Genomic DNA, 56,188 nt, shown 5'->3' on the forward strand with positions numbered 1-56,188 from the left:
GAGAACCCGGTGATCTTGATCGGCGCACCATTCGCCTGCGGGATCACGAAAATACTCTCCGCCGGGTCCTGAGTGCCGATCATCGGATCCTTCGATTTGGGAGGCAGCCTGACCGCTCCGGCAAATTCGCTGTCGTTGACCCAATGCCCGAGCACGAACTCGTACTGGTTCTCGATGCTTGAGTTGATGAAATAGCCGAGCAGCCCGCGTTCGATGCCGTCGCTGGGGCGCGACGGATCGTAGACCGGCCCGTATGGCAAGCCACGACGGACCAGCCGGTGCGTATTGTTGCTCCCACCTGGGCGCCCCTGTCCGGTGACTGGCTGGCCACGTGGATTGATCCGACGCATATGCGCCCCGACGGGGCAACGCAGACCCTTTGGATCGCCCGATCCATCCGCGTTCACGTATTCGAAGTTGTTCAATTGCTCTGGTGGAATTCCACCCGCAGGGCTGTCGGTGTCGGGAGACAAGGCGAGCGGAGTGCCATTGCGCCAGCGTCCGCAAATCTTGGCGGCCAGCAGTTCGGGATCAATCCTGTCCTTGTTGGATTGAAGAAACTGTTCAAATCCGACCACGTCGGTCCGGATCATCTTGAAAACAGCGAAGCTGCCGTTGAGGCCGAGTTCCTGAGGTTCCGGCACGAAGTAGTTTTCGGCCTCGTCGCGCAAGACGAACAGCCAAGGTTCGCATGGTTGCTGGCGGTCCGGAAGATATCGCTCCGGGCCGCCGCGAATGGTGGTCATGCTGATGCCGTCGGTGTAACCGAAATGAACCTTGAAGGTGGGCACAAGTTCGCCGTCCTTTACTTCCAGCAACGCCATCCCGTCAGCACGCCATATCTCCCGGAAAGCATCGGCTTCGGCAAACAGCGCCGAGAGGCGGGCGCTATATGACGTCATTGCTTCGGGGCTGATGGCGTGCAGCGTAACCAGGACGTGATCTCCTCCCGCCCCGAATCCTCCGATCCAGTGTTGCGGGTCGCTCTCGCCTGTATCGCCCACCAGTTTTGCCCGTTCGGCGGCGCCTTCGATAAACGCGCCGAACGACTTGAACGAGAGCGCCGGAACGCGATCCTTGATCTCCAGGGCAAGCATTCCTGGCCAGGTAATACCGAGGTTCAGGCAATAGTCGGGCTTGCGGCGCGGGACATCGGCGGGATTGTCGTCCGGTCCCGGCTCGAACCCCACGTGCCAGTCTTCGGCAGTGGTGATCTGCGGCGCGTCGGCCTCGTCACCGCTGACGAGCCGACCAAGCATCCTGCGCGCTTCGGCGGGAGCGCCGGCCGTTAGCAGGAAGTGGCGCACCATCGGCATCTTGTAGCCACGAAGGATGAAGCCCTGGATATCGCCGAGGTCGAGTGTAGTCCTGGCGTTCCATGCCGAACGGGCATCAGTGCCCGCCCGCTCGTGACCGCCGCGCCCGAACAAGCGGCGGAAGAGCCCTCCGCCTTCTTTTGCTTCTGGCTTGCTGTCCTGACTCACGGTGCGCTTCCTTCCCTATCGACCCACGGCGGACTGCGACTTGCCGTCGGCGATCAGCGCTTTGATGTCCTGATTGGCCAAGCCGGGATAGCCTTGATAGAAGCCGATAGGATCTCGGCTCGCCGCGGCAGCGAAGTCGATGAACTCCTGCACGTGTTTGCTGCAAGGCGACGGCGGCGGGTCTTTGGTGAATTTGAAAATGACATCGAAGACCGGCCCGATGTTCTTGGTGAAATCCATGATGTATTTGTCGAATGCGCCGTCGTAGACGGTGAAGAAACCAAGCTGGTGTTCCTCAAGTGGCACGAACTGCGCGAAATGCGGGGTGCCGACACTGTCCATATCCCTGTCGACTTTTCCGGTCATCCCCATCGTCCGCAGGATCAGCTGCATCTCAGCGAAGGCGAGCCGCGATCTGGCGGGCAGGATCACCAGGAACGGAAGGAGTTGGCGCGCGCCCTCAATGTCGGCGGCGGCCATCGCCTTGATCTCCTTGACCGTCGGTCCGGGATAAGCGCTGTAGACATACGCCGGCTTCAGCTGATGTTCTGCTGCCCAACCAACGAATGCGTCCGCGTTATTCGCGACGGGCGCAGATGGCGGATCGCTCACATGCTTGAAGATGACGTCGAACACCGGCCCCGCGCGCCTCGCCAGATCGTGCATGAGCGGACCGAAATCACCGTCGAAATCGCCGAGGAAAAGCAGCGTCCTGTCACTCAGGACCGTGAAGCGCGAGTAATGCACGGTGCCAATGGCGTCTTCTGCCTGAAACAGATCGGGCATCAACGGCGGCAGCTCCTGCGCCAGCGCCTTCGCGTCAGCGCCCGACTTCAAGGGAAAGCTCAAGGTGAAGTGGTTCTGGCTCATCGTGGCATTCACTCCTTGCTCATGGGATCACGCCGCAGTCGAACATCTTGTTCAAAACAGGAGCGGCGATCTTGTGGAGATCATTCTGGCCCGCGAGCCGTTGCGCAGAAACTCGATGGCTTCCTTCTTCGCCGATGATGGTTCTTTCTTCAGATCCTTCAGTTCATCGCAGGTCGCCGCCTGATGGTGCCCCTCGTCACCAAACTTTAGCTTGCATCTCTTTTGACGCGGGCGCACTTGATTTAGATCAGGGTGATCAAAAAACGCGACGGATACCAGGGTCACACTACAGACTTATGATTAGCGTGAACGGTCAGCGACATTGACGCATTGCAGTTCAACAAGATGCTCCGTCGCTACGGCCCAATTGCTGGGGTACTGATCGAAGCGAATTGGTTTCAGTCGACTTCTAGTTAAGATCCCGAAATGGTTGATGGAAATGACCATGAGCCCTTCGCTGATGTCTTTGATCGCCTTCACGTGCATCTTTGGCGGTACATTTCTGGGCATATACATCCGCCGCAGCCTGCCGGACCGGCATCTGAGCGGGGATGCCAGGGATATCGTCAGGCAGGGCACAGGCTTGATCGCCACGCTAGCCTCCCTTGTGCTTGGTCTTCTTATTGCTTCGGCCAATGGAAAATTCGAAACTGAGAGCAGCCAGGTTGAACAACTGACAGCCAATGTCGTCTTGCTGGACGGCATTTTGAAGCTATATGGATCGGAGACCGGTGGAATTCGGACCTCGCTGCGACGCGAGGTCAATGTGATGGCCGATCGAATCTGGCGAGAGAACAGCTCCGGCGAGCAGAGGACGAAGACATTTGAGCCGACAGATCTCGGAGTATCGCTGTACAGTGAAGTTCTCAAACTCTCACCGAAGACCGAGACAGAGCGCTTGCTTCAAGCCAAGGCCATGGATGCAATCACGGATGTAGGAAAGATACGCCTGCTTCTGTTCACCGCCGCTGGCGGATCGATCCCTATCCCCTTCCTCATCGTACTGATTGGCTGGCTCACGCTGATCTTTGCCAGCATCAGTCTTTTTGCGGAAAGCACCACAAGGGTGAGCACCGTGCTCTTCATTTTTTCCCTTGCCGCGACCGCTGCGATCTTCCTCATTCTGGAATTGAGCCAGCCATTTACAGGCTTAATGAGGATATCCGATCAGCCATTGCGTGATGCTCTGCCGGTCATGGGCTCATGACGCGTCATTTTGCTGCTATTCAAGAATGTTAAGCTCGCCCAAACGCCGCTTCCATCGCCTTGCGCGTCTTGATGGTGTCGTTGCTCTCGTCGACCTCGACGTCGCTCCAGCGCACCACAGCGCCGTGGGCGATGTCGTTCTTCAGCTTGACCCGATGCGCGAGCCCGATCGGCAATGCGCCGGCGGCGAGGCTGGCGGAGGCGGGCATCAGTTTGCCCCACACCGTGTAGCCGCCTTCGCCGTCGAGCATCTCGCCGGCGCGCAGATTGCGTTTCGCCACCGCCGCGACGTCGCCGCGGAAGCCGCGCGGCTGTCCGGTCGGCTCGTTGCGCAGCGCCGCCGACAGGACGGAAATATTCAACTCGAGCCCGATCAGATGATACGGCTTGTACATTGCCGCATAGCGGCCGGACGCATCGGTCTTGAGGCCGTACTGCTTGAAGCAATCGGCGGCATAATCGTTCGGCGCCTCAAGTACCACATAGACGCCCCAGCGCAGATCGCGGAACACCGGACGGCCGTCGCGCTCCAGCGACGACACCACCTCGACGATGCCGGATTTCTCCAGCACGCCGCCTCTGTCGCGCGGCCGCATCACATGCGGCAGGTCGTCGACGCCGCAGGGCGGAAACAGCAAACCCTCCGACGGCACGTCGAGCGTGCACGCATTGGCGATCGCCGCCATCTCGATCGCGGATTTGGTGCCGTCGAGGAAGGAGTTGAACATCTGCGGGTTCATGCCGGCGGATTGCGCTTCGCCTGATGTGAGCCCGTAATGCTGCCACACGCCTTCCGGCGTCACGTCGTGATAGGTGGGCAGGTATTTCGTGCCCTTGCCGGCAGCGACCACGGTGAATCCCGTCGCGCGCGCCCAATCGACCATCTCCGCCGTCAGCGCCGGCTGGTCGCCATAGGCGAGCGAATAGACCACGCCGGCCTTGCGCGCCTCTTCGGCGAGCAGCGGGCCCGCCAGCACGTCGGCCTCGACATTGACCATCACGACATGCTTGCCGGCGGCGATCGCTGCACGGGCATGGCGGATGCCGACGGCGGGATTGCCGGTGGCTTCCACCATCACGTCGAACGCGCCGCCGGCGATCGCGCGCGCGCCGTCGTCGGTAAAGGTCGTGGCGCCGATCCGCGCGTCGTCCCAGCCGACGGTGCGGCACGCCTCGCGCGCACGGTCGCGGTCGAGATCGACGATCACGGGCACCTCGAGCCCCGGCGTGTGTGGCACCTGGGACAGGAACATCGAGCCGAATTTTCCGGCCCCGATCAGGGCGACGCGAACCGGCTTGCCGCCGGCAGCGCGGGTCTTGAGGAGGTGATGCAGGTTCATTAGCTCTTTACCACGATGCGATCGAAGGGAGTGATCTGGAACGACGACAAATATCAGCAATCGTCATTCCGGGCTCGACGCTCGCGCGTCGCCCCGGAATGACAGCTTTTGAGTCTACTCCGCCGCCTGCCGCGGCGCGCGGGCGAGCCGCAGCAGCGCGTCGTCGGCGACGGTCTGGATCGGCGTGAAGTCGCGGTGCGCGATGTAGTCCGGCCGCGTCGGGGTGCGGATGTAGTTCGAGACCGCGTTCAGCGTCAAATAGACGATCTTGCGCGGGTAGGGCGTGATGTTGCCGCTCGACCCGTGCACCAGATTGCCGTGGAACATCAGCATGCCGCCGGGCTTGCCGGTCGGGGCGACGATGCCGCCCTGCTTCACGAGGCGGGTCACGGTCTCTTCGTCCAGCGTCCACAGCGGGTACGACGTGGTTTCGAGATCGTGCGACGCTTTCAGGTCGCCGGCGGTCTGGCTCTGCGGCACCAGCATCAGCGGGCCGTTGATCGGCATCACCTCGTCGAGGAAGATCGCGATGTTCATCGCGCGCGGCTCCGGCATGCCGTCGTCGCGCTTCCAGGTGCCGTAATCCTGGTGCCACTGCCAGACGTCGCCGGTGAAGGCGGCCTTCGCGTTGATCTTGAACTGATGCATGTAGACCTTCTCACCGAACAGCTGCTCGATGGGGTCGATCATGCGCGGGTGCGCGCCGAGGATGCCGAACGCCTCGTTGTAGAGATGCGCGGCGAAGGCCGTGCGCGGCGCGCCGCTCTTCTCGCGCCACACCTCGGGGCGGTTGGCGTCATAGATCGAGACCGCCTCGCGTGCGAGGAAATCGACCTCTTCTTGGCTGAACAGCTCGGGCAGGAACAGCCAGCCCTGGCGATGGAAAAATTCGATCTGCTCCGGGGTCAGTTTCATGGTGCTTTCCTCCTTTGATTATTGGTTTTCGTTCTTGGTGCCGCGACGGTCCTGCTCACGCCGCCACGTCGATGGCCCTCAGCTTCTCTTCGGTCATCCGCCCCGCCGTCTGCGCATGCGCAAGCGCCGCGGTTTCCGCGGCGGCGGCGTTGCCGGAGAAAATATGTGCGGCGATGGTCTCGTGCTCGGTCCAGGCGCTGCCGCGGTAATCGAGCTCGGCGAGCACGGTCGCCATCGAGCGGCGCATATGCGGCCATTGCGGCGCGATCATTTCCTCGATCGCGGTATTGCCGGCCAGCCGATAGATCGCGCTGTGGAAGTCGACGTCGAGCGCGATCAGGCGCGCCAGCGGCGCGTTGTCGTCGATCGCGCGCCCGGCTTCCAGCGCGGCCTCGAGCTGTGCGCGTGCCGCGGGATCCTCTTTCACCCGCGCTGCGGCAAGCCGCGCCGCCAGCGCATCGATCGCGCCGCGCACTTCATAGAGCTCGCGGATGCGCTGCGGATCGAGCTGCGTCACCTCGAAGCCGCGCTTGCCGCTCTCCGCGACAAGGCCCTGGCGATGCAACAGGTGCAGCGCGTGCGAGATCGGCTGGCGCGAGACGCCGAGCCGATCGGCAAGTTCGTTCTGGGTGATGCGCTGGCCGGGCAGCAGCGTGCGGTCGATGATCGCTTCGAGCAATCGCCCGTAGACCTGGTCGATCAGGTTCGGAAGCGGGTCCAACGGGATCATGCCGACCGTTCAGATTGGAATACGGAATTCCGTGTTCGAAAGGTAGGCTACTGTGGGTTGCCGGAACGGTCAAGGTTGAAGTCAGAGATCGATCTAAGCTATTGATAAGTCGATATTTTTCTGTCTTGGCCTGCCCGAACCCATCCGTCATGGCCGGGACAAGCCCGGCCATGACGAGATCGTTGTCGTCAGCGATCCCGTGGGCCCAGCCCGCTACTTCGCCTTGCCCAGCTCGATCAGGATCCGCGTCATCAGATAGAGCCGCGGCACGATCGAGTTGGTGTCGATGTATTCGTCGCGGGCGTGATAGCCCCAGCCGGCGAGGCCGAAGCTTTCGACCACGATGGCCTTGCCGCTGCGCGCGGCGTAGCCGGCATCGGTCGCGCCGCCGGTCATCTCCGCGATATCCAGCGTGCGGCCGAGTTCGGCGTAGATCGCCTGTCCCTGCTTGGCGAGCGCGCGGCCACGATCGTTCGCGACGAAGGGCGGGCGGCCCGCGGTGACCTTCACGGTTACCTCAGTGTCAGGGATCAACTTGTCCTTCGCCTTCTCGTCGAGCGCGGCCTGCAGCTTTTGCACGCCGTCCGGAATGGTGAGGCGAATGTCGGCGCCTGCGCTGGCATGATCCGGGATCTGGTTGCGCACGGTGCCGGCATTCGCGGTGGTCCAGTTCAGCTGCGTGCCCGGGATGGATTTCGCGACGTCCTGGGTCTGCAGCAATTGATGCGCGAGCTCAAGCAGCGCATTGCGGCCGAGCTGCGGTGCGGCGCCGGCATGCGAGGCCTTGCCCTTCACGTCCATCGTGCCGGTCGCGGTGCCGCTGGCGCCGAGCAGCAGGCTTTCGTTCTTGGCCACCGGCGGCGCGACCGTCGGCTCGCAAGACAGCACCACGTCGTGCTGGTCGGCGAGCTCGGCGATGATCTCGCCGGAGCCGATCGAGCCGACCTCTTCATCCGGATTGAACGACACCGTGAGCTTTGCGTAGTCGCGCCAGCCCGCATCGTTCAGGATCTTGAGCGAATGCAGGATGACGGCGATGCCGCCCTTGTCGTCGGCAATGCCGGGCCCGTAGATCCTGTTGCCGTCGACCTTGTAGGGTTGGGTGTCGAGGATGCCGTGCTCATAGACCGTATCCATATGCGCGATCAGCATCAGCTTCTTGCTGCCGGTGCCTTCGAAGGTGCCGATCACCATGTCGGCGCCGGCGCCATTCGTGGTCTTGCGCCGCTCGGTCTTGGCGCCGAGCGCCTTCAGCCGCGCTTCGGTATAGTCGGCCATCTTCCTCAGGCCCTCGACATCGCTGGAGCCTGACTCGATCAGCACCATGTCGTGCAGGCTCTCGATCACGGCCGGCTGGGCCTGCTCGGCGGCCGCGCGCAGCTTTTCATCCGCGGCGGCAAAGGCGGAGGACGAGGCGAGGGCGAGCGAAAGCAGGCCAGCCGACGCGAGCAATTTGATGGATAGTTTCATGATTGTCTTCCCTGAAAAGCGCAGGGAGACACTAGCATCGCAGCCTGTTCGCCTCCAGCTGCGATCAACTCGGATCGAGGACTTCGACATCGAAGGTTTCGATCTGCGCGGGCCCGGCGGTGGCATCGATCGCCGTAATCCTGTCGCCAGATATCGTGACCCGCAGCACGACACGCAGAGCGCCACCGAGAATGACGGCAACGCCGATCTCGCCGTCGACCAGCGCGGCTTTCGCCGCCTGCGCGCGTCCCTTGAAGCTTTCGGCGACAGCCGCGGCGCCACGGATGACCGGCAGCGAGCCGAGCCGCTGCGCCGCCTGATCGGCGCGCACGACGACGTCGGGCGCGAGCACGGCAAGCAGCCCTTCGAAATCGCCGTTGCGGGATGCGGCGAGGAAAGCTTCGACGATGCCGCGCTGCCGGCTGAGATCGGGATCCGGCGCGGGCGGCGCGCCCTGCACGCGGCGTCTGGCGCGGCTCGCCAGCTGCCGCGCGGCGGCCGGCGTGCGCCCGACGATCGGCGCGATCTCCTCGAACGGCACCGCGAACATGTCGTGCAGCACGAAAGCCAGCCGCTCGGCCGGTGCCAGCGTTTCCAGCACCACGAGCAGCGCGGCACCGACCGAGTCCGCCATCTCGGCCTCGCGCTCGGACGGATTGTCCGCGATCGGCTCCGGCACGTGCGGTCCGATCGGCTCCTCGCGGCGCGATTTGCGCGAGCGCAGCATGTCGAGGCAGATCCGCGCGATCACCGTGGTCAGCCAGCCCCCGAGATTGTCGACGGCAGCAGTGTCGGTGCGGCCGAGCCGCAGCCAGGCCTCCTGCACGGCGTCGTCGACCTCGGCGGTCGAACCCAGCATGCGATAGGCCACGGCCCGCAAGCGCGGCCGGTTGGCCTCGAACTGTTCGGCCAGAAATTCTTTCTCGTCCATCGGTCACATTCCCTTGGTCCGCTCCGTCATGGCCATGACGAACGAAACCAGGCCGATGTGACAGCAGATCGGCATGGCGGCGTCAAAAGGCAAATCAGGAGAGTGAGATGATGAAGGCACGCATGAACCACCCGGTGATGGTTGTTCCCGATGCCATGAAGGCGTTGCAGGCGCTCAGCGAGAGCACCAAACAGGCCTTGCCGGAAAAGCTCCTCGAGCTGGTCCATCTGCGCGCCAGCCAGATCAATGGCTGCAGCGTCTGTGTCGATATGCACCCGAAGCTTGCCAGGCGTGCCGGCGAGACCGACGAACGGCTGTTCGCGGTCGGCGCCTGGCGCGACACGCCGTATTTCACCGAAGCCGAGCGCGCCGCGCTGGCGCTGACCGAAGCGGTGACCCGGCTCAGCGACCGCGAGGATCCGGTGACGGACGCGGTGTGGGACGAGGCGGCGAAGCATTTTGGCGAGCAGCAGCTCGCGTCTCTGGTGCTGGGGATCGCCGCGATCAATGTCTGGAACCGGCTCAACGTCGCCGTGCGGCAGCCGGTCGGTGTTTGGAAGGTGTGAGGAATCCCCCCTCTCCCCGTTCTTCACGGGGAGAGGGCTCCTCTCTTCGCGAGCGACGTGCGTGGACGGACCTGTACCCCCTCACTCGGCGCGCAATGCGCGCCGACCTCTCCCCGCAAGCGGGGCGAGGTGATGAGCTGTACCGCCGCCTCAGCTCGCCAAGAACTCCAGCACGATCTCGCAATAGCGCTGCGGGGCCTGCTCGAACATCGGATGCGTGGTGCCGGGGATCATCTCGGTGCGCGCGCCCTTCACATTGGCGGCAAGCGCGTGCAGCACCTTCGGCAGCATGCCTTTGGTGTTGGCGCCGCCGATGAACAGCGTCGGCGTCCTGATCGCCTCCGCGTCGGCCTTCGAGAAGGGCGGGCGCTGGTCGCGGGTCTGGCCGATGAGGGTGGTCGCGTTGTCGCGCAACAGCTGCTTGGAGGTCGCCGGAATCCGATTCCAGGCGCCGGGCCCTTCGAGCGCGTCCATGAAGATCTGCAAGCCGCCGTCGATGTCGCCCTTGGCGATCTCCGCGGCACACGCCGCGAAGCGTGCCGCCAGCGGCGAGGGGCCCGGCTTGAAGTCAGGATCAAGGCTCTCGTCGAGCTCGCCGCCGGGCTCGGCCAGGATCAGCTTGCGCAGCAGGTCCGGCCGGCGCTGCGCGACGCGGAAGCAGATGTGGCCGCCGCGGGAGTGCCCCATCAGGTCGACCGGTTTGGTGTCGAATGCCTCGATGAAGGCGATGACGTCGTCGACATGCTGCGCGATCGAATAGGTGTCGCCAACGCCGTCCCAATGCGCCGGGAAGAAATGCCGCAGGCTGACCGCGATCACGCGATGCCGCCGCGTCAGCGGGCCGAGCACCGCCGACCAGATCCGGAAATCGCACAGCGAGCCGTGCACGCACACCAGCGGCGGGCCCTCTCCGATATCGAGATAAGGCATGTCGAAACCGTTGACGTGGAGGCTGTGCATTTGGAGGCTCGCGCAGGGGAGGAGATGTTGTTGATTTAGCCCAAGTTCCCACGGAATTCGGGTGGATGGCAACATTCTCCAAGCCTAGATTTCAAATCAGCAACAGGCTCGAATGTGTGAGCCCAAATGATATGAAGGAACATCTGGAGCGAGCCATGACCGGCCAGCATTTTGCAATCTTCGAGACCATGATCGGCGCCTGCGGCGTCGTCTGGGGCGAGCACGGCGTCACCGCCGTACAGCTGCCGATGGGTACCGAGGAAAAGACCCGCAAGCGGATATTTCAGCGCAACGGCGACGTCACCGAGGCGGCGCCGCCGGCCGAGGTGCAGCACGCGATCGACGGCATGATCGAGCTGCTCGCCGGCAAGCCGAACGACCTCGCCGACATCGTGCTCGATCTCGACGGCGTGCCGGACTTCAACCGCGGCGTGTACGACATCGCGCGGAAGATTCCGCCGGGCAAGACCGTGACCTATGGCGAAATCGCCAAGCAGCTCGGCGGCGTCGAGCTGTCGCGCGACGTCGGCCAGGCATTGGGCCGCAACCCATGCCCGATCGTAGTGCCCTGTCACCGGGTGCTGGCGGCCGGCAACAAGCCAGGCGGCTTCTCCGCCAATGGCGGCGTAGTGACCAAGCTGAAGATGCTGCAGATCGAAGGCGCGGTGGTGAACCACACGCCGAGCCTGTTTGATTGAGCGAAGGTCACCCTGCCCTGGAGGGGGAGGGTCGACGCGAATGAAATGAGCGGCGGGGTGGGGTGAAGGTCTCTCGTATCGGGCGCTGTCCGTGTTGAGAGATCACCCCACCCCGGCTCACATTGCGCTACGCTTCATGTGAGCCGACCCTCGCCCTCCAGGCAGGGCAATCGCATATGGCTCGGAGATGCAGCCCGAAACTGAATCGGATCGCGAACGAAGTGGAATCGAATGCAGAACGATTCTGCCCGTTTCCTTCGGAACAACCGAATTTTTTGCCACATGCGACTGCCCTGCCCCTCACCCGGATCGCATCCGGCGATGCGATCCGACCTCATCCCCGCAAGCGGGGCGAGGCAAGCGTCCGGCCTGCCTAGTTCGCCGGGTTGTCCTCGCTCGGATACACGCCGCGCAGCACTTCCTCGAAGTGATCCTTCACTGCGTCGTTGCACAGGCAGGAGCGCTGCTTGAGCTTGTCGGGGTCGCGGATCACGATCGCACCGCGGCGCGTGTCCAGCACGCCTTCCGCCTTGAAGTTCTGGATCACACGGCTGGTATAGCTGCGGCCGACGCCGAGCAAGGTCGAGAGCTGCTCATGCGTCAGCGGCACCACGCCGTTGCCATTGGTGCGCTCGATCGCCGAGATGATCCATTTCGCGGCGCGTTGCTCGATCGAGTGGATCGCATTGCAGGCGGTCGACTGGAAGATCTGCGCCAGCATGCAGTCGGCATAACGCGCGAAGATGTTGCGCACCGAGATCGACTTCAGCTTGGCGGCGTCGAGCTTGCTGATCGGCAGCCGCACGAACGGCCCGCCGAACTTGACGGTGATGCGGGTATAGGCCGGCAGGAATCCCTGGCTGACGATGCCGCCGACCGCGCCCTCGCGGCCGATCAGGATGGTCTCGACATCGCGGCCGTCCTCGTTGGCCACCATGTAGGACGCAAGGCTCGGCCCGCATGGGAAATGCACAATCTGGACGTCGTCGCCGGGATTGTAGAGCAGATCGCCGGCCGCGGCCTCGACCACCGCAATATGCGGCGCGATCAGCTCGTAGTCGGCGGCATTGAGCCGGCGCAACAGGTTGTTGAACGGCCGGTCGCTCGTCCCGGCCAAATCGGTTCGTTTGGCAATCATTGGAAAATCCTGGAGACCCAACGCCGACCATACTGAAAAAGTTCCCGATTTTATGTTCACTAGTGAACAGACGCGGCCGCTTGCGATGTGATGAGTTTCATCGCGGGAACCGCCGGCGTGCTTCTGGGCGCCGGTCGCGGGCCGTCCGGCCGGACTGATCCGGTCTCTCATCCATCATCGAAGCAATGGACACCGAGCCATGGAATCCGCCCCCAATGCCGGCATGCCCGGTGACGTTCTCGTGGTCGAGGACGATCCGATCATCTCGCTTTATTTCGAGGACACCATCCTGGGCTTCGGCGCCCGGACGGTGCGCACCGCTGCGAACGTCGCCCGCGCGCTCGAATTGATCGCCGAGCGCGCACCGGATTTCGCGCTGCTCGACGTCGGCCTCGTGAGGGGCGAGAAGACCTTCGCGATCGCCGAGCGGCTGGATGCGCTGAAAGTGCCCTTCGCGTTCGTCACGGGCTATGGCGCTGACATCAGGCTGCCGGAATCGCTCGCCGGCAAGCCGCGGCTGACCAAGCCGTGTTCGAGCGAAGCGATCGAAGCCGCGCTGAGAAACGGACACTGACGGGTCGCCGGGCTGCGGCCTCGCCGTCGGTGCGTCTGTCGTCTACGATCCGGAGCGTCGGATTCGGCGACGCACAGGCATCGGGAAGTCGTCATGGCGATCAGGACATCTGCCGCTGCGCCCGCAACGGCGCTCTCTCTCGGGCTGCTCCTCGCGCCGGTTGCGATGCATCCGAAGGCCGGTGTGGCGTTGTCGTCGCTGGCCTCGGCCGTCGTCGCCGGTTTCGTGTCGCCGGCCATCGCCGAGCCGGCCGCGCTCACGAGCGAGCAATCGGCCGCGCTCAAGACTTACGACAATGCCCTGAAGAACTTCGTCTCGATCCTGCGCCAGCGCCGCGCGCAGGTCGATTCCCATCAGTCGCTGCCCGATTTGCCGGGCCAGGCCATCTACCTTGCCCGTGTCGAGATGATGAGCGCCTACAAGGATCTCACCGATGCGCTTCCGTCCAGGATCGGAAGACCCAACAGATTCGGAATCCCTCCGGCCTATTTCGACGCCGACAATGAACCGCTGCTCGATGAGTACAGGAAGCTCTTCGACCTGATGGAAGCGCCGCCCGCCAGCGCGCAAAGCTCCAAGACGCCATTCAAGGACGTGGTCGAGCTCGCGACGGTGATCGCGCGCGCCAGGGGTCTGGATGCCGCTGACGCCGCGGTCGCCGGCCGGATCAGTCTCGGCCTGTTCTTTGCCGAGACAAGCGGCAAGCAAAATGCCGGAAATGCGCGGTCGAACACCTACAAGGGCAGCCTGCAGACCGGCCCGTCCGAAGATCGCAACGGTCGAAAGAAGTGGGCCGCCATCAAGCAATCGATCGCGGCCCTCGATCCTGCGCTCAGCCGTCGCGACGACATGGAAGAAGCGCGTGTCGGCAATCTCGATCACCGGTTCAATCACTGGACCGCGGTGCGCGATGCGCTCATGAACGAGCACGCGGCTATTTTCCCGCAGGTCCCGGCGATCGCAAACGCGCTGCCCAATCCGATCGATCAAATGAAGCTCTTCGAGCTCATCCAGATCATTCCCAGCCCGACCAGGTCCGCGCTGAAATCAGGCGACCTCGTCAATTACAGAATTTCCGAGCCCAGGATCATGGGATATCTGCGAAACAACAGCGTCTTCGCTTTCGGTCGCGCCGACCGGGCAAGGACATCCGCGAGCTTCCGCGAAATCCTCGACGCGATGTGGCTCTTCAGCCCCAAGTTCGAACAGGCGCTGGCCAAATTCGCGGAAATCAAGGCCGGCAAACCGGGCTGAGCCGGGAAGTGCCGATCGCTTGGCGGTCAGAGCGGGCCGAGGAGCGCCCATCGCGGCTCGCAGAATTCCTTGACGGCGGAAGCGACGCCGCTGCTGATCGCGTTGCGGCGCTCGGGCGAGTCCATCTTGAGTTCTTCGTCCCGGTTGATGATCGATCCAGCCTCCAGCAGGACGGCGGGCATCGCGGTCCTTCGCAGCACGATGAGCTTATCGTAGCTGTAGACGCCGGTGTCCTTGTTCAGCAGGGGATGCTGGTCGTGGCCCATGATGGGCTGGCTGTATTGCTCGGCATATTGCAGCCCCTCTGCCTTCATTTCCCTGGCGACCAGCTCGGCGAACAGCAGGCTGGTCTTGAAGTCCGGATTGTTGCGGGAGACGAACACCGAGTAGCCGCTGAAGCGATCGCTGAAATGGCGCTTCTTTCCCTCGAATTCCCAGTCCTCCAGCATCTTGTTGGGCACGGAATCATGATGGATCGACAGCAGGAGATCCGCGTGCAGATCGTTGGCGGCGGCGACCCGCCTGAAGAGGCTGGGCCTCGCTTTGCCTTCGGTCAGCAGCAGCCTGGTTTCGGCAAAGCCGTCGGCCTTCAACTTCTCCTCGATCAGCCGCGCAAGGCGCAGGTTGAAGGTGAACTCGGCGACATTGCGCGCGCTGATCGCGCCTTCCGATTCAGCGGTATGTCCCACGTCGAGAACGATCCGCAATGTCGAGGGATCGCATTTGGCTGCGGCCGGCTTGGAAGCGGAAGGCGGCAGGGCGACCGGCCCGAGGGCGGCAAGCCGCGTGGCGGGTTGCTTTGATGGCGCGCGGTGCCTTGCCAATCTGGTCGGCCTTGCCGATTTCACGCGCTTGGGCGCCTTGGCGTGCCTGGACGGGTTCTTGAAGAGATCAGGCAGCCAGCCGGCATCGCTGACCTCGATCGGCAGCAGCGCGAACACGGCGATCGCGACGACAAGCAAGCGGTGCGGCCGAAGCCCCACGACGATGCCACCGAGCACGCGAATCAATTCGCAGCCCCTCATGCTCCGCCCCTCCGGGCCCCCAGCATAACGGCTCTGATAGAGGTACCGGAAGAGGCCGGTGACGTCCATCCCCCGTCAATCGTGCAGCCCTTGCCTCAAGGCAGGGGCTGCAGGACAGGACGGCGGGTTCCGTGGTGGCTGCGACCTGATTACACCGGCTTCGGATCGAGCGTGATCGCCCACAGCTCGGCGTCGACGCGGTCGCGCAGGCTCACCGTCATCTGCCCGCTTTTGCCGTCGATCTTGACGTGACCGAAGAACTGCATGCCGGCCGACGGCGGCAGGTTCTGGTTGGCCTCGCCCGGCGCCTTGACGAACTTCACCTCGGGACCAAACGTGTTGTCGAGCTCGGTCGGACCGAATGTGCCGGCATGCAGCGGCCCCGAGACGAATTCCCAGAATGGATCGAACTCCTGGAACTGGGCCTTGTTCGGGTTGTAGTAGTGCGCGGCCGCATAGTGCACGTCGGCGGTCAGCCACGCCGTGTTGGCGATGCCTGCGGTCTTGATGAAGCGCAGGATGTCGGCGATCTCCAGTTCGCGGCCGCGCGCCGGGCCGTCGCCCTGCGCGAACGCTTCCGAGCCCTTCTTGTTGGCGGCATCGTCATAGACGATCAGCGACAGCGGCATGTCGGAGGCGATCACCTTCCAGGTGGCGCGCGAGTTGAGCAGCGCGCGCTTCAGCCAAGCCATCTGGTCCGGCCCGATGAAATAGGCGTCGGGGCCGTAGGTCTCCTGCAGGTTCGGACCGTTGGGGCCGCGATAGCTGCGCTCGTCGAGCATGAACACGTCGAGATGCGGGCCGTAGCGCAGCGTGCGATAGACGCGGCGGGGCTCGACGATGCTCTCGCGCATCGGATACATCTCGTGGAAGGCTTTTGCCGCGCGCGCGGCGAGCACGTTGATGTCGCGCTCCTTGTAGGCCGCCGGCAGCTGCTTCGACAGCGACCAGTTGTTGGTCACCTCGTGATCATCCCACTGCACGAAGATCGGCACTTCGGCATTGAAGGCGCGCAGATTGCCGTCGAGGAAATTGTATTTGTGCGCGGCACGGTATTCGTCGAGCGTCTCGGCGACCTTGGCCTTCTCCGGGATCGTGATGTTCTTCCAGATCTTGCCGTCGGGCTGCTTCTGTTCGGCGGTGATGACGCCATCGGCATAGATGGTGTCGCCGGAATGCAGGAAGAAATCCGGGGCGTGCTTCTTCATCGCGGCGAAGGTGATCATGCCGCCGTCGTCAGGGTTGATGCCCCAGCCCTGGCCGGCGACGTCGCCGCCCCACACGAAGGAGACGTCGCGGCGGTCGCTCGGCGCGGTGCGGAAGCGGCCGACCACGGGCTCGCCGACAATGTCGATATGGGCGAGGTCGCGGAAGCGAACGCGATAAAAGATGTCCTGGCCCGAGGGCAGGTTCTCCAGCAGCATCTTTGCGGTGAAGTCGCTCTCCGGTAACGCCGTGATCGGCGGCAGCGCGCGGGCATCCTTGAACGAATCTGATGTCGCGACCTCGACCATCATCTGCGAGGGACGGTCCGCGCGCGCCCACACCACGCCGCCGTCGACGCCGACATCGCCGGATTGCACGCCATGGGTGATCACGGGGCGGTCGGCAGCGCGCGACAGATAAGGCATCGCAATCACGCCGGCGCCGGCCGCAGCAGCCGTCGAGAGAAAACGTCGGCGGGTCAGATTTCGCGAGAACCGGATCGTCATGGGGAGCCTCCTCAGGTCACAGCGACAGTGCGCCGCAGGCGAGCACAGACCTAGAAAAATTCCATGACGGAGAGATTACAGGGGAGGGGGTACACGGCGTGAGGTGAGCACGCACGTCAGGCTCCCTCCCCCCTTGCGAGGGAGGGTGGGGAGAGGGGTAGTCCCGGGCGAGATGCTTGTGGAGAACAGTGCCTTCGCAGCTCAGTCATTCGTTGTCGAACTGCATTCTGAGAGAGCACGCCGTGTGGCACCCCTCTCCCTAACCCTCCCCCCGCAAGGGCAGGGCAATCGCATATGGCTCGGAGATGTAGCCCGAAACTGAATCGGATCGCGAACGAAGTGGAATCGAATGCAGAACGATTCTGCCCGTTTCTTTCGGAACAACCGAATTTTTTGCCACATGCGATTGCCCTGCCCGCAAGGGGGGAGGGAACCCTGCCGCCGGTGACTTCCTTACAAGCCTTTGGCGGATGAGAGGATCAAAAGCGCGGGGGTCGTTCTGCGAGCGCAAGAAACGAAGCAAGTCCGCGGCGAGCGATTGAAGTCCCTACGCCGTGCCCGCCGCCCTGAACTGGCTCGCAGTCCGCTGCAAATTCTGCGGCATGCTGAGCAGCAGCGCCTTGCGGTCGGCCACCGCGTTGTGGAACTGCTCGAGCGCGATGTTGAACGCGGTCAGCGTGCCTTCCTCGATTGCGCCGTGCTCGAAGCAGTCGAGCGTGTGGCGCAGGATGTCGTCGGCTTCCGCCTGCAACTGGTCGAGCTCATCGGTCGAATCGCTCTGCCGCGCGGCCTTCAGCATCTCCAGCAGGCGCTCGCGCTGCGAGGTGTTGGTGTTGCGCTCGTCCTGCTTGAGATAGCCGGCGAACCATGCACCGGCCGAGCCCATCGCCGAGAACGCCATCAGGCTCCACCAGATGTAATCGCTGTAGCGATCGAGGAAGGTCTTTTCCTCGCCGTCGACGAAGGCGGCCGCGCCCGGATGCACCGGGATGGTGGCGTCCTTGTCGGTGTCGGGCGTCTCGATCTTGGCGGCGAGCGGGAAATCGTTCTTGAGCGATTGGCGGATCGCGAACAATTGCCGGGTGAATGCCGCGACCGTCGCGTCCGACAGGCCCTTTCGCGCCACGATATGGTGCGAGAAGCTGATCGTCTTCACCTCGTCCTCGGGCCGGTCGGCCGAGCCGAGCGAGCCCGCCGGAATTTCCGCGGCCTCATAGGCCGGATGGTTCTGCGCAATCGCTTCGGACGCATCGATCGGCAGGAAGGTGGGCTCGCCGCCGTCTTTGGTCGACGCCGTGATCGCGTCGATCGTGAGCTTGCTGTTGGCCGGGCCGACGGCCAGATAGGCATCGGCCTTCAGGTTCTTGATGGCGTCGACCGCTTCATTGGCCGGGAATTGCACGATCTCGACCTTCATCGGGTCGACGCCGTATTGCTGCAGGATCAGCTTCAGCAGATTGACGTTGGCCGGCGTGCGGCCGACGACGCCGATCTTGCGGCCGGCAAGCTGCGCGATCTTGGTGATCTTTGCAGCCTTGCGGCCCTTGCCCTTGGCTGCGGGCGGCACCCACAACACCACGACATTCTTGCGCAGCACCGCGACCGCCTGCGCATTCTTCGGCACCTCGAGATCGCCGCGGATGATGGCGAGGTCGGCCTTGCCGTCGGCCAGCGTCTGCGCGCTGGCGGTGGCGCCGTCGGTCTGCACCGGGCGCAGCTTGACCTGGGTGTGCTGCTGGTTGTTGAAGGCCTGCGCCAGCGCCTGCACGACCTTGAGGTCGTCGCTGCTTGCGGGGCCGACCGCGATCCGCAGCGTTACCGGACGCACCGCGAAATAATAACCGGCGGCCATCGCGCCGACGATGGCGAGCGCGCCCGCGATCAAGACGAACATCAGCCGTCGCTTTGCGGAGCGCAGCGGCTTGGGCGATATGCTGGCGGAGCCGTCTGTCATCGATCTCGCAAACAATCGTCGGGGCTCAATCTCGCAAAACTACCAACGCGCACACCTAACGTATTTGTAGCAAATTCCTGAAGCCACAGATGTTACATCTCCGTCATGGTTACCAGCGGCGATAGGACGCTATTTCGACCTTATTTTCGGCATGGATCCCACCCGGAGGCCGGTTGTTAGGCTAAGGTCGGCGCCAAACGGGAGGGTTGCCATGGTCGAAAGGCTGTCAGCGGAAGCAAGGAAGGCCGCGCTTTGGGAACTGGCCGGCTGGTCGGAACTGGCCGGACGCGAGGCGATCGCAAAGACCTTCGTATTCAAGGACTTCAACGAGGCCTTCGGCTTCATGGCGCGCGCCGCTTTGGTCGCCGAAAAGAGCGACCATCACCCCGAATGGAAGAACGTCTACAAGACGGTCGAGGTCGTGCTGGCGACCCACGATGTCGGCGGGGTGACCAAGCGCGATATCGACCTCGCCAAGGCCATGAACGCGATCGCGAGGCAGTTCGGGGTCAACTGACCCGATTGCGCGCAACCTTGCGCGGGTTGGCCGACATCCCCAGATTCGCATCGTCAGCCGCGGATCCGTCGCGCGGCGCCAAAGGGAACCTGGCTATGTCATCGACCGACACCGGCATGGGATTCGGGCCTGCCGACCGGCTGGCGCAGGACCCGGAAAGCGTGCGCCGCCGCTTCTGGATCAAGTTCAAGAAAGGGGTGGCGCGGCTGCCTTTCGCCGAGGATCTGCTGGCCGCTTATTACTGCGCCTTCGACCGGCAGACGCCGCGCCATGTCCAGGCCGCGCTGCTCGGCGCGATCGCCTATTTCATCCTGCCGTTCGATTTCATCCCGGACATGCTGCCGGTGCTCGGCTTCACCGACGATGCCGCGGTGCTTGCAACCGCGATTCGCATGGTGGCAAGCCACATCACCCCGGACCATCGCGAAGCCGCGCGCGCCGCGCTGAAGCGCGGAGTGCCTGAGGATGCGGAATAGCGTAGCCGAGATGAAGGGGGCTTTTCGTCTCCTTCCCCCTGAAAGGGGGAAGGTCGGGATGGGGGTCAAGCCACAGGCGACGCTGCAAGCGGAGAGAGCAGATCCCCCCGCTTTGCTCTGACGAGCGAAGCGGCCTCCCCTTTTCAAGGGGAGGTTAAGCAAGCGAACGTCGCGTCGCTCAGCTTCCCGGATGCAGGATCACCTTGCCCATCGCCTTGCGGCCGGCGAGCACCTTCAAGGCTTCTGATGTCTGCGACAGCGGGAAGGTGCGGTCGACATGCGAGGAGATCTTGCCCTCCGCGGTCCACTGCACGAGCTTCTCGAGGTTCTTGCGGTTCTTCTCCGGATTCTGCCGCGCCCACGCGCCCCAGAACACGCCACGGATGTCGCAGCCCTTCAGCAGCGCGAGGTTGAGCGGAATCTTCGGAATGTCGCCGGCGGCAAAGCCGATCACCAGGAAGCGGCCTTCCCATGCGGTCGAGCGCAGCGCGGCTTCGGCATAGGAGCCGCCGACCGGATCGAACACGATGTCGGCGCCCTTGCCGTTCGTCAGCTTGCGCAGGCCCTCCTTAAGGTCTTCTTTGGCGTAGTTCAGCGTCAGTTCGGCGCCGTGCTCCTTGGCGAATGCGAGCTTCTCGTCTGACGATGCGCAGGCGATCACCTTCAGGCCCATCAACTTGCCGAGTTCGCACGCGGCAAGGCCGGTGCCGCCGGCGGCGCCCAGCACCGCGAGCGTCTCGCCCGGCTTCGGGCTCGCGCGATCTTCCAGCGCATGCAGCGCGGTGCCGTAAATGATGATGATGCCGGCGGCGCGGTCGTAATCGAGATTGTCGGGAATCTTCACGATCGTATTCGCCGGCAGCGCGATCTTGTCGCGCGCGCCGTTGTGGCCGCATGACGCAACGACGCGGTCGCCGACCTTCAGATCAGTGACGCCGGCGCCGACGCTCTCGATCACGCCGGCGACTTCGGCGGCCGGCGAGAACGGGAACGGCGGCTTGATCTGGTACTTGCCCTGGATCATCAGGATGTCGAAGAAATTCAGCGCCGCCGCCTTGATCGCGATCACGGCTTCGCCCGGACCGGCCACCGGATCGGGCACGTCAGCCAGCACGAGATCGTCGGGTTGACAGTATTGCGAGCAGAGGATGGCTTTCATGGACACACCTGAGTTTCGGACGCAGAAAGAGCTGCAAGATCGTGGACTACAAGCTTCATGCCGGATTTGCGGCGGAGCGACAATACAGTGCGGAGGGATCAAACTATGTTTGAAAAAGGCCTGCTAGCGAAAAAGCGCATCCTGATCACCGGCGGCGGCTCCGGTCTTGGCGCAGCGATGGGCGCCCGCTTTGCCGAACTCGGCGCCGAACTGATCATCTGCGGGCGGCGCGAGGGGCTGCTGGAGGAAACCGCAGGCAAATTCCGCAGCGAGCTCGGTGCCAAAGTGTCGACCGCACGCTGCGATATCCGCGACGGCGCCGCGGTCGAGGCGATGATGGATCAGGTCTGGCAGGAGGCTCCGATCGACGTTCTCGTCAACAATGCTGCCGCAACCTTTATTGCGCAGAGCGAACATTTGTCATTCCGTGCCGCGGATGCGATCCTCGCGCCGACGCTGCATGGCACGATGTACTGCACGCTCGCCGCCGGCCGCCGCTGGATCGAAGGCAAGCACAAGGGCGTGGTGCTCTCGATCCTCTCGACCTCGACCATCACCGGCCGCGCCTTCACGGTGCCGTCGTCGATGGCCAAGACCGCGGTGCTGGCGATGACCAAGAGCCTTGCCGTCGAGTGGGGCCCGAAGGGCATCCGCACCGTGGCGATCGCGCCCGGCGCGTTCCCGACGCCGGGTGCCACCGGGCAGTTGCGTCCCGAGGCGCGCGGCGAGACCTGGTCGCATCGCAATCCGCTCGGCCGCGCCGGCGAGCATTCCGAGCTTGCCAATCTCGCGGTCTTCCTGATCTCCGATCAGGCCGGCTACATCAACGGCGAGATGGTGGTGCAGGACGGCGGCGCGCATTTGCGCAGTTCCGGTGCCGAGGACCTGCTGGAATGGACCGATGCGCAGTGGGAGAGCCAGCGCGCGGCGCGCCAAGGGGCGACCAAGGCTGATCAAGCACTGATGCGCGACACCAAGCGCTGAGCAAGGATCGAGAATCAATGGACGCGCGTGGGGCTGTCGCCGGTGCGCGCGTTCGGAGTTAACTGCCTTCCCAAAAAATCGTTTCCCGGTTATCCATCCGGGCCGGCGGAGGGGAATCGCCGAGCCATCTTCCAGTCACAATGATGGGGGAACCAGTTGGCCGTGCGGCAAATTCTGACATCACTGGCTCTTTGTGTCGTGTGCGGGATCGTCTCCCTCGCGCCGGCGCAGGCTGCACCCAAGAAGGATACGGCGAAGGAAGCGGCCAAGCCGGCGACTTCGGCCGCGGCAGCTGCAGCCGGCGGCGCGGAGCCGACGCTGATCGGCCAATTCGGCACCTGGGGCGCCTACACTGCGTCGCCCAACGGCAAGAAGGTGTGCTTTGCGCTCGCCAAGCCGTCGTCGTCGAAGACCAATCCGCCGAACCGGCCGCGCGATCCGGCCTATGCCTTCATCTCGACCCGCCCGGCCGAGAAGGTCGTCAACGAAGTCTCGATCATGATCGGCTACACCGTGAAGCCGGGCTCGGAATCGACGCTCCAGGTCGGCGGCGGGACCTATGCGATGTACACCCAGGGCGACGGCCTCTGGATCAAGAATGCGGCCGAGGAAGAGCGGATGGTGGAAGCCATGCGCAAATCGGCCGATCTGACGGTAAAAGCCGTCTCGGCGAAGGGCACCGAGACGATCGACAGCTTCTCGCTGAAGGGCCTGGCGCAGGCGCTCGACCGGCTGGGGCAGGACTGCCGGCGCTAGAGCATGATCCGGAAAAGTGTGGAGCGGTTTTCCGGAAAGATCATGCTCCAAAAAAAGCCAGCTCCCGGCTCTGAGGGACAAAATTGAGGTATTTGGCGGCTTTCCAGCACCGGCTGGAAGGCCTATTTGAGGTTTCATGACCGACACCGTGACCACCCATGCCGTGTCCGGCGCCAGCGCGCTGGTCGAAAAGGTTCCGCTCGAGACCTATGTGCCGCCAGCCAAGCCGTCGCTGATCGGGTTGTCGCGCGCCGAGATCGCCGATCGCCTGGGCGAGATCGGCGTGCAGGCGGCGCAGCGCAAGATGCGCACCCAGCAGCTCTGGAACTGGATGTATTTCCGCGGCGCCAAGAGCTTTGCCGAGATGACCAACGTCTCGAAAGACATGCGCGCCGAGCTCGAGAAGCATTTTACCGTCGACCGTCCCGAGGTGGTCGCCGAGCAGATCTCCAACGACGGCACGCGCAAATGGCTGCTGCGGCTGCCGAGCGGTGACAAGGTCGAGCGGGCGCACGAGGTCGAGTGCGTCTACATTCCCGAGACCGATCGCGGCACGCTGTGCGTTTCCTCGCAGGTCGGCTGCACGCTGAACTGCTCGTTCTGCCACACCGGCACGCAACGGCTGGTGCGCAACCTCACCGCCGGCGAGATCGTCGGCCAGGTGATGGTGGCGCGTGACCGGCTCAATGACTGGGCCGATCGCGAGGACGGCACGCGGCGCGTCACCAACATCGTGATGATGGGGATGGGCGAGCCGCTCTACAATTTCGACGCGGTGCGCGATGCGCTGTTGATCGTCGGCGACAATGAAGGCATCGGCATTTCCCGCCGCCGCATCACGCTGTCGACCTCGGGCGTGGTGCCGAACATCCGGCGCACCGGCGACGAGATCGGTGTGATGCTCGCGATCTCGCTGCATGCGGTGCGCGACGAGCTGCGCAACGAGCTGGTGCCGTTGAACCGCAAATATCCGATCAAGGAATTGCTGCAGGCCTGCCGCGATTATCCCGGCGCCTCGAACGCGCGGCGCATCACCTTCGAATATGTGATGCTCAAGGGCGTCAACGATTCGCTCGATGACGCCAAGCTGCTGGTGAAGCTGCTCAAGGGCATTCCGGCCAAGATCAATCTGATCCCGTTCAATCCGTGGCCGGGCACCGCCTACGAATGCTCGGACTGGGAGCAGATCGAGAAATTCTCCGAATACATCTTCAACGCCGGCTATTCCTCGCCGGTGCGCACGCCGCGCGGCCGCGACATCCTCGCCGCCTGCGGCCAGCTCAAATCGGAGACCGAAAAGCTCTCGGCGCGCGAGCGTCAGGCGCTGCGCGCGATGGCGATGACGGATTGAGTGCTGTGATCGACAAGGCTCTCCACGTCGTCATTGCGAGGAGCGAAGCGACGAAGCAATCCATGTCTCGGCACGCTGGGACATGGATTGCTCCGCTCCGCTCGCAATGACGGGGAGCTCGTAGCATGGCCCTGATCGGCCGCCTGTTCGTCGTCGCCTTCGGCTTCCTGATGGCCTGCTTCGTGGCCGGGATCATCGTGGTGGTCGCGGTGCTGTATCCCGAGATCAGCGATTTCGGCGGGCAGATCGACCAGAGCGCCGTTAACGTCGTGCTCGGCTTCGGCTTCATCTTCATTTCCGGCTTTGCGCTGCTGCCCGCGCTGATCGTGGTGTTGATCACCGAGGCCTTTTTCATCCGGAGCGTGCTGGCCTACGCGATCGGTGGCGCGATCGTCGGTGCGGCCTGCTATCTCGGCCTGGTTCCGTTCGATCCCGACCTGATGCAATTCCACGGCATCGTGCGCCGGCACATGGAGATCATGACCGGCGCCGGCATCGTCGCGGGCCTGGTCTACTGGCTGATCGCCGGCCGCACCGCCGGCGCCTGGCGCGAGCCGCCGCGCCCCTTGCCGCCGCCCCCGCCATTGCCGTCGCAATCGCCGCGGCCGTGACCCTCGTCCGGAGTTCCAGCATGGATTCAAATCAGAGAGCCGCGTCTGCAATCTTGGGAAGCGTGGTCAGCGCGCAGTTGGGCAAATTGTCACTTCCAGAGCTTGAACAGGATATCCTCGCTCAATTGCCGGCTATTGACTCAACCTTGCCCAGAGCGACCCGCGAACTTCTGGATCGATTAGTACTGAACGTCTTTCAGGCGCAGACGAAGAATGGTGCTGCGGCGCTCAATACTCCCCGCCAGTTTAACTACGACGAAAATGACGGTGTCGATCTCCTGTTTGACCAAGCGACAAATGCCCTTCGGGCTTACTTGAAATGATTGCGCCACCTCATCCGCCTCGGCTAAACCGCGCGCCATGAACCGGACCGGACTTTTTATCGCGCTGGCGCTCGCGCTCATCATCGGCATCCTGTTCGGGGTCTATCCCGAGCTCGACCTGAAGCTCGCGGCCATGTTCTACGATGCCGCGCAGAAAACCTTCCCGCTGAAGCTCGACGCGGTGGCGTCGTTCGCGCGCGATGCGGCGATGTGGGTCGCCTGGGCGCTGGTGCTGCCGGCGATCGTGACCTTCGTCTGGAAATTCATCCGGCCGGATCGGCCGATGCTGATGTCCGGCCGCGCCGCGGTGTTTCTGCTCACCACGATGCTGCTCTCGGCCGGCGTGCTCACCAACCTCACCTTCAAGAACTATTGGGGCCGGCCGCGGCCGGTGTTCGTGACGCAGTTCGGCGGCGACCTGCAATTCAAGCCGTGGTGGGACCCGCGCGGCGGCTGCCCGCGCAACTGCTCGTTCTTCTCCGGCGAGGGCGCGACCGCGTTCTGGACCTATGCGCCAGCGGCGCTGACACCGCCCGCCTGGCGGCCGCTGGCCTTTGCCGGGGCGACCGTGTTCGGGATCGTCACCAGCGGGCTCAGAATGGCCTTTGGCGGCCATTTCTTCACCGACGTCGCGATCGCGGGCCTGGTGTCCTTTCTGGTGGTCTGGCTGTTCTATGCGCTGATCTACCGCTGGGCCGCGACCCGGCTGACCGATGCCCAGGTCGATGCCGCGCTGACGCGGCTGGCAATGCCGGGCTACCGGCTGATGCAGCGCTGGCGCCGGGGCGGCCGGGCGGAGCCGAGTCAGCCGGAAGCCTGATTAAAGGCGTGCCCAGGCTCCGGAAATTTGATATTCGCCCAGCGTAATCATCCTGACTTCGACCGATTGGACCGTCCCATGAGCACGATTATGAAAAGCCTGCCCACCGGCGAGAAAGTCGGCATCGCGTTCTCGGGCGGGCTCGACACGTCGGCGGCGCTGCTCTGGATGAAGCTGAAGGGCGCCAAGGTCTTCGCCTACACCGCCAATCTCGGCCAGCCCGACGAGGCCGACTACGACGCGATCCCTCGCAAGGCGATGGATTTCGGCGCCGAGAAGGCCCGCCTGGTCGATTGCCGCACCCAGCTGGTGCATGAGGGCATTGCCGCGATCCAGTCCGGCGCGTTCCACATCTCGACCGGTGGCATCACCTATTTCAACACCACGCCGCTCGGCCGCGCGGTGACCGGCACGATGCTGGTCGCGGCGATGCAGGAGGACGGCGTCAACATCTGGGGCGACGGCTCGACCTTCAAGGGCAACGACATCGAGCGCTTCTACCGCTACGGCCTGCTGACCAACCCGAGCCTGCGCATCTACAAGCCTTGGCTCGACCAGCAGTTCATCGACGAGCTCGGCGGCCGCGCCGAGATGTCGGCGTTCATGACCGCGCAGGGCTTCGCCTACAAGATGAGCGCGGAGAAGGCCTATTCGACCGACAGCAATTTGCTCGGCGCGACCCATGAGGCCAAGGATCTCGAGAGTCTTGCGAGCGGCATCACCATCGTCAACCCGATCATGGGCGTGCCGTTCTGGCGCGCCGATTGCGACGTCAAGCCTGAGAAGGTCGTGGTGCGCTTCGAGGAAGGCCAGCCGGTCGCGCTGAACGGCAAGACGTTCGCCGATCCCGTCGCGCTGTTCCTGGAAGCCAACGCGATCGGCGGCCGCCACGGCCTCGGCATGAGCGACCAGATCGAGAACCGGATCATCGAGGCCAAGAGCCGCGGCATCTACGAGGCGCCCGGCATGGCGCTGCTGCACATCGCCTATGAGCGTCTGGTCACCGGCATCCACAACGAGGATACCATCGAGCAGTACCGCATCAGCGGCATGCGGCTCGGCCGGCTGCTGTATCAGGGCCGCTGGTTCGATTCGCAGGCGCTGATGCTGCGCGAGACCGCGCAGCGCTGGGTGGCGCGCGCCGTCACCGGCGAGGTGACGCTCGAGCTGCGCCGCGGCAACGACTACTCGATCCTGAACACCGGGAGCCCGAACCTGACCTATGCGCCGGAGCGCCTCAGCATGGAGAAGGTCGAGGACGCTGCCTTCTCGCCGGCCGACCGCATCGGCCAGCTGACGATGCGCAACCTGGACATCGCCGACACCCGCGCCAAGCTCGGGCTGTACAACAAGACCGGCCTGCTCTCGAGCGGCGAAGGCTCGCAGATTTTTCAGCTCGAGAACGACAAGGATTGAGGTCGCCAAAAAACTCGGTGTCGTCCCGTGCTTGACCCGGGACGACGTGGGGAGAGATGTCGGCCTACTTCACCCTGAGCGCATCGAGCAGCGAACGGAACGCACGCGCGTAATCCGTTCCGGTCTTGCCGATGTCGGGCCCGGCGGAGACCGCGACCGCGGCTTCCGTCACCGCGCCGAGCAGCAGCCGCGCCAGCGGTTCGACCGGCTGCCTGGCGATCACGCCGGCATCCATCGCGGCCGTCAGCGCGCGCGGAAACTTGCCGCCGAAATGCTTGGCGTCGATCTCGCGCCAGCGTTCCCAGCCCAGCACGGCGGGGCCGTCGCGCAAGATGATCTGGCCGGTCGGGCCTTTTGAACACGCCGCGAAATAGCCCTGCGTTCCCGCCGCCATCGCCGCGAGCGGATCGTTCTCGGCGCGCGAGATGCGGTCGAGATCGGCGACGAGGTCCATCGAGATCTGCTCGAACACGGCCTCGAACACCGCCTCCTTGGTCGCGAAGTGATGATAGACCGCGCCCTTGGCGACGCGCGCCCCGGCGGCGATGTCGTCCATCGTCGCCGCCGCGAAGCCGCGCTCGCCAAAAATGCGCCGCGCCGCCTTGACGATGGCGGCTCTGGTCTTCTCGCGCCGTTCGGCCTGGGTTGCCATGGCGAATGTCTAGCCCAGGTTCCGGATCGGCGCCAGTTGACTTACCGACTCCCAGTCGATAAATACCGACCATCAGTCGGTAAATGGAGACTGCCCGATGCCCTCGCTCAAGACGCTGCAAGCCTTCGCTGATACGGTCGAATCCAACGACCATGTCGGCGCGATCAGGAACTTCTATACGGCCGATGCCCGCACCCAGGAGAACGACGGCGAATGGCGCGTCGGCCGCGAGGCGCTGGCGGCGCGCGAGGCGGCGGTGCTGGCCGCGGTCTCCGGCGTGAAGACCACGCGGCTCGGGCCGCTGCTGCTCGACGGCGATCATTCGGCGATCTGCTGGCGCTTCGAATTCACCGGCAAGGACGGCAAGGTCCGCAGCATGGAGGAGGTCGCCTGGCAGACCTGGCGCGGCGAGGAGCTGGTCGAGGAGCGCTTCTTCTACGATCCGCAGCAGATGGCGCGGTGATCGGACAAAGCAGTCCGCGGCCACATCGGCGCGGCGCTCCCTCGCCCCGTTCTTCACGGGGAGAGGGTTGGGGTGAGGGGCTCTCTCCGCGGGCACGGTGATAATTAGTCTTGCGGAGACTCCCCCTCACCCGGAACGCATCTGGCGATGCGTTCCGACCTCTCCCCGCAAGCGGGGCGAGGTGAAGCAAGAGGCCTCGCGTCGCGCCACAAACAAAAATGGCCGGGATCGCTCCCGGCCATTTCGTATCGTGATGTCGCGCCGGCTCAGCGCGGCGGCGCTGCGGAGGCGGTGCCGCCGTTGAGCAGCGGGGTGATGCGGCGGACGGTGACGCGCCGGTTGATGCGGCTCGGTCCGTCGGTCTGCTCCTTCAGGTATTGCGAGCCGTAACCCTGGGAGGTCAGGTTTTCCGCCGGCACGCCGAATTGCTGCGTCAGCAGCTCGGCGGCGGACTGCGCACGGCGGTCGGACAGCGACAGATTGTCGGTGTCGTTGCCGGTCGCATCGGTGTGGCCTTCGATCAGGAACACCTCGCGCGGATTGCGCTGGATGGCCCGGTTGAGGCCGTCGGCGATCGCCTGCAGCTTCGCCGCCTGATCCGGCGGAATCTGCCAGGAGCCGGAGTCGAAGTTGATGCTGTTGACGTCGATCGACGGCATCAGCATGCGGACGTTCGGGCTGTAGCGGATCTCGTCGAGCGTATAGCGTCGGGCGATCCGGTCCACCGGCGGCGCCTCCATGGTGTCGTAGATCACGTCCGGCGCCGCGCTGTCGGACTCGACGATGTAGCGATCATAGGGGATGCGGACCACCGGCGGAGGCAGATCGACATAGAAGCCGCCGACCGCGCCCGGATCGCGATAGCTGTTGTCGATGATGACGAGCTCACGCCCGCCCGGGTCCCTGCGGATCCGGCGCAGCATCTGGCCATCGGGACCGACCACGGTGATGATCTCGCTGCCGTCGGGACGAACCACGACGGTGCGGGTCTCGCCGCCGATCGTCTCGGTGCGAATGTCACGCGCGCCATAGCGGAAGCGATAGACGTCGTCGCCGCGCACATAGGCCTGACCGCCCGGATCGCGGATGATGATGCGGTCCGGCTCGGTGTAGATGGTGCGGCCATCTTCGACGACTTCCTGCCGCTGGTTGTGCAGGTCGGCGATGGTCCCGCCGATGATCGCGCCGGCCACGACGCCGACGCCGACGGCGGCACCGATCGCGAGCGGCGACACGTTGTCATGCCGCGGGGGCGGCGGCAGCGGCGCCGTGACCGTTGGTGCGGCCCGGAACGCGGACGAAACCGTCGGCGGGGCGTATTGCGCCTTGCCGGGCGGGGGCGTCGCGGCTGCCGAGCCGGGGACGACACCCGGCGCCGAGGGGCCGGCCGGCCGCGCCGCTGGCGCGCCCATGGCGGCTCCTTGGGCCGGTGAAACGCCGGGCGCAACGCCCGGAGCCGGTGCCGCGCCGGGAGCGCCCATTGCTGCACCGGGGGCCGGAGGCGTTCCGGGAGGTGTGGCCGGACGTCCCTGCTGACCCGGTGCCGGAGGCGTCGGTGTCGCGCCCGGAGGCGTAGCGGCGGGCGGGGTGCCGGGGGTGCCAGGTCGTGCCGGCGGCTGTCCGCCAGCGGCGGGAGGCGTCGTCGTTGTCGAAGGTGCAGGCGTTGCCGGCGACGTCGCGCCGGGCGGCGTCGTGGGCGAGGTGCCCGGCGGTTGCTTGGCACCGCCAGGACGTTCACCGCCACGTTCACCACCCGGACGTTCGCCGCGTGGGCGTTCGCCCGGTGCCGACGACGGAGCTCCCGGTGTTGCAGGTGCGGCCGGCGTTGCGGCTGCGGGCGGCGTGCCGGGGCGTGCCGCGGGAGCGGCGCCCGGTGCTGCCGGGGCGGCACTAGGTGCGGCACTTGGCGCCGGTGTCGGCGGCGTGTGCGCGGGTCCGGCGCCGGGCGGCGGCGTGGCCGGACGTTGCGGCGCTGCGGCCGGCGGCGGTGGAGGCGGCGTCGGATGCGAGGGTGCAGCCGCCGGCGGCGGCGTTGCCGGCTTCGCGGCCGGCGGCTCGGGCCGCACAGGTGCGGCTGCCGGCGGAGGCGGAGCTGGCCGCGCGGCGGGCGGTTCGGGCCGTGCGGGAGCGGCCGGCGGAGCAGGGTGTGCGGGCGCGGCCGCGGGCGGCGGAGGCGGAGCGGGGCGCGCAGGCGCGGCTGCCGGCGGAGCCGGCGGCGTCGGATGCGGCGGAGCAGCGGCCGGTGGCGGAGTCGGACGGGCGGGCGCTGCGGCCGGCGGCGGAGCCGGATGCGGCGCGGCTGCCGGAGGTGGCGCCTGCGGATGCGGTGCGGCGGCGGGCGGTGCCGGATGCGCGGGAGCGCCCGGCGCGGGCCGGGGCTTCGGCTTTCCGTCAGGCCCGAGCTCTTCCTTTGGCTGCGCCTGTGCGACGACCAGCGGGGAGGATTGTGCGTGCGACGCTGAGGTGGCGAATTGCATCACCGTCAGCGCAGTCGTGGCAAGCAGCACGAGACGAAGCTTTGTCATGGTCTTGGAGTCCCCGGCGGAAAGTCTGGGCAGGAAGGAAAGGAAGTCAGAGCCGAACAATTCGGCAGGACGATGAATTGCCAGCCGTTAGGCCGGATTGTGGCGAGCGCCGAATCATCGGCGAAGTTTATTTCGACATTATAACGGGTTGCATGTGCGCTTGTTCACCGCGCGTTCAGAAGAAACGCTCGGACACACTTGCAATCGATTTGGAACGAGGGCGCGACGGCGAATCACGGGATGGCGGGGCGATCTGTCGCAGGCGGCGGGCCGGTTGGTCCGGGTGGTCCGCGCACCGGTGATTCGTCGGGTGTCTTGCCGGGCAGCTCGTCCGGTCGCGGCGGCTCGCCGGGTTCGCGCACCGGCGGTGGAACCTCCGGCTGCGGATTGCCGGGCGGAATTCCCGGCGGCGGTTCACTCGGCGTGCCCGGCGTCGTCGGGGGAATCTCGGGGGGCTCGATCGGCATTACGTCGAGACCGTGCGGCAGTTGCCGATGTCAGGTCCACCGATGTCAGGTCGCGTCGCGCGCATTGATCGCTCCATCGCAGTTCGAAGCGATAACGGATCGCGCGCCGAGCCGTTCCCTGAAGCACCTCATTCGGGCGTGTGGCAGACCGCCTCGATGTTGTGGCCGTCGGGATCGAGCACGAACGCGCCGTAGTAGTTCGGGTGATAATGCGCGCGAATGCCGGGCGCGCCGTTGTCGCGGCCGCCGGCCGCCATCGCCGCCTTGTAGAAGGCGTCGACGGTGGCGCGGTCCTTGGCCGTGATGGCGATATGCACCGGCTTGTTCATCGCGCCTTCGCCGCCGATCCAGAAATCAGGCTTGCCGTCGGCGCCGAAGCCCGCCGCAGGGGCGCGCCCAGTGACTTCAGCAGGCACTTCCATGATCAGGCCGTAACCGAACGGCGCCAGCGCCGTCCGGTAGAACGCCTTCGCGCGCTCGTAGTCGGAGACCGAAAAGCCGATATGGTCGATCTCGCGAGCTTCCCTGTGTGTGCGACACTACATCCTCAGACTCTTGCACCTTTCCCGCTTGCGGGTACCCTCCAGGGGAGGGGGGTCGCAAGGTTGCCGCGAAGTCAGCTTGCCTACTTCACCGTCTCACACACAAACCCGTTGCCCTTCCGCCTGATCTTGCCGACCGTCGGCGAGGGGAAGTGCGCCGGGCAGCACAGCGCATCGGTGTCGCAATAGCGCTCGAGGAAGCCGCGCCGCGTCCTTGCGGCCTGGGCCTGGTCGACATCGAACTTCGCCGACAGCTCCGGATAATGGGTCTGGATCGGCGAGTGCATCAAATCGCCGGTAAACACCGCATCATCCTTGCCGCGGCCGAAGGTGAAGGCGACATGACCCGGCGTGTGGCCGGGCGTCGGCAGCACGCGCATATGATCGCCGATCGCAAAATCATTGCCGACGAGGTCGGCACGCTTGGCTTCGACCACCGGCAGCACGCTGTCGACGAAGGGCGGGACCTCTGCCTTGGCGTTGGTCTCGGTCCAGTAGTCGAACTCGCCCTTGTCGAACACGTAGCGCGCGTTCGGGAATGTCGGCACCCAGCGGCCGTTCTCGAGCCGCGTGTTCCAGCCGACATGATCGACATGCAGATGCGTGCACATCACATAGTCGATGTCGCCGACCGAAAAGCCCGCCGCCGCGAGGCCGCGCAGATAGTTGTCGTCGGTCTTCATGTTCCAGCTCGGCCGTCCCGGCCGCGGCTTGTCGTTGCCGATGCAGCTGTCGATCAGGATGGTGTGGTGCGGCGTCTTCACGATGTAGGACTGGAACGCCAGGATCAGCGTGTCGCTGTCATCGAGTGCGCCGGCCGCTTTCATCCAGGCGCGGTTCTCCGCGAGCAGCCCCGGTGTCAGTCCGGGCAGCATGTCAAGCGCGGGCAGGAACAGCCCTTCGTCTTCGACAATGCGATGAATGGTGAGATCGCCGGCGGTAAATTTCAGGCTCATGGTGATTCCTTGGCGTTAGCGTTTGCGAGCGAAGTGAAGTCCGGTTCGCGGGAAGAGAACGCGAAAAAAATGCTGGTGCGCGTCGCACACGGCGGGAATGATGATGTTGGCGAGGATATCCATTGCCGCAAGGCCTTGCTTGGGCTGGCCGTACCGGGCTGCCGTCGTCATCATCACAAGGTCGAGATCGGGACGAGGAAGGCGGGTAATCGTCCGGCTGTCGTCGCGCTTGGCCGGCGATCCGCAAGGCTGGCTCCGATGTCCAGCTTTCATGTGGTCGGCTCGCAGAGCTGTGCCAAAGATGGTCGACGCGAGCACAACGCTCGCCGGGACGTTAGAGGCGGGGGGAGACTTAGCGCATCGTCGTTCTCCCCACGCGTAGCTTTGCTACGCCGGCGGCGGCGCCGAGATCTTCACCGACGGCCGCTCCAGCATTCTCTGGTAGAACGCATCGAGCTTGGGATAGGCCTTGCGCCAGCCGCAGTCGGCAAAGCGGAAATCGGCGTAACCGAGCACGCAGACGAGGCCGATCTGCGCGATGTCGAACGACGCGCCGTTCAACACGTCCGGCCGGTTCTCGAACCGCGCCATGCCGGCCCAGGCCCTGTTCCAGTGATCGTCATACCAGGCCTGCCACAGCGAGCCCTGCGGCCGCACCATCTTCTCGTAGCGGCACAGCAGCATGGAATCGAGCATGCCGTTGAGCAGCGAATGATCGGTCTTCAGCTTCCAGCGCCGCGGACCGTAACCCGGGATCAGCCGGCCGCCGCCGATCTCGTTGAGATATTCGACGATGACGTAGGAATCCAAAATGACATCGCCATGGTCGAGGATCAGCACCGGCAGCTTCTTCAGCGGCGAGATCCTGGAATATTCGTCGTTGGCCGTGCCCGGCGCGACGCTGGCCGGCACCAGTTCGATCTTGTCGATCAGGCCAAGCTCGATCGCCGCGATGCGCACCTTGCGGGCGAACGGGGAGGCGGGGGAGAAAGTGAGTTTCATGGTGATGATCTCTTTCCGAGTACACCGCCGTCATCCTGAGGAGCGCGCCATCGGCGCGCGTCTCGAAGGATGGGCAACGACCAATACTATCTCGTCACCCATCCGCTGAGATGACGGTGTGCTGGGCTCATCCTTCGAGACGCCGCTTCGCGGCTCCTCAGGATGACGGACCGGCAATTACGCCGCGACGATTTCCTGGCGCTGCTCGCCGAGGCCTTCGATGCCGAGCGTCACGATGTCGCCGACATTGAGGAAGGTCGGCGGCTTCATGCCCAAACCGACGCCGGGCGGGGTGCCTGTCGTGACGATATCGCCGGGCAGCAGCGTCATGAACTGCGAGACGTAGGAGATGCATTTCGCCATGGTGAAGATCATGGTCTTGGTCGAGCCGGTCTGGCGGCGCTGACCGTTGACATCGAGCCACATCGACAGGTTCTGCACGTCGGCGATTTCGTCCTTGGTCGCGAGCCAGGGGCCGACCGGACCGAAGGTGTCATGGGACTTGCCCTTGGTCCACTGTCCGAGGCGCTCGGTCTGGAAGTTGCGCTCGGAGACATCGTTGCAGACGCAATAGCCGGCGACGTGGTTGAGCGCGTCGGCTTCCGAGACGTATTTGGCGCGGGTGCCGATGATCGCGGCGATCTCGACTTCCCAGTCCAGCTTGGTCGAGCCGCGCGGCTTCTCGACGGCATCGTTCGGGCCGGACAGCGAGGTATTCGCCTTCATGAAGATGATCGGCTCGGTCGGGATCTGAGCGCCGGTTTCCTTGGCGTGGTCGGAATAGTTCAGGCCGATCGCGACGAACTTCGAGATGCCGGTGACCGGGGCGCCGAAGCGCGGCTTGCCGGAGACGGCGGGTAGGGAGGCGGGATCGAGGGCGGAAAGCTTCTTCAGCGACTCCGGCGTGTAGGCTTCGCCGGTCAGGTCCTTCAGATGGGCCGAGAGGTCGCGGAGCTGGCCGGATTTATCGATCAGACCGGGCTTTTCCGCACCCTTTTCGCCATAACGAACAAGCTTCATGTTGATCACTCCCTACGATGTCTTGAGGATTGTTACTGGTATACCTCGACACGCTTCATGGAACAGCGCGCCGGGAAATTCAACCGCCATGAGCGCGCTGCATTGCTGCCAAGCCTTATGTCTGGGCCATTTCGGGCCGGTTAGCCCAGCGCGACGAACCTGAACGCGTCGCCGTCGCGCTTGATGTGGCCGGCATTGAAATGCCCGCCGATCACCAGCGTCGGCGTATCGGCAAAGCGCGAGAACAATTCGCGCCGCGTCGCGGCCGATTGCTTCTGGTCGGAGTCCGCGGTCGATGACCAGTCGGGGTGATACATCTGGCAGGGATGATGCGCGACGTCGCCGGTCAGCAGTCCTTCCGCGCCGCCGGACTTGATGTGGATGCTCATATGGCCGGGGCTGTGTCCCGGTGTCGGGATCAGCGTGATCTCCTCGGTGAGGCGATGATCGCTCGGCACCAGTGCGGCCTTGCCGGCATCCGCGATCGGCTTCACCGAGTCGGCGAACACGGCGGCATGGGCGGCATCGTCGCTGTGGTCGCGCCAGTGCTCGAATTCGGTCTTGCCGAACACGTAACGCGCATTTTCGAAGGTCGGCACCCATTTGCCGCCGGAGAGTTTCGTGTTCCAGCCGACATGGTCGACATGCAGATGCGTGCACAGCACGGTGTCGATGCTGTCAGGTGCAAATCCGGCCGCGGTCAGCTTCTCCAGGAACGGATCGCTGCGGTTGTTCCAGGTCGGCACGTTGCGGCCCTGCTTGTCGTTTCCGAGACCGGTGTCGACGATGATGCGGTGCTCCGGCGTCTCGACCAGCAGCGAATGGATCGACATTTTCAGCCGGCCATCCTCATTGGCGAAATGCGGGATCAGCCAGGGCAGGCTCTGGATCTCTTCCCGGCCGGCCAGCGGCAGGATGAAGCGTGTGCTGCCGACGGTCTCGAGTTCGACGACTTTTGTGATTTTGACCTTGCCGATCGTCCAGTGCATGCGGCGTGCCCTCGGTTTCTTGTTTCTCGCCGGATCATGCGGGCTTCCGCGCGCCGGCGCAATGGATCGAGTCGGCGCCTCCCGCGTTACCGCTTAGTCGGACGAAGGAGTACGCAAATGCCGGAACTGACAATCTCCCCTGAAAAAGTTGGTTTCTTGATCGAGAAGGCGCGGGAATTCGACGTCAAGGAGGGGATCGTCGATCCGGACTCCGGCTCGAATGGGACCGACGATGGGATGATCGACGTGCTGGAGGACGACGGTAACGATCCGGTGGCGCGCGAGATCACGGGCTTCATCGATGCGCTGAGCGAGGACGAGCAGGTCGACCTCGTCGCGCTGATGCGGCTCGGCCGCGGCGACGGCACAATCGAGGAATGGGCTGATCTCCGCCGCGAGGCCGCGCGCGGGCGCAACGGCCGCACCGCAAGCTATCTCTTGGGTGAACCGATGCTCGGCGATCTCCTTGCGGAAGGGCTCGACGAGTTCGGCATACCGCCGAGCGACGAGCGCATCACCCCGATCGAGTAGCAGGAGCTATCGCGCGCAGTCGACGATCACGGTGCCGATCTTGTCCCCCTTCTCGACGGCGAGATGGGCTTCGGCGGTCTCCGCCAGTGCGAATTGGCCGGCAATATTATGCACGCGGGTGCCCGACGCCAGCCAGTTGGTGATGTCGGCCTGCGCGGCCGCGAGCAGCGGCGGCGGCAGCGCGAACAACACCAGCGAGCGCACCGTGATGCATTTTTCCATCAGTTCGCGCACCGGCAGCACAGGCGTGTGGTTGCCGTTGGTGGCGTAGACCGCGATCGTCGAGTTCAGTGCCATGATCTTCAGCGTGGTCGCGAGGTTGCCGCCGAAATCGACGTCGATCACGCGGTCGACGCCGCGGTTCTCCGTGAAGGCCATCACCTTGGAGACGACGTCCTCGGTCCGGTAGTTGACGACCGTATCGGCGCCGGCAAGCCGCGCTTCCACGTCCTTCACCTGCGAGCTCACGGTCGCGATCACGCGTGCGCCGCCCCATTTGGCGAGTTGCACGGCGTAGTGGCCGACCGCGCCGGCGCCGCCGGTGACCAGCACGGTTTGCCCGGAGATCGGACCGTCCGCAAACAGCGCGCACCACGCGGTCATGCAGGGGATGCCGAGCGTCGCGCCGGCTGCGAACGACACGTCCTGCGGCAGCGGCGTCACCAGGTAATCGGCAAGCGTAATGTATTCGGCCGCGGTGCCGAAGGCGCGGCCGTTGCGCTGGCCGTTGAACAGCCAGACGCGGTCGCCGACGGAAAAACGCGTCACGCCTTCACCGACCTGGTCGACGATCCCGGCGCCGTCGCTGTTCGGGATCACGCGCGGAAATTCCATCGCGCGATAGTTGCCGCTGCGGCGGCCGACATCGGCCGGATTGACGCCGGAGGCCTCGAGACGAACCCTGACTTCGCCAGGGCCGGCGTCCGGCGTCGGCATTTCGCCGACGGTGAGCACCGTCGGCGCCGCGCCGGTCCGCTCGTACCAGACCGCTCTCATCTAGCGCCCCTTTCCGAAGTTCGTGAACTCGTCCAGCGACCTCTTGCGCGAACTTCGGAAAGCAAGAGGGCGCTAGAAGACTCGTGAATCTCTAGTGCCGCTTGACCGATTTGAAGCTCCCAATCGGCCTCGCCGCATATAGTGCAGGAGCTTCAAATCGGCGGCACTAGAGCGTGCCCGGGAAGGCGCCGCCGTCAAGCAGCAGGTTCTGCCCGGTGATGAAGCCGGCCTTGGCGCCGCACAGGAAGGCGCAGGCGTAGCCGAATTCGTCGGGATGGCCGAAGCGGCCAGCGGGGTTCAGCTTGGCGCGCTCGGCCAGGACCTGCTCGGTCGAGATACCGCGCTTCTCGGCCTCGGGCTTCGCAGTGCCGCGCAGGCGGTCTGTCTCGAACGGGCCCGGCAGCAGGCCGTTGATGGTGACGTTGTTGATCACGGTCTTGCGCGACAGGCCGGCGACGAAGCCGGTGAGGCCGGCGCGGGCGCCGTTGGACAGGCCGAGGATTTCGATCGGCGCCTTCACCGCGGCCGAGGTGATGTTGACGATGCGGCCGAACTTACGCGCCATCATGCCGTCGACGGTCGCCTTGATCAGCTCGATCGGCGTCAGCATGTTGGCGTCGATCGCCTTGATCCAGTCGTCGCGGGTCCAGTTGCGGAAATCGCCGGGTGGCGGGCCGCCGGCATTGTTGATCAGGATGTCCGGATCGGGGCAGGCCTTGAGCACGGCTTCGCGTCCCGCCGCCGTCGTGATGTCGCCGACGATCTCGGTGACGGTGATGTCGGGACGCGCGTTGCGGATCTCGTCGGCGGTCTGCTTCAGCGCCTCGGCGCCGCGCGCCGTCAGCGTGACATGCACCCCCTCATTGGCGAGCGCGATCGCGCAGGCGCGGCCCAGTCCCTTGCTCGATGCGCAGACGATGGCGCGGCGGCCTTTGATTCCAAGATCCACGAGTTCACTCCCTGTGATGTCGGGTTGGTTTGTAAAGCTTCGATGCCGCCAGTCTAGCCAAGCCCGGCGGCGCCGGTAAGGGACGTGCAATGCATAAGTGCATGCCGGACCGGAGCAGCCCGGGTGAGCCCGTTGGGTTAGATGTGCTGCTCGCGCCGCAGCCGCTCGATCGCCATGGCGGCTTCGGGCGGCAGCGACCGGAATCCGGCATGTCCGGCCGCGGAGAACAGCGGCCGCAATTGCGATCCGTTGAGGAATTGCGGCTGCCTCGCTAGCGGCACCAGCTGATCGAATACCAGCACCAGTGTGGTCACGACAAGGCCGACCCTGATCGCGCCGAGCAGCGCGCCGCCGAGCCGGTCTCCGATCCCGATCTCCGAGCCGATGGTGTCGTCGAGCATCGTCCGCGCCATCTTTCCGAGGATGACGCCGATCAGAAGGAAGATACCGAACAGCAGCACCCCGTTGGGCGGGAACGGCGAGGACGGCAGCGTCGCGAAGTGGGGCCCGATCATCGCCATTGCGGCGACTGCGAGCGGCATCGCGACGAGATAGGCCAGGATGGTGACCGCGCTGCGCAGCAGGCCTGTCGTGAAGCCGGTGACGACCGCGAACAACAACCCGAGCGTCACGACGATGTCGAAGAGGTTCATGGATAAGGATTCCTGCCCCAATCTCCTGCGGTCCCCTGGTTGATCAAACCTGCTTACATCAGGGACAATTGTCGCTATCACTCGTCCGCTTCAATCCGGGAACCTGCCGATGTCCGACCTATTCGATGTCAGTAAAGAAATCATCCTCATCACCGGCGCCTCACAGGGGCTTGGGCGGCAATTCGCCCGCGTGCTGGCGGCGCATGGTGCTGCGGTGGTGCTGGCGGCGCGCCAGACCGCGAAGCTGAAAAGCCTCGCGGAGGAGATCAAGGCCAAAGGTGGCCGCACAGCCGCGGTGCAGATGGACGTTGCGGATATTTCCGGCATTGCGAAAGCGCTCGACGCCGCGGAAGCCGCACTCGGTCCGGTCTCGGTGTTGATCAACAATGCCGGCATCGCGATCGAGAAGCTTGCGACCGAGCAGACCGAGGCCGATTGGGACGCCGTGATCAACGCCAATCTGAAGGGCGCCTATTTCCTCGCGACCGAGCTTTCGCGGCGCATGATCCTGCGCAAGCAGCCGGGCAACATCGTCAATGTCGCGTCCGTGCTCGGGCAGGGCGTGCTCAAGGCGGTCTCGCCCTATGCGATCTCCAAGGCCGGCATGATCCAGGGTACCAAGGCGATGGCGCTGGAACTCGCCGGCAACAACATCCGCGTCAACGCGCTGGCGCCGGGATACATCGACACCGAGATGAACCATGATTTCTGGTCGACGCCGGCAGGCGAGCGGCTCGCAAAACGGATTCCGCAGCGTCGAGTCGGTGCCGAATCCGATCTCGACGGCGCGATCATGCTGCTCGCCTCCAACGCCTCGCGCTACATGACCGGCACGGTGGTAACGGTCGATGGCGGGTTCCTATTGAACTAGATCCAGCGGCAAGAGCCGTATTTTGGTCCTGCAGCTTACTCCAGTGTGGTCGCACTCAGGGCAGCCTTAGCAGCAGCCCCGACCGAGCGTAAGCCAGCCACGTATATATCGACCACCCTTTCGAAGCTCTCGTCATAGGAATAGACGTGCAGGAATGAGTCCAGGATCTGATGCACGGCAAAGCCGCGCACCAGGCTCCGAAGCATGTACAAGGCGTCTTCTGCGTGTTGCCCATGCACCCCACATTCGGCGAGAACGGATTTGATGAGGCCGCAAGTTTCTTCGTGGGCCGCCCGCCACTCGGCGCAATCAATTGTGGGCGTCCTCGATGCGGCAGCCCACAAGGCGGGACGTTCCAACGCATATTGTCGCATCTCAAGGGCAACTGACTTCAGGGCGTCAAAAGACGTCTTGCCCTCGCATGCTGTCTTCAACCTGACGAGCAGGTCGTGATAGCCCTTAATCGCGAAAAATCTTCGCAATTCCGGAATCAAACAACGCTTGTCGGCAGAGAAGCCTTCTACCTCTGAGGCCAGATCTCTTGCAAGCAGCTGATCCCAGGATGCCGACAACATGTCATCGAGGTTGAAGTTGTGTTCGTGGTTCATTGATCCAGCTCCGCCTTCAGCACGAAGGCCGGTTGCTTCCACAGATACGCGACCTCGACCACGTGGCCGCGTGTGCTGACTCTTCTGCATTGCCTGGAGACCGGCCGTTGGGAGGACGTGAATAAAAGACGGAATTCGGTGAGATTACCCGGAAGACTTACCTGAAGCTGGGCGCCGGTCTCCCAGACGCACAAGACCAGGCACTTTGTCGACCACGATCCATCGGCCGAAACGCATCTTGCGCAAAGCGGGGTGGAGAAGACTATGCGCTTCGGCTCGGCCAGATTAAGGGGTGGAAACCCCAATGTTTGCCTGTTCCCATCCTTCTTGTGCAGACCAACGGCGCGCGGGAGCGAATCGTTTGGCTCTGTCTGCATCGTTTTGGGTCGATTCCCTCGACTGTGATGCATCTTGGGTTGCATCTCCAGCTCCGTATTTTGCGGATTCCGGCGAAAAAGCCACCAAGTTCCCTTGGAGGGTACGTCAACGCAGTTTCGAGTTGCGCCTATCTCTAGCTGGTGGTCTGTGCTGTTTATCGGCCGCCATGGCTCAATTCGTCGGCTGACCTACGGTTAAGGAACGGCAAACACGTGAAGACGATCTTCTCGACCTCCTCGGTTCACCCCCGCGACCGATTTGATTATTGGCACAGCCTCGCCTGCAAGGAGATCGTAGGTCATGACTCTGTGCCGGAAAATCGGCCGACGTTTCAAGCTGAGATCAAGGCCGCGAAGTTCGGCAACCTGGACCTTGTTGAATTCAGCAACTCGCCGATGCAGGTCTCTCACACCTTGGCCCATGTCGAGCGCACCAGACCCGACACGGTTTTCCTGTGTTACCAGTTGTCGGGCAGCATCCTTGTCGTCCAGAACGCACGCGAGGTTAACCTGGACGCCGGTTCGCTGATGCTGCTTGAGCCGCGCTTGCCTTATGATGCGAAGTTTTCGCCAAACTCGAAAACCCTCCTCATCAAGGTTCCGCGTCGTGAGCTACGCGCACGGATCGGTAGAAATCGCGATTTGATCGCGCGTCGGGTGACGGCCGAGCGGGCGGACGATGATCTGGCGCTTTCGGTCGCCGCAAAACTGCCATCGCTCGCTGGGAGGACAGCTTCTATAACAGAAGAAATCGTCGGCAATCACGTGCTCGACTTAATCGGACTATCCATTGCGAGAACAATTGGGAGCGCTACCGTTCGCGTCTCGAGTCCAAAGGCGATATTGCTGGGACAGATTCGTTCGGTGGTGGAAGCGAGGCTCACCGATCCCGCGCTCGACGGACAGAAGGTCGCCGATATCGTTGGAATAAGCGTCCGATACGCCAATGCGCTTCTTGCCGAACAGGATTCCTCGCTTCACCGTCTCATTCTGTCCCGACGGCTCGCGCGTTGCCGGTTTGCTCTTGAAGAGCCCAACCAGGTCCATCGAACCATAGCTGAAATTGCACGGGGATGGGGGTTTTCGGACATGACGCATTTTGGCCGCTGCTTTAAAGCGGCTTATGGGGTTTCACCCCGCGAGTATCAGAAAGCGGCGGTGCAGTCCCGGCAAGGTGGTCGTCTCTGACTCTACGGCGCCAATGAGTCCACGTCCCGAAGCGCGATGGGATCAGGTTGAATCGTCATCGCGCTTTAGCTCTTTGTTTGATCATGATCGTTTCGGAAAACCGCTTCACACTTTTCCGGATCATGCTTCAGCTTTGTAGCCCGGATGAAGCGCAACGAAATCCGGGGAGCATGCGGGAAGGTCCCGGCTATCGGCCACGTCCCAAAGCGCAGCCATGACGGCGTGGAAACGTCAGTTGCAGAAGTCCGCAAATGCCATATGCGATAGCCCGGGGCGAGGGGCGTCTGCACGATTTCTGGATAATCGAAGAATGCCGTTGATTTGCCCGACGAGTCAAGTTGCCGTATCCGCCGGCTGCTTTGCATGGGGTTGTTTTCGATATTTTGGCAGTGCGCCCGTGCGACGGCAGTCTCGTAGGGTGGGCAAAGGCGCTCTCGCGCCGTGCCCACCATCAAGAGCCGCACACGAAGAGGTAGGCACCCTTTGCTTTGCCCACTCGACGCATTTGGTCACCCCGCCCGCATCTCCGCCTTGATCATGTCGGCGGCCTTCTCGCCGATCATGATGGTCGGCGCGTTGGTGTTGCCGCCGATCAGGGTCGGCATGATCGAGGCGTCGACCACGCGCAAGGCCTCGAGCCCGTGCACGCGCAGCTTCGGATCGACCACCGCAAGCGGATCGCCGGTGCCCATCCTGCAGGTGCCGACCGGATGATAGACGGTGTCGGAGCGCGCCCGCAGGATGCTGCGGATGTCGTCGTCGGTGCGGACATCTGATGTGAACATGTCCTTCTGCTGCAGCGCGCGCAGCGCCGGCGTATCGAGCAGCCGCTTCGTCATCTTGAAGCCCGCGACCATGGTCTCGACGTCGCTGTCCTCGCCGAAGAAATTCGGATCGATCGCGGGGGCTGCGAGGGGATCGGCGCTGTTCAGCCACACGCTGCCGCGGCTTGCCGGGCGCAGCAGGCAGACATGGCAGGAGAAGCCGGTGCCCCAGCGCGGCTTGCGGCCGTGGTCTTCCACCATGGCCATGCAGAAATGCAGCTGGATGTCGGGAACGTCGAGCTCAGGTCGCGTCTTCAGGAAGCCGCCGCATTCGGCGACGTTCGAGGTCATCGGGCCGCGCCGCTCGCGCCGGTATTGCCCGATACCCTTGATGATCCGCCCGATGCCGCTCCACGACAGTCCCGAGAAATAAGGAGCGTCCGAGGCGAAGCCGAACACGAAATCAGGGTGATCCTGCAGGTTCTGTCCGACACCCGGCAGATCATGCACGCTGGCGATCCCGTGCTTGCCGAGCGCCGCGGCGTCGCCGACGCCTGACAGCATCAGCAATTGCGGCGACTGGAACGCGCCGGCCGAGAGGATGACCTCGCGCCGCGCGCGCAGCACCTTCTTCTCCTTGCCCTGAATGTATTCGACGCCGACGGCACGCTTGCCCTCGAAGATGATGCGGGTCGCCTGCGCTTGCGTCTCGATCCGCAGGTTGGGCCGGCGGCCCATGTGCGGATGGATATAGCCGCGCGCCGCGCTCCAGCGCTCCCCATTCCTCTGGGTGACCTGGTAGATGCCTAAACCTTCCTGTTCGGCGCCGTTGAAATCGTCGCGGATCCGGAACTGCGCCTCGCGCGCGCCCTGCAAGAACGTCTCCTTGACCGGATTGTCGGACTGCAGGCCCGTGACGTTGAGCGGTCCGCCCTTGCCGTGATATTCGCCGTCCAGCTCGGTGTTGTTCTCCGAACGCTTGAAATAGGGCAGGACGTCGGCGTAGCTCCAGCCGGTGTTGCCGAGCGAAGCCCAGTGGTCGTAGTCGGCGCGATGACCGCGGATATAGACCATGGCATTGATGGCGCTTGAGCCGCCGAGCCCCTTGCCGCGCGGCTGATAGCCGATGCGGCCGTTCAGGCCCTTCTGCGGCACCGTGTCGAAGGCCCAGTTGTTGAGCTTGCTCGAGAGCATGAGAATGATGGCGCCGGGCGTGGTCACCACCCAATTGTCGTTCTTGCCGCCGGCATCGAGCACCGCCACCGAGGTCGCCGGATCCTCCGACAACCGCCCTGCCACCGCGCAGCCGCCGGAGCCGGCACCCACCACCACGAAATCGAATGTGTCAGTCACTTATGTTTCCCCCTGCTTGTTATTTCCGTCATTCACCGGTGACGATTACGACAACAGCCGCATCAGCCTCTCCAGCCGAGCGATCTTCGCGCCATAGGGCGGATAGAGATCGGCGAGCCGATTGAAGCGCGAGCGGTAGAACACGGGCTTCAGCTTGGTCAGCGTCTTGAATCCCCATTCGCCGTGATAGGCGCCGGTGCCGGAAGCGCCGACGCCGCCCATCGGCTGATAGGCCTGCGCGAAATGGAACAGGCAGTCATTGACGGTGACGCCGCCGGACACCGTGCGCGCCAGCACCGCATCGCGGGCGGCGTTGTCGGTGCCGAACCAGTACAGCGCCAGCGGGCGGTCGCGCCGGTTGATGAAGGCGATCGCCTCGGTGGCGTCGCGCGTGCCCATGACCGGCAGCAGCGGTCCGAAAATCTCCTCCTGCATCACGGTCATCTCGGGCGTCGCATCGACGATCACGGTCGGCGGGAATTTGCGCCTCGCCTTCCACTCGGGATCGTTCGGCGCGGCCGGCTGCATGATGGTCGCGCCCTTCGCGGCGGCGTCGGCGACGAGGCCCTCGAGCCGGGCATAGTGCCGGTCCGAGACGATCGAGGTGTAGTCGGGATTTTTTGGATCGGTGCCGAACATGTGCTGCATGTGGCCTTGCAGCCGCATCGCGAACGGCTGCACCGAGGCTTGCGGCACCAGCACGTAATCGGGCGCGATGCAGGTCTGGCCGGCATTGAGCAGCTTGCCATAGGCGATGCGCTGCGCGGCCTCGTCGAGGTCGGCGGAGCCGTCGACGATCGCGGGCGATTTGCCGCCGAGCTCGAGCGTCACCGGTGTCAGGTTGCGGCCGGCCGCCTCCGCGACCAGCCGGCCAACGCGGGTCGAGCCGGTGAAGATCAAATGATCGAACGGCAGGGCGGCGAAGGCCCTTGCGATCTCGTCGTCGATATCGGTGACCGCAAGCTCGGTGGTGTCGAACTTCTTCTCGATCACCTCGGCCAGCAGCTCGGCGAAGCGCGGCACCAGCTCGCTCGGCTTGATGATGGCGCGGTTGCCGGCGGCGATCGCGGCGACCGCGGGCGCCAAGGTCAGCTGCAGCGGATAATTCCAGGGCGCGATGATCCCGACCACCCCGAGCGGCTGCGGGATCAGCCGGTTCCTGGCCGGCGCGAACTGCACCGTGGTCGGAATCCTCTCGGTCGCCATCCAGCCCTTGAGGTGCCTGGCCGCATGCTTGATCTCGCCGAGCACCAGCATGGTTTCGGCGATCGCGGTCTCGACGGTGGAGCGGTGGCCGAAATCGGCCGAGATCGCCGCCTCGAATCGCGCCTCGTTCTCGGTCAGCGCGCCGCGCAGGCGGCGCAGCCGGTCGAGCCGCGCCTGCAATGTCGGCGCGGGCTCGCTGCGCGACAGCTCGAACTGGCGGTGAAAGGCGTCTTCAAGCGCATGCAGCCCCGGGCTCTTCAATGGCCGGTCCATGGCGTTTCCCCTCGAATGACGTGTCATTGACGGACTTTGTTGGGCGCCAAGCTCCGCTTTTGCGCGCGATCTGGCAAGAGCCCGGTTCCCGGCGGTAAACTTGCCAGGAAAACCACCGATTTCGGCGTCACAAAATCCTCAAAAACCCGCATCCGGGGCTTTCCAAACCGTACTCACGTTGATACATACCCCTCGCACCCGATGGCTTCGGCCCGGGTCGCCTTCTCAGGAAGCCCTCCGGACGGATCGATCGGCGCCATCTGATGCGTTGGCCGACCGGCTCGGGCACTCTTTCTGCAAGGCACGCAACGGTTTAACGCGGGGTGGAGCAGCCCGGTAGCTCGTCAGGCTCATAACCTGAAGGTCATAGGTTCAAATCCTATCCCCGCAACCAAGTTCGACACGGAAACCCAGCAATCTGAATGGATTGCTGGGTTTTTGTTTTTGGGTCGAACGTCGCCGCAACGCAATCGACGACTCGGTTTCGTGGGTTCGAAACATCCGCAACCTCCTGCGGTCGGCATAACGACACCTGCGCGAACAGCGGAGGCCGACTTGCCTTGGCCATCTCGTCTGGCTTGATTGGGGATACCATTGATCTCGCCGATCAATCGGATTATCGACGCGGTGAACTCGCGGGATCGTCTCGACGATGTCGGCGCGTGGATGGCCCTGACAGTCGTGTGAGCCGAGCTAGGGGAGGTCGCTGCGGCGGGGGACGTTCAGTATCGCGCGCCTCTGAGGAGGTGCTTCGGTGAACCACCAAGCATGCAGGCGATGCTCATCCGGATTTCAACCGCGCTTGCCTCGATGCGTTGTCGACACAAGCCCGATCATTTTCTGTCCTTGTCGGCGGTGTCGTCCACGTTGCCTCCACTGTCGACGCATTTCTTGAAATAGTCGCGTTCGGCCTGTCCGTTGCCTTTGGCGCTACCCGCCGCCGGATTGCCGGGCTGACGTGGTGGAAAGTTCTTCGCAACGAGCGCATTGCATTTCCTCGCGACCTCAACGGTGACGGCTGATGTCTCGGTTGGCAAAAGCAGGGGAGTCACCAGCGAGAATGCAAGAGCGGCTCGCTTGAACTTCTGTTCGGCGCGCATGGTTACCCTCCCTTGTGTGCTGCCGTCATCGTTGACGCGGCGTGATCCTATCGCGCGGTGCAAAACAGGCAATGGTCGATCGCGCAACCCGTTCACGCCGGGGTCCGCAGATCAGCGCTTTGCGAGCCCTGGATCAATGTGAGCCTTGGATCAAAATGACCGCAAGGCCCGAGCGGGTTAGGGGCGTCGTCTGATGCGGCACGTACGATCCTCCGCCGGAGGATTAATCCTACGCTGCAATAATTGCCGTCCTGATCGACCTTCGCACTGCGCATGCAAGCTGATTTTGATTTTGGCTACATATGCGGATCATGTTTTGAGCAGGCTATATGACGAAAAAAGAGCATTGATAACCGGCGTAACTGGTCAAGACGGTGCGTATCTGGCCGAATTGCTGCTCGCGAAGGGCTATGAGGTCCATGGCATCAAGCGACCTCGCTCTTCAATACCGACCGCATTGATCATCTCTACCTCGATCCACATGAGCCGGATCCTCAGTTCCGACTGCACTATGGTGATTTGACTGACTCTTCCAGTCTGATCAGGATCGTCGGCCAGGTGCAGCCGGACGAGATCTACAATCTCGCCGCCCAAAGTCACGTGACCGTTTCGTTCGAGGAGCCGGAATATACCGCGAATTCGGACGCTCTTGGCACGCTGCGAATCCTCGAGGCGATTCGGATCGTGGGGCTCGAGAAGAAGTCCAAATTCTACCAGGCCTCGACGTCAGAGCTGTACGACCTGGTGCAGGAAGTCCCGCAGAAGGAGACCACTCCGTTCTATCCGCGGTCGCCTTACGCCGTTGCGAAGCTCTACGCCTATTGGGTCACGGTGAACTATCGTGAGGCATACGGAATGTATGCCTGCAACTGAATTCTGTTCAATCATGAGTCTCCCGTGCGGGGCGAGACCTTTATCACCCGAAAGATCACACGCGCCTTGGCCCGCATCCACCTCGGCCTTCAGGAGCGTCTTTATCTGGGCAATCTTGACGCGCTCCGCGACTGCGGGCATGCGCGTGACTACGTCGAAATGCAGTGGCTGATGCTGCAGCAGAATACGCCGGAGGACTTCGTCATCGCGACCGGTGTGCAGCACTCGGTTCGCCACTTCGTGGAGGTTGCCGCGGGCGAAGTGGGGATGCGGATCCCCTGGGAAGGAACGGGCGTCGATGAAAAGGGCTATAATGCCGCCACAGCGGCGGGGCGTCCCAATGCCGTCAAGGCAGGCGGATGGCGTCCTTCACCGAGATAGCGTCGGGCCGGCCTGCGGTCATCGCCACCTGCGTTTCGGAGGCGGACGGTGCACTTCGCAGTGCGCTCATCTCGAGCGCCCAGCGACCGACGATGGCCCGACGATCCCAACGCTCGAGTGAGCGCTTCCGTCCTTCGGCGCCGAACGCCGCGCAGAGCGCCGGATTCTGGGCAAGCGTGCAGATCGCATCCGCGAGAGCCCGCGTGTCGCCGGGCGCAACGACCATCCCGGCCCCCTTGACCTCCTCGGCCAACCCCGTTCCTTCGGTCGCCATTGCGATCACCGGACGGGCGGAGCCAAACACGGCCCCAAGCTTGGATGGCAAGACCAGATCAGCCGCCTCTGCCTTCTGCGGAATGAGATGCACGTCCGCGGTCGCCATCAACTCGTTGAAGCTCTCGTTGGGTTGCAGGCCGAGAAAATGAATGTTGGAGCGGCCGGCCGCCATTTTGAGCAACCTCGCCTTGTCAGGCCCCTCTCCCGCGAGGATGAAATGAATTTCGGGATGAGCGTGTTGCAGGATGGAGGCGGCTTCGATCACGAGATCGAGCCCCTGCTTGTTCGACATCGTGCCCGAATAGAGTCCGACGATATCGCTTTCGCCAATGCCGAATTCACGCCGATATCTGGTCTGCCTCGGTCGAGGAAAGATGGCGCTCGTGTCGATCCAGTTTCTGATCTCGACGGTCCGCTCCGCAGGAACGCCCTTTGCCAGCAGCCGGTCGACCATCTGCGGTGAAATCGACGAGACCCGGTCGAACGAGTGAAGAATGCGAGATTCGACTCCGAGCATCAGCCTGCGAAGCGCGCCGTTTCGAAGCAGTCCCAGATCAAAGGCGGCATCAACCTCGAAATCCTGCACATGGAGCCAGGACTTTACACCTACCCGCCGCGCGACGAATGAAACGAGCGCGGACGACATCAAGGAGGGAGCGGTGGAGAGCATGACGTCGGGCCGCCATTCGAGCGCCTTCGTGAGCATCGGCAGCGCGGTCGTCAACGCGAACGAGGCATGGTGCAGCAGCCTCTTCGCACCCGTCGGCTTCCGCGGCACGTATATCGGGGCGCGCGTGATCTCGACACCATTGACGTTCCGAGCCCTGAAATAGTGACTGTCGAAGCCGACCGGGATTTGCCAGGCGGGATAATAGGGCGGTGCAGTGATCACTCTGGCCTCGTGCCCCTCGGCCACAAGGCTCTCGCAGAGCTCCGTGTTGTATTTCGCAACGCCGATCAGATCGGGCGCATAGTTGATGCCAACCAGCAGAATACGCATCAAGTACAATCCAACTTCTAAAACCGGAATCGAAAATTCACGTCTCGAAAAAGCGTTGATCTCGTCAGTCGCCGGAATTGCCTTCCAAATGACGACCGTAGCCCTTCAGAAAATCCTCATATGCCCCCGCCAGCCCGATCGGTAGCGGGGTAGTCGAGCGCCAGCCCAGTTGGCGAATCCGCGAACTGTCGAGGAGCTTGCGGGGCGTGCCGTCCGGCTTGGACGTATCAAAAACCAACCGGCCCGCATAGCCCACGACCTTCGCTACCATGGCGGCAAAATCGGCGATAGAGACTTCGTCACCACTGCCGACGTTGATGGGCGGATCGTTCGAGTAGTTCTTCAAGAGGAAGACGCACGCATCGGCGAGGTCGTCGACGTTGAGGAACTCGCGAAGCGGACTGCCCGTTCCCCAGACGGATACCGTCGGGGTCCCTGCCAGTTTGGCCTCGTGGAAGCGTCGTATCAGCGCCGCCGGCACGTGGCTGTGCGCTGGATGATAATTGTCACCGCGGCCATAGAGGTTGGTCGGCATCACAGATATGAAATCGTCACCATGTTGCCGCCGGTGTGCCTGACAGATCTTGAGGCCGGCAATCTTGGCGATTGCGTACCATTCGTTGGTCGGCTCGAGGGGCCCCGTCAGCAACTCGCTTTCGGCGATCGGCTGCTTGGCGTGCTTGGGGTATATGCAGGACGAGCCGAGAAACAGCAGACGCCCAACGCCGATTGCATGACTTGCGCGGATCACGTTGAGTTCGACAGCGAGATTGTCGCAGAGAAAATCGACGGGGAAATTACTGTTGGCGGCAATGCCGCCGACCTTGGCGGCGGCATGGATCACGACGTCCGGACGGTTTGCCTCGAGCCACCGCAATGTCGGTTGCTCCTTTGCAAGGTCGAGTTCTCCGCGATCGGCATAGAGGAGGGTACACCTCTCTGACGCGAGGCGGCGCATGATGGCCGAACCCACCATTCCGCGATGGCCGGCCACGAAGACCCGCCTTCCAGTCAGATCGTAAGAGAACCCCCCTGACATAAATCGACCCTTGCCTACTGAAATCCGAATGCTTCACGGCCGCCGCCACGGCGTTTCAATGTTGTGGTCTTCGGTGTCCGAAGCCGAGCCGGGAGCCGTTCCAATACTCCCTACCAATACGACGGCCGATTGTAACCGAACGAGCATGTTAATGATGAAGATGCGAAGGGATCCTCGGGCTGGACAACACAATGACGGCCTATTCTCCCAAATGCAGCCAACAAAGTTCGAGAGTGCCAACAGCTCAAATTCAACCGGCCAAAGGCCGCAATGTCTCGGACGCCGACCAAATATGCAATAATTCTCTGCCTAAATTAAGGTCCACTACGTCTCCCCCTTCAGGGAAGTGCTGTTGGAGCACCCGAAAATCTACGGGCAAAGCAACGAGGCTATGCGCTGTCGGGCGACCACGGAATCCTACGGGGTCGGAAAAGTCACTTCCGCATGCTCGGCAAAGTGCAGGCAACGTTCGCGTCGATTCGTGGATGAGCCGCTCGAACTGCGATTGAGATGTCTGCAACTGCGGCCCCAAATGCCGCTGTCGAACGTGGAGAGGCAGTTGCCCCGCTCGTCATGTTCGCGCCGAATTAACCTTGCTGAATTGCACCTGCCGGCGTCGGTCAAAAGCCATCGGTGCCAATCCGTATAATTTTAGCGGTCCTCGCAGGCGCACCTTAATGACCAAAACAACTCGTACCCGGCCATTAAATTCAGGAGAACGGGCGATGCCATAGCAATTTCCCAGCTGAGGAGAGCGCTATGTCGATCGATCCGAAAAATCTCGCTGGAACGGCCACACTCACGTTTTCAGACGATTTCAATTCGCTCAGCTTGTGGAATGGCACGAGCGGCACCTGGGATTCGACCTATTGGTGGGCGGCTGCCAACGGCATCAACATAAGTGGCAACCAGGAGGTCAACTGGTACATCAACAGCAATTATGCACCCACGAGTTCGGTGACGCCGTGGAACGTGAACAACGGCATCCTCGATCTTCATGCGGGCCCCGCAGCTCCCGCGATCCAGCCCTACATCAACAATGCCCAATACACGTCGGGCATGATCACAACCTATCACTCCTTCTCGCAGCTCTACGGCTACTTCGAGATGAGGGCCGAGCTGCCTGCCGGCCAGGGGCTCTGGCCCGCATTCTGGCTGCTGCCCACCAATAATGCGCTGTTCGGGACCGTGCCCGCTCAAGAGCTGGACATCATGGAGTCGCTCGGCAACAACCCGACCATCGACTACATGACATCGCACAGTTCTGCGACCGGGAGCATGCAGCTCCAGCAGGACGGAGTCTACCTCCCGACGATGACGTCTGGATTCCACACCTATGGCATGGACTGGGAGCCCGATACGATTACCTGGTACGTCGACGGAGTGAAGACCTTCCAGATTGCTACTCCATCCGACATGCACACCCCGATGTATATCATCGCAGACCTGGCACTGTACGGCCCGGCCATCACCGACCCCAGTTCGCCGGTGGGCGGCGACATGCTCATCGACTACATCCGCGCCTACTCCGCCAAGCCGCCTACCGTTCAGATCAACTCGTTCTCGCCGGACAGCAACGTCACCGGCGACGGCATCACCAATGCGAAGCAGATTACGGTGACAGGCTCGGCCGCCGTCGGCGCGACAGTCCAGATCTTCGATGGTTCGTCCAAGCTTGGCACGGCGGTGACAGACAGCACCGGAAAATGGTCGTTCGTCGCGGCAAACCTGACCGACGGGGTTCATTCGTTCACAGCGCAGACGGCGGATCAGAGTGGCAACGTCACGTCGTCGTCCGCGCTCACGGTGACGGTCGACACGACCGCGCCCGTGGCCCCGAGCATTGCTTCATTCACGCCAGACAGTGGAACGATCGGCGACGGCATCACCAACCAGAACCACGTGACGCTGAACGGCACCGCAGAGGCCAGCAGCACGGTCCAGATATTCGACGGAGCGACGCAGATCGGCACGGTGGTTGCCGACAAGACCGGCAGCTGGTCTTTCGCGACGGCAACCTTGAGCGACGGCAACCACGCGTTCACGGCCAAGGCGATGGATGCTGCCGGCAACGTCAGCTCTGCCTCTACTTCGCTTACCGTGACGATCGACACGACGGCTCCCGCCCAGCCTGTCGTTGCGTCGTTCACGCCGGCTCAATCCGCCATTGCCGGTACTGCCGAAGCCGGTGCGACCATCGCACTCTACGACGGCACCACCCTGATCGGCTCCGGAAAGGCCAAGAGCGACGGCACCTGGAGCATCAACGTCGGATCGCTTTCCTCAGGCTCCCACTCGTTCTCGGTGACTGCGACCGACGCAGCCGGCAATACGAGTGTGCAATCCAATGTTCTCCAGACCAAGGTCATCGAAAGCGCGGGAAGCACGACCCTGGAGCAGGTCGGAACCAGCCTCCACTTTGTCACAGGCAGCACCGACGTCGTATTCAAACTGGCGGGTGCCGCGCTGAGCACAGATCAGTTCCCCAGCTACAATTTCATCGGCGCCGAGAAGACAGCGACCGGCTACGACGTCGCCTGGAAGGATGCCGGCACTGGCCTTTATTCGGTCGTGGCCACCGATGCGAACGGCAACTTCCTGTCGACCATCGCCGGCTCGGTCTCCGGCACAAGCGATGCGCTTCGATCGCTGGAGTCGACGATGCATCAGGATCTGAACGGCGACGGCACGATCGGCCTGCCCGTCAAGATCATCGAGACGGCGGGCAGCACGATCTTGGAGCAGGTCGGAAACAGCCTCCACTTTGTCACAGGCAGCACCGATGTCGTGTTCAAACTGGCGGGTGCTGCGGTCAGCACGGATCAATTCCCCAGCTACAATTTCATCGGTGCCGAGAAGACGGCGACCGGCTACGACGTCGCCTGGAAGGATGCCGGCACCGGCCTGTATACGGTCGCGGCCACCGATGCGAACGGCAACTTCCTGTCGACCATCGCCGGCTCGGTCTCCGGCTCGAGCACGTCGCTGCTCTCGCTGGAATCGACGATGCATCAGGATCTCAACGGCGACGGTACGATCGGTACGAAGGCCGGCACCGTCGCGACCAGCGTTAGCCTGCAGCTTACGATCGATGCAGGAGGCAGCCTCGAGCTCGCCGGCGCCGCGACGGGCGCGATCACATTCGGCAAAAACACGGGCATGCTGATCTTGGATCAGTCCAGCAAGTTCACCGGAAATATTCTGGGTTTTTCGGGCAATGGCGACCCGACCGCCTCGGATATCCTCGACCTGAGGGATATCGCGTACGGGGCCGGCACCCGGGTTGCGTACATCGGAAATACCTCGGGCGGCGTGCTGACGGTCACCGACGCGCAAAACCATACTGCGCATCTGAATCTGACGGGCGACTACACACGAATGACATTCGCCCTGTCCAGTGACGGACACGGCGGCACATTCGTCATCGACCCTCCCGCGACGAACGTTGCTCCGCTGACACTGTCGATGCCGAATCAAGCCGCCACAGTGAGCCAGGTCGGCGATGGATTTGTTTTTCATCCGTCCGCGGCCGCCGGCAGCGCAAGCACGTATGATGGCCACGCCCGGTTGCCGTTCAACGAGGCACAGCTTGATTGGTACACGAATTCGATTGCGCAGGATGTGCATCTCGACATTCACGCCCTCGCGGATGCTATGGGCTACACCCACACCCACGACAGCTTCATGCTGCATGTGTAGAGGGAGCAGACGCGCGTCTTCCTGAGGGGGAGGGGGCGGGGGCGGAGACAGTGAAGCCTGCCGGCCCCGTCGTGACGGAATTCGCGACCGATCTGGAAAGCGCGAACGCGTCCGACCGCGCTGTGCCGCGCAAATCTTGCCGAGAGGTAACGGGTCTGCCAATATCGCGTGCGATCACCTGGAGCCTGAGAGATGCCGACACGCAGGGAGATTTTAGGCTCTGCTTTATTTGCGCTGCTCTATAGCCAAGCCCGTGCTGCCGAGCAGACCCCGGCGCCGCTTGCAGATCTCAACTTTCTCGATCGAACGGCATCGGACCAGCACGCGCGCGTCCTTCGTGGCAATCTGCGCTACGTGGACCACGAGGTGTTCGGCGATCCGGCCGGCGTCACGATCGAGGAGGCGGCTCTGAACGGCGTTGAGGATGCCGGCTTTTCGGCACAAGCCGCGCTGCCGTCGGGATGGCAGGTTACGCCGATGACCGGCAAGGTCGTCACCTTCACCAAGGTCAACGCGACGTCCGGCCGCCTGCAACTGCGCGGAGACGCCGCAGGCCAATTCTACGTTGTCATGGCTACCAACCGGCACTTCGCGGTCAAGCGCGGAGAACTGTTGACCGGATCGCTTGCCTTGCGGTTGGCAAATCGCGACGCGGGCGGGCTGACCAAGGTAGAGCTCTGCATCCTTCAGCTGAAGTCGGACGGATCAGCCATCCTTCCGGTCGCCGTCCCGATTCAACTGATGCAGACCGACAAGCCGTGGTGGGAGCAAGTTCGGTCGGTTGCCCCCGATGACGGTTTTGCGAGCCTCGCCCTGAGAGTGACGACGCAGGCGCGGTTCGACGCCACATTCGAGCTCCATTCGCCTCAGCTGGAGCAGCGTGCCTGGCGGTCGACGTTTTGCGCCACATCGCGCAAGGCCGACGACGTGATGCTGACCGACGCTGAGGGCTATCTCTCGCACGCCGAACGTTCGGTCCTCATTACGGCCGATGCGCCGAGATTTGTGGCGTCGGGCGCGCTATGGTGCGAGTACGCCGACCCGGACAACTATGTCGAGATCCGGCAGCGCGAGAGGGTTCTCTATGCGACAGTCGTGAGCAAAGGTACCTCGAGCGAGGTTCGGCTCGGTGTCGTGCCGCCGTTGATGCGGTTTACCGTTTGCTTGGTTCAAGGCACCGGCGGACTTGCGGCGTCGCTCAATGGAAAGTCTCTCAAGACGATCGATTGCGAAATACCAACGAGATTGAAGCTCGCCCGACTGGGCAGCGGCCCAAGCGGCAGCTGGAATTCGACAATCGCGAGACTGACTTTATTCGCCGCGAAGGTTTCAAACGGTGCCTCGTTGAGCCGCCCCCCCAAAGCCTTCTTCGACGACTTCGACCGTCCGGACTCCCACAATCTCGGCGCCTCGCCGACAGGACAGGTCATGCGCAGGATTGGCACGGTCGGCAGCATGATATCGAAGGGGAAATGGGTTGTGACGGACGGGGGAGTGGGACTGGCGCATGCCGCGTATGGGATCGTCCGGTTGGACCGTCCGCCGCGGTACCTTGGGGCGGTTCTCGATTGGACGACGGGATCATCGGGTGGAGCAGCAGCGATGCTCGCCGCGACCGACGACGATCCGGGGAGATCCATCGATGCGCTCCATGCCGTCGTCACGGATCAAAAGGAAATCTTTCAGACCATGATCGCGACGAAGGTCGAGACGGCTCTGGCCGAGTTCGTCTATCCAGTTCCGATGGAGCGCGACGGCAGAACACCATACGGGGTCGCCTGCCTGACCAATTTCGAGGAAAAGGCGGTTGTCTACGTCGGTCCCCAGGGTGATCTGGCGCGTCACGTCCATCATACCTATACTGAAAGAGCCGGTCCGTTTGCTGTCTTCGAACACTTTTGGCAGCTTACGCAATGCCGCCCGGAATTTTTCGCCGTCGCGGCGGCATGAGACAGTTCTCGGTCATTGCGAATGATCCGGAAGATTGGAAGGAGCGCTTCATGAGACACGGAACAGCCGTGCTAACCCTGCTGTTGCTATCCGGAGGGGGAGCAATGGCACAGGGCGTATCGCAAACCCCGAGTCAGACCGTTACGCAGCAACGCCAAGGCGGATCGACGGTGTCGGGGGGGCCTAATTCGGCGGTGAGAACCAACCAAGGCGTCAGCACCGGATTTAGCAGCCCGTTCGTAAGT

The 56,188-nt window shown here is 63.5% G+C and carries 52 protein-coding genes, 1 tRNA gene and 1 pseudogene (1 of these 54 running past the window's edge); 22 read left to right on the forward strand and 32 right to left on the reverse strand.

Annotated elements, in window-relative coordinates:
* The 3 genes in view from HAP47_RS06210 to HAP47_RS06220 are tightly spaced (at most 51 nt apart) and all read right to left on the reverse strand, a layout consistent with a single transcriptional unit that may run on beyond the window.
* Nucleotides 1-1,484: the 5' portion of a Dyp-type peroxidase gene (locus HAP47_RS06210; protein ID WP_173638999.1), read on the reverse strand. It extends 82 nt beyond the left edge of the window; the window shows 1,484 of its 1,566 coding nt (coding positions 1-1,484); the start codon lies at nt 1,482-1,484; the stop codon falls past the left edge of the window.
* A gap of 15 nt (nt 1,485-1,499) precedes the next feature.
* Nucleotides 1,500-2,354 (reverse strand): hypothetical protein, encoded by an 855-nt coding sequence (locus tag HAP47_RS06215; RefSeq protein WP_173638998.1) that lies wholly within the window; start codon nt 2,352-2,354, stop codon nt 1,500-1,502.
* A gap of 51 nt (nt 2,355-2,405) precedes the next feature.
* Complete coding sequence (locus HAP47_RS06220; protein WP_173638997.1) at nt 2,406-2,639, reverse strand: hypothetical protein; 234 nt, start codon at nt 2,637-2,639, stop codon at nt 2,406-2,408.
* 160 nt (nt 2,640-2,799) lie between these two features.
* On the opposite strand from HAP47_RS06220, the gene HAP47_RS06225 reads away from it, so the two are divergent.
* Nucleotides 2,800-3,561, forward strand: a complete 762-nt coding sequence (locus tag HAP47_RS06225; protein ID WP_176396232.1) for a bestrophin-like domain — start codon at nt 2,800-2,802, stop codon at nt 3,559-3,561.
* Nucleotides 3,562-3,589: 28 nt separating this feature from the next.
* Here HAP47_RS06225 and HAP47_RS06230 read toward each other — a convergent pair whose 3' ends face one another.
* The 5 genes from HAP47_RS06230 to HAP47_RS06250 form a co-directional block, all read right to left on the reverse strand.
* Nucleotides 3,590-4,900 carry an NAD(P)H-dependent oxidoreductase gene (locus HAP47_RS06230; RefSeq protein WP_173638994.1) on the reverse strand — a complete coding sequence of 437 codons (1,311 nt, stop codon included), beginning with the start codon at nt 4,898-4,900 and terminating at the stop codon, nt 3,590-3,592.
* Nucleotides 4,901-5,014: 114 nt separating this feature from the next.
* Nucleotides 5,015-5,815, reverse strand: coding sequence for a phytanoyl-CoA dioxygenase family protein (locus tag HAP47_RS06235; RefSeq protein WP_173638993.1), 801 nt, complete (start codon nt 5,813-5,815; stop codon nt 5,015-5,017).
* A gap of 55 nt (nt 5,816-5,870) precedes the next feature.
* The gene (locus HAP47_RS06240; RefSeq protein WP_173638992.1) at nt 5,871-6,545 is read right to left on the reverse strand and encodes a GntR family transcriptional regulator; all 675 of its coding nucleotides are present in this window, start codon (nt 6,543-6,545) and stop codon (nt 5,871-5,873) included.
* A gap of 213 nt (nt 6,546-6,758) precedes the next feature.
* On the reverse strand, nt 6,759-8,015 hold the full coding sequence (locus HAP47_RS06245; protein WP_173638991.1) for a M20/M25/M40 family metallo-hydrolase: 1,257 nt from the start codon (nt 8,013-8,015) through the stop codon (nt 6,759-6,761).
* Nucleotides 8,016-8,079: 64 nt separating this feature from the next.
* The gene (locus HAP47_RS06250) at nt 8,080-8,946 is read right to left on the reverse strand and encodes a sigma-70 family RNA polymerase sigma factor (RefSeq protein WP_173638990.1); all 867 of its coding nucleotides are present in this window, start codon (nt 8,944-8,946) and stop codon (nt 8,080-8,082) included.
* 110 nt (nt 8,947-9,056) lie between these two features.
* Between HAP47_RS06250 and HAP47_RS06255 the strand changes: the two genes are divergently transcribed.
* Nucleotides 9,057-9,512: a carboxymuconolactone decarboxylase family protein gene (locus tag HAP47_RS06255; RefSeq protein ID WP_173640628.1), complete on the forward strand. Its 456-nt coding sequence runs from the start codon at nt 9,057-9,059 to the stop codon at nt 9,510-9,512.
* A 150-nt stretch (nt 9,513-9,662) separates the two neighbouring features.
* Here HAP47_RS06255 and HAP47_RS06260 read toward each other — a convergent pair whose 3' ends face one another.
* Nucleotides 9,663-10,472, reverse strand: coding sequence for an alpha/beta fold hydrolase (locus HAP47_RS06260; protein WP_173638989.1), 810 nt, complete (start codon nt 10,470-10,472; stop codon nt 9,663-9,665).
* Between the two features lie 155 nt (nt 10,473-10,627).
* On the opposite strand from HAP47_RS06260, the gene HAP47_RS06265 reads away from it, so the two are divergent.
* Nucleotides 10,628-11,170, forward strand: coding sequence for a methylated-DNA--[protein]-cysteine S-methyltransferase (locus HAP47_RS06265; protein WP_173638988.1), 543 nt, complete (start codon nt 10,628-10,630; stop codon nt 11,168-11,170).
* Between the two features lie 373 nt (nt 11,171-11,543).
* Here the strand turns inward: HAP47_RS06265 and HAP47_RS06270 are convergent, their stop codons facing one another.
* Nucleotides 11,544-12,308, reverse strand: coding sequence for a Crp/Fnr family transcriptional regulator (locus tag HAP47_RS06270; protein WP_173638987.1), 765 nt, complete (start codon nt 12,306-12,308; stop codon nt 11,544-11,546).
* 199 nt (nt 12,309-12,507) lie between these two features.
* Between HAP47_RS06270 and HAP47_RS06275 the strand changes: the two genes are divergently transcribed.
* Both HAP47_RS06275 and HAP47_RS06280 read left to right on the forward strand, forming a co-directional pair.
* A complete protein-coding gene (locus tag HAP47_RS06275) occupies nt 12,508-12,882 on the forward strand; it encodes a response regulator (RefSeq protein ID WP_173638986.1) in 375 nt (124 codons plus the stop codon).
* A gap of 93 nt (nt 12,883-12,975) precedes the next feature.
* A complete protein-coding gene (locus HAP47_RS06280; RefSeq protein WP_173638985.1) occupies nt 12,976-14,136 on the forward strand; it encodes a hypothetical protein in 1,161 nt (386 codons plus the stop codon).
* 26 nt (nt 14,137-14,162) lie between these two features.
* On the opposite strand, the gene HAP47_RS06285 is transcribed toward HAP47_RS06280, so the two are convergent.
* From HAP47_RS06285 to HAP47_RS06295, 3 genes are all read right to left on the reverse strand, one after another.
* Complete coding sequence (locus HAP47_RS06285; RefSeq protein WP_231168788.1) at nt 14,163-15,161, reverse strand: N-acetylmuramoyl-L-alanine amidase family protein; 999 nt, start codon at nt 15,159-15,161, stop codon at nt 14,163-14,165.
* A gap of 149 nt (nt 15,162-15,310) precedes the next feature.
* A complete protein-coding gene (locus HAP47_RS06290; RefSeq protein ID WP_173638984.1) occupies nt 15,311-16,873 on the reverse strand; it encodes an alkaline phosphatase D family protein in 1,563 nt (520 codons plus the stop codon).
* A gap of 547 nt (nt 16,874-17,420) precedes the next feature.
* Nucleotides 17,421-18,827: a TAXI family TRAP transporter solute-binding subunit gene (locus tag HAP47_RS06295; protein WP_231168789.1), complete on the reverse strand. Its 1,407-nt coding sequence runs from the start codon at nt 18,825-18,827 to the stop codon at nt 17,421-17,423.
* 211 nt (nt 18,828-19,038) lie between these two features.
* Between HAP47_RS06295 and HAP47_RS06300 the strand changes: the two genes are divergently transcribed.
* Nucleotides 19,039-19,344, forward strand: coding sequence for a 4a-hydroxytetrahydrobiopterin dehydratase (locus HAP47_RS06300; RefSeq protein ID WP_092121323.1), 306 nt, complete (start codon nt 19,039-19,041; stop codon nt 19,342-19,344).
* A gap of 95 nt (nt 19,345-19,439) precedes the next feature.
* Nucleotides 19,440-19,820 carry a YkvA family protein gene (locus HAP47_RS06305; RefSeq protein WP_173640625.1) on the forward strand — a complete coding sequence of 127 codons (381 nt, stop codon included), beginning with the start codon at nt 19,440-19,442 and terminating at the stop codon, nt 19,818-19,820.
* A gap of 178 nt (nt 19,821-19,998) precedes the next feature.
* On the opposite strand, the gene HAP47_RS06310 is transcribed toward HAP47_RS06305, so the two are convergent.
* A complete protein-coding gene (locus HAP47_RS06310; RefSeq protein WP_173638983.1) occupies nt 19,999-20,979 on the reverse strand; it encodes an NADPH:quinone oxidoreductase family protein in 981 nt (326 codons plus the stop codon).
* Between the two features lie 105 nt (nt 20,980-21,084).
* On the opposite strand from HAP47_RS06310, the gene HAP47_RS06315 reads away from it, so the two are divergent.
* The 7 genes from HAP47_RS06315 to argG all read left to right on the forward strand — a co-directional run bounded on the left by HAP47_RS06315 (nt 21,085) and on the right by argG (nt 27,240).
* A complete protein-coding gene (locus HAP47_RS06315) occupies nt 21,085-21,963 on the forward strand; it encodes an SDR family oxidoreductase (RefSeq protein WP_173638982.1) in 879 nt (292 codons plus the stop codon).
* Between the two features lie 198 nt (nt 21,964-22,161).
* Nucleotides 22,162-22,719: an invasion associated locus B family protein gene (locus HAP47_RS06320; protein WP_371821743.1), complete on the forward strand. Its 558-nt coding sequence runs from the start codon at nt 22,162-22,164 to the stop codon at nt 22,717-22,719.
* 136 nt (nt 22,720-22,855) lie between these two features.
* Nucleotides 22,856-24,070 carry a 23S rRNA (adenine(2503)-C(2))-methyltransferase RlmN gene (rlmN, locus tag HAP47_RS06325; protein ID WP_173638980.1) on the forward strand — a complete coding sequence of 405 codons (1,215 nt, stop codon included), beginning with the start codon at nt 22,856-22,858 and terminating at the stop codon, nt 24,068-24,070.
* A 125-nt stretch (nt 24,071-24,195) separates the two neighbouring features.
* Nucleotides 24,196-24,681, forward strand: a complete 486-nt coding sequence (locus HAP47_RS06330; protein ID WP_173638979.1) for a hypothetical protein — start codon at nt 24,196-24,198, stop codon at nt 24,679-24,681.
* Nucleotides 24,682-24,701: 20 nt separating this feature from the next.
* A complete protein-coding gene (locus tag HAP47_RS06335) occupies nt 24,702-25,004 on the forward strand; it encodes a hypothetical protein (protein WP_173638978.1) in 303 nt (100 codons plus the stop codon).
* Between the two features lie 37 nt (nt 25,005-25,041).
* On the forward strand, nt 25,042-25,824 hold the full coding sequence (locus tag HAP47_RS06340; protein WP_173638977.1) for a phosphatase PAP2 family protein: 783 nt from the start codon (nt 25,042-25,044) through the stop codon (nt 25,822-25,824).
* 78 nt (nt 25,825-25,902) lie between these two features.
* A complete protein-coding gene (gene argG / locus HAP47_RS06345) occupies nt 25,903-27,240 on the forward strand; it encodes an argininosuccinate synthase (RefSeq protein WP_173638976.1) in 1,338 nt (445 codons plus the stop codon).
* A gap of 64 nt (nt 27,241-27,304) precedes the next feature.
* Here the strand turns inward: argG and HAP47_RS06350 are convergent, their stop codons facing one another.
* Nucleotides 27,305-27,892 (reverse strand): TetR/AcrR family transcriptional regulator, encoded by a 588-nt coding sequence (locus tag HAP47_RS06350; RefSeq protein WP_173638975.1) that lies wholly within the window; start codon nt 27,890-27,892, stop codon nt 27,305-27,307.
* A gap of 97 nt (nt 27,893-27,989) precedes the next feature.
* On the opposite strand from HAP47_RS06350, the gene HAP47_RS06355 reads away from it, so the two are divergent.
* Nucleotides 27,990-28,355, forward strand: coding sequence for a polyketide cyclase (locus HAP47_RS06355; protein WP_097676969.1), 366 nt, complete (start codon nt 27,990-27,992; stop codon nt 28,353-28,355).
* A 266-nt stretch (nt 28,356-28,621) separates the two neighbouring features.
* Here the strand turns inward: HAP47_RS06355 and HAP47_RS06360 are convergent, their stop codons facing one another.
* The 8 genes from HAP47_RS06360 to HAP47_RS06395 all read right to left on the reverse strand — a co-directional run bounded on the left by HAP47_RS06360 (nt 28,622) and on the right by HAP47_RS06395 (nt 35,856).
* Nucleotides 28,622-30,880: an OmpA family protein gene (locus HAP47_RS06360; RefSeq protein WP_173638974.1), complete on the reverse strand. Its 2,259-nt coding sequence runs from the start codon at nt 30,878-30,880 to the stop codon at nt 28,622-28,624.
* A 233-nt stretch (nt 30,881-31,113) separates the two neighbouring features.
* Complete coding sequence (locus HAP47_RS06365) at nt 31,114-31,347, reverse strand: hypothetical protein (protein WP_231168790.1); 234 nt, start codon at nt 31,345-31,347, stop codon at nt 31,114-31,116.
* Nucleotides 31,348-31,475: 128 nt separating this feature from the next.
* The gene (locus HAP47_RS06370) at nt 31,476-31,859 is read right to left on the reverse strand and encodes a VOC family protein (RefSeq protein ID WP_173640624.1); all 384 of its coding nucleotides are present in this window, start codon (nt 31,857-31,859) and stop codon (nt 31,476-31,478) included.
* 113 nt (nt 31,860-31,972) lie between these two features.
* Nucleotides 31,973-32,845 (reverse strand): MBL fold metallo-hydrolase, encoded by an 873-nt coding sequence (locus HAP47_RS06375; RefSeq protein ID WP_173638973.1) that lies wholly within the window; start codon nt 32,843-32,845, stop codon nt 31,973-31,975.
* Nucleotides 32,846-32,860: 15 nt separating this feature from the next.
* Nucleotides 32,861-33,118 (reverse strand): hypothetical protein, encoded by a 258-nt coding sequence (locus HAP47_RS06380; RefSeq protein WP_173637093.1) that lies wholly within the window; start codon nt 33,116-33,118, stop codon nt 32,861-32,863.
* 114 nt (nt 33,119-33,232) lie between these two features.
* Nucleotides 33,233-33,847: a glutathione S-transferase family protein gene (locus HAP47_RS06385; protein WP_173638972.1), complete on the reverse strand. Its 615-nt coding sequence runs from the start codon at nt 33,845-33,847 to the stop codon at nt 33,233-33,235.
* Between the two features lie 177 nt (nt 33,848-34,024).
* Nucleotides 34,025-34,867, reverse strand: a complete 843-nt coding sequence (locus HAP47_RS06390) for a fumarylacetoacetate hydrolase family protein (RefSeq protein WP_173638971.1) — start codon at nt 34,865-34,867, stop codon at nt 34,025-34,027.
* A gap of 140 nt (nt 34,868-35,007) precedes the next feature.
* Entirely contained in the window at nt 35,008-35,856 is an 849-nt protein-coding gene (locus tag HAP47_RS06395) for an MBL fold metallo-hydrolase (RefSeq protein ID WP_173638970.1), read from the reverse strand.
* A gap of 117 nt (nt 35,857-35,973) precedes the next feature.
* On the opposite strand from HAP47_RS06395, the gene HAP47_RS06400 reads away from it, so the two are divergent.
* Nucleotides 35,974-36,387 (forward strand): DUF3775 domain-containing protein, encoded by a 414-nt coding sequence (locus HAP47_RS06400; RefSeq protein ID WP_173638969.1) that lies wholly within the window; start codon nt 35,974-35,976, stop codon nt 36,385-36,387.
* Nucleotides 36,388-36,393: 6 nt separating this feature from the next.
* Here HAP47_RS06400 and HAP47_RS06405 read toward each other — a convergent pair whose 3' ends face one another.
* From HAP47_RS06405 to HAP47_RS06415, 3 genes are all read right to left on the reverse strand, one after another.
* Complete coding sequence (locus tag HAP47_RS06405; protein WP_173638968.1) at nt 36,394-37,383, reverse strand: NADPH:quinone reductase; 990 nt, start codon at nt 37,381-37,383, stop codon at nt 36,394-36,396.
* A gap of 166 nt (nt 37,384-37,549) precedes the next feature.
* Nucleotides 37,550-38,332 (reverse strand): SDR family oxidoreductase, encoded by a 783-nt coding sequence (locus HAP47_RS06410; RefSeq protein WP_173638967.1) that lies wholly within the window; start codon nt 38,330-38,332, stop codon nt 37,550-37,552.
* 137 nt (nt 38,333-38,469) lie between these two features.
* Complete coding sequence (locus tag HAP47_RS06415) at nt 38,470-38,985, reverse strand: CvpA family protein (protein WP_173638966.1); 516 nt, start codon at nt 38,983-38,985, stop codon at nt 38,470-38,472.
* Nucleotides 38,986-39,094: 109 nt separating this feature from the next.
* On the opposite strand from HAP47_RS06415, the gene HAP47_RS06420 reads away from it, so the two are divergent.
* The gene (locus HAP47_RS06420; RefSeq protein ID WP_173638965.1) at nt 39,095-39,856 is read left to right on the forward strand and encodes an SDR family NAD(P)-dependent oxidoreductase; all 762 of its coding nucleotides are present in this window, start codon (nt 39,095-39,097) and stop codon (nt 39,854-39,856) included.
* Nucleotides 39,857-39,891: 35 nt separating this feature from the next.
* On the opposite strand, the gene HAP47_RS06425 is transcribed toward HAP47_RS06420, so the two are convergent.
* Nucleotides 39,892-40,464: a TetR-like C-terminal domain-containing protein gene (locus HAP47_RS06425; protein WP_173638964.1), complete on the reverse strand. Its 573-nt coding sequence runs from the start codon at nt 40,462-40,464 to the stop codon at nt 39,892-39,894.
* 590 nt (nt 40,465-41,054) lie between these two features.
* Between HAP47_RS06425 and HAP47_RS06430 the strand changes: the two genes are divergently transcribed.
* A complete protein-coding gene (locus HAP47_RS06430) occupies nt 41,055-42,029 on the forward strand; it encodes a helix-turn-helix domain-containing protein (protein ID WP_231168791.1) in 975 nt (324 codons plus the stop codon).
* Nucleotides 42,030-42,538: 509 nt separating this feature from the next.
* Here the strand turns inward: HAP47_RS06430 and HAP47_RS06435 are convergent.
* On the reverse strand, nt 42,539-44,146 hold the full coding sequence (locus tag HAP47_RS06435; protein WP_173638962.1) for a GMC family oxidoreductase: 1,608 nt from the start codon (nt 44,144-44,146) through the stop codon (nt 42,539-42,541).
* A gap of 45 nt (nt 44,147-44,191) precedes the next feature.
* Nucleotides 44,192-45,625 (reverse strand): coniferyl aldehyde dehydrogenase, encoded by a 1,434-nt coding sequence (locus HAP47_RS06440; protein ID WP_173638961.1) that lies wholly within the window; start codon nt 45,623-45,625, stop codon nt 44,192-44,194.
* Nucleotides 45,626-45,942: 317 nt separating this feature from the next.
* Here HAP47_RS06440 and HAP47_RS06445 point away from each other — a divergent pair.
* Nucleotides 45,943-46,019, forward strand: a tRNA-Met gene (locus HAP47_RS06445).
* Nucleotides 46,020-46,458: 439 nt separating this feature from the next.
* Here HAP47_RS06445 and HAP47_RS06450 read toward each other — a convergent pair.
* Nucleotides 46,459-46,725 carry a hypothetical protein gene (locus HAP47_RS06450; RefSeq protein WP_231168792.1) on the reverse strand — a complete coding sequence of 89 codons (267 nt, stop codon included), beginning with the start codon at nt 46,723-46,725 and terminating at the stop codon, nt 46,459-46,461.
* Between the two features lie 316 nt (nt 46,726-47,041).
* Here HAP47_RS06450 and gmd point away from each other — a divergent pair.
* A pseudogene (gene gmd, locus HAP47_RS06455) lies at nt 47,042-47,928 on the forward strand (GDP-mannose 4,6-dehydratase); the annotation flags it as partial.
* 16 nt (nt 47,929-47,944) lie between these two features.
* Here the strand turns inward: gmd and HAP47_RS06460 are convergent.
* Both HAP47_RS06460 and HAP47_RS06465 read right to left on the reverse strand, forming a co-directional pair.
* Nucleotides 47,945-49,255, reverse strand: a complete 1,311-nt coding sequence (locus HAP47_RS06460) for a WcaI family glycosyltransferase (RefSeq protein ID WP_173638960.1) — start codon at nt 49,253-49,255, stop codon at nt 47,945-47,947.
* 64 nt (nt 49,256-49,319) lie between these two features.
* Nucleotides 49,320-50,294, reverse strand: coding sequence for a GDP-L-fucose synthase family protein (locus HAP47_RS06465; RefSeq protein WP_173638959.1), 975 nt, complete (start codon nt 50,292-50,294; stop codon nt 49,320-49,322).
* A 759-nt stretch (nt 50,295-51,053) separates the two neighbouring features.
* On the opposite strand from HAP47_RS06465, the gene HAP47_RS06470 reads away from it, so the two are divergent.
* Nucleotides 51,054-53,993, forward strand: coding sequence for an Ig-like domain-containing protein (locus tag HAP47_RS06470; protein WP_173638958.1), 2,940 nt, complete (start codon nt 51,054-51,056; stop codon nt 53,991-53,993).
* 192 nt (nt 53,994-54,185) lie between these two features.
* A complete protein-coding gene (locus HAP47_RS06475) occupies nt 54,186-55,943 on the forward strand; it encodes a hypothetical protein (RefSeq protein ID WP_173638957.1) in 1,758 nt (585 codons plus the stop codon).
* Nucleotides 55,944-56,188: the final 245 nt, after the last annotated feature.

The sequence above is a fragment of the Bradyrhizobium sp. 41S5 genome, from assembly GCF_011516665.3.
Taxonomy (GTDB): Bacteria; Pseudomonadota; Alphaproteobacteria; order Rhizobiales; family Xanthobacteraceae; genus Bradyrhizobium; species Bradyrhizobium quebecense.

What these genes read in the sequence shown, in the direction of transcription:
- HAP47_RS06215 (WP_173638998.1), bottom strand. Translation starts at nt 2,354, where the DNA reads ATGAGCCAGAACCACTTCACCTTGAGCTTTCCCTTGAAGTCGGGCGCT.
- HAP47_RS06225 (WP_176396232.1), top strand. Translation starts at nt 2,800, where the DNA reads ATGAGCCCTTCGCTGATGTCTTTGATCGCCTTCACGTGCATCTTTGGC.
- HAP47_RS06230 (WP_173638994.1), bottom strand. Translation starts at nt 4,900, where the DNA reads ATGAACCTGCATCACCTCCTCAAGACCCGCGCTGCCGGCGGCAAGCCG.
- HAP47_RS06235 (WP_173638993.1), bottom strand. Translation starts at nt 5,815, where the DNA reads ATGAAACTGACCCCGGAGCAGATCGAATTTTTCCATCGCCAGGGCTGG.
- HAP47_RS06240 (WP_173638992.1), bottom strand. Translation starts at nt 6,545, where the DNA reads ATGATCCCGTTGGACCCGCTTCCGAACCTGATCGACCAGGTCTACGGG.
- HAP47_RS06245 (WP_173638991.1), bottom strand. Translation starts at nt 8,015, where the DNA reads ATGAAACTATCCATCAAATTGCTCGCGTCGGCTGGCCTGCTTTCGCTC.
- HAP47_RS06250 (WP_173638990.1), bottom strand. Translation starts at nt 8,946, where the DNA reads ATGGACGAGAAAGAATTTCTGGCCGAACAGTTCGAGGCCAACCGGCCG.
- HAP47_RS06255 (WP_173640628.1), top strand. Translation starts at nt 9,057, where the DNA reads ATGAAGGCACGCATGAACCACCCGGTGATGGTTGTTCCCGATGCCATG.
- HAP47_RS06260 (WP_173638989.1), bottom strand. Translation starts at nt 10,472, where the DNA reads ATGCACAGCCTCCACGTCAACGGTTTCGACATGCCTTATCTCGATATC.
- HAP47_RS06265 (WP_173638988.1), top strand. Translation starts at nt 10,628, where the DNA reads ATGACCGGCCAGCATTTTGCAATCTTCGAGACCATGATCGGCGCCTGC.
- HAP47_RS06270 (WP_173638987.1), bottom strand. Translation starts at nt 12,308, where the DNA reads ATGATTGCCAAACGAACCGATTTGGCCGGGACGAGCGACCGGCCGTTC.
- HAP47_RS06275 (WP_173638986.1), top strand. Translation starts at nt 12,508, where the DNA reads ATGGAATCCGCCCCCAATGCCGGCATGCCCGGTGACGTTCTCGTGGTC.
- HAP47_RS06280 (WP_173638985.1), top strand. Translation starts at nt 12,976, where the DNA reads ATGGCGATCAGGACATCTGCCGCTGCGCCCGCAACGGCGCTCTCTCTC.
- HAP47_RS06285 (WP_231168788.1), bottom strand. Translation starts at nt 15,161, where the DNA reads ATGAGGGGCTGCGAATTGATTCGCGTGCTCGGTGGCATCGTCGTGGGG.
- HAP47_RS06290 (WP_173638984.1), bottom strand. Translation starts at nt 16,873, where the DNA reads ATGACGATCCGGTTCTCGCGAAATCTGACCCGCCGACGTTTTCTCTCG.
- HAP47_RS06295 (WP_231168789.1), bottom strand. Translation starts at nt 18,827, where the DNA reads ATGACAGACGGCTCCGCCAGCATATCGCCCAAGCCGCTGCGCTCCGCA.
- HAP47_RS06300 (WP_092121323.1), top strand. Translation starts at nt 19,039, where the DNA reads ATGGTCGAAAGGCTGTCAGCGGAAGCAAGGAAGGCCGCGCTTTGGGAA.
- HAP47_RS06305 (WP_173640625.1), top strand. Translation starts at nt 19,440, where the DNA reads ATGTCATCGACCGACACCGGCATGGGATTCGGGCCTGCCGACCGGCTG.
- HAP47_RS06310 (WP_173638983.1), bottom strand. Translation starts at nt 20,979, where the DNA reads ATGAAAGCCATCCTCTGCTCGCAATACTGTCAACCCGACGATCTCGTG.
- HAP47_RS06315 (WP_173638982.1), top strand. Translation starts at nt 21,085, where the DNA reads ATGTTTGAAAAAGGCCTGCTAGCGAAAAAGCGCATCCTGATCACCGGC.
- rlmN (WP_173638980.1), top strand. Translation starts at nt 22,856, where the DNA reads ATGACCGACACCGTGACCACCCATGCCGTGTCCGGCGCCAGCGCGCTG.
- HAP47_RS06330 (WP_173638979.1), top strand. Translation starts at nt 24,196, where the DNA reads ATGGCCCTGATCGGCCGCCTGTTCGTCGTCGCCTTCGGCTTCCTGATG.
- HAP47_RS06335 (WP_173638978.1), top strand. Translation starts at nt 24,702, where the DNA reads ATGGATTCAAATCAGAGAGCCGCGTCTGCAATCTTGGGAAGCGTGGTC.
- HAP47_RS06340 (WP_173638977.1), top strand. Translation starts at nt 25,042, where the DNA reads ATGAACCGGACCGGACTTTTTATCGCGCTGGCGCTCGCGCTCATCATC.
- argG (WP_173638976.1), top strand. Translation starts at nt 25,903, where the DNA reads ATGAGCACGATTATGAAAAGCCTGCCCACCGGCGAGAAAGTCGGCATC.
- HAP47_RS06350 (WP_173638975.1), bottom strand. Translation starts at nt 27,892, where the DNA reads ATGGCAACCCAGGCCGAACGGCGCGAGAAGACCAGAGCCGCCATCGTC.
- HAP47_RS06355 (WP_097676969.1), top strand. Translation starts at nt 27,990, where the DNA reads ATGCCCTCGCTCAAGACGCTGCAAGCCTTCGCTGATACGGTCGAATCC.
- HAP47_RS06360 (WP_173638974.1), bottom strand. Translation starts at nt 30,880, where the DNA reads ATGACAAAGCTTCGTCTCGTGCTGCTTGCCACGACTGCGCTGACGGTG.
- HAP47_RS06365 (WP_231168790.1), bottom strand. Translation starts at nt 31,347, where the DNA reads ATGCCGATCGAGCCCCCCGAGATTCCCCCGACGACGCCGGGCACGCCG.
- HAP47_RS06375 (WP_173638973.1), bottom strand. Translation starts at nt 32,845, where the DNA reads ATGAGCCTGAAATTTACCGCCGGCGATCTCACCATTCATCGCATTGTC.
- HAP47_RS06380 (WP_173637093.1), bottom strand. Translation starts at nt 33,118, where the DNA reads ATGAAAGCTGGACATCGGAGCCAGCCTTGCGGATCGCCGGCCAAGCGC.
- HAP47_RS06385 (WP_173638972.1), bottom strand. Translation starts at nt 33,847, where the DNA reads ATGAAACTCACTTTCTCCCCCGCCTCCCCGTTCGCCCGCAAGGTGCGC.
- HAP47_RS06390 (WP_173638971.1), bottom strand. Translation starts at nt 34,867, where the DNA reads ATGAAGCTTGTTCGTTATGGCGAAAAGGGTGCGGAAAAGCCCGGTCTG.
- HAP47_RS06395 (WP_173638970.1), bottom strand. Translation starts at nt 35,856, where the DNA reads ATGCACTGGACGATCGGCAAGGTCAAAATCACAAAAGTCGTCGAACTC.
- HAP47_RS06400 (WP_173638969.1), top strand. Translation starts at nt 35,974, where the DNA reads ATGCCGGAACTGACAATCTCCCCTGAAAAAGTTGGTTTCTTGATCGAG.
- HAP47_RS06405 (WP_173638968.1), bottom strand. Translation starts at nt 37,383, where the DNA reads ATGAGAGCGGTCTGGTACGAGCGGACCGGCGCGGCGCCGACGGTGCTC.
- HAP47_RS06415 (WP_173638966.1), bottom strand. Translation starts at nt 38,985, where the DNA reads ATGAACCTCTTCGACATCGTCGTGACGCTCGGGTTGTTGTTCGCGGTC.
- HAP47_RS06420 (WP_173638965.1), top strand. Translation starts at nt 39,095, where the DNA reads ATGTCCGACCTATTCGATGTCAGTAAAGAAATCATCCTCATCACCGGC.
- HAP47_RS06425 (WP_173638964.1), bottom strand. Translation starts at nt 40,464, where the DNA reads ATGAACCACGAACACAACTTCAACCTCGATGACATGTTGTCGGCATCC.
- HAP47_RS06440 (WP_173638961.1), bottom strand. Translation starts at nt 45,625, where the DNA reads ATGGACCGGCCATTGAAGAGCCCGGGGCTGCATGCGCTTGAAGACGCC.
- HAP47_RS06450 (WP_231168792.1), bottom strand. Translation starts at nt 46,725, where the DNA reads ATGCGCGCCGAACAGAAGTTCAAGCGAGCCGCTCTTGCATTCTCGCTG.
- HAP47_RS06460 (WP_173638960.1), bottom strand. Translation starts at nt 49,255, where the DNA reads ATGCGTATTCTGCTGGTTGGCATCAACTATGCGCCCGATCTGATCGGC.
- HAP47_RS06465 (WP_173638959.1), bottom strand. Translation starts at nt 50,294, where the DNA reads ATGTCAGGGGGGTTCTCTTACGATCTGACTGGAAGGCGGGTCTTCGTG.
- HAP47_RS06470 (WP_173638958.1), top strand. Translation starts at nt 51,054, where the DNA reads ATGTCGATCGATCCGAAAAATCTCGCTGGAACGGCCACACTCACGTTT.
- HAP47_RS06475 (WP_173638957.1), top strand. Translation starts at nt 54,186, where the DNA reads ATGCCGACACGCAGGGAGATTTTAGGCTCTGCTTTATTTGCGCTGCTC.